Origin of the sequence: Nitratireductor rhodophyticola (genome assembly GCF_019891355.1) — a bacterium.
Classification (GTDB): Bacteria; Pseudomonadota; Alphaproteobacteria; order Rhizobiales; family Rhizobiaceae; genus Nitratireductor; species Nitratireductor rhodophyticola.
The window spans coordinates 109,399-163,765 of sequence record NZ_JAHSSF010000004.1 but is presented as its reverse complement, the minus strand read 5'-3'; the positions used below and the strand labels follow the sequence as shown (position 1 = coordinate 163,765).

The 54,367-nt window shown below is 62.1% G+C and carries 60 protein-coding genes (2 of these 60 running past the window's edge); 25 read left to right on the top strand and 35 right to left on the bottom strand.

Going from position 1 to position 54,367, the window contains the following annotated elements; genetic code table 11:
- Both KUG85_RS16245 and soxR read left to right on the top strand, forming a co-directional pair.
- Positions 1–574: the final stretch of a formate--tetrahydrofolate ligase gene (locus KUG85_RS16245; RefSeq protein WP_223006059.1), read on the top strand. It extends 1,106 nt beyond the left edge of the window; only the last 574 of its 1,680 coding nucleotides appear in the window; the start codon falls outside the window, past its left edge; it ends in the stop codon at positions 572–574.
- 148 nt (positions 575–722) lie between these two features.
- Positions 723–1,157 carry a redox-sensitive transcriptional activator SoxR gene (gene soxR / locus KUG85_RS16240; RefSeq protein WP_223006057.1) on the top strand — a complete coding sequence of 145 codons (435 nt, stop codon included), beginning with the start codon at positions 723–725 and terminating at the stop codon, positions 1,155–1,157.
- Positions 1,158–1,178: 21 nt separating this feature from the next.
- On the opposite strand, the gene KUG85_RS16235 is transcribed toward soxR, so the two are convergent.
- The 3 genes from KUG85_RS16235 to KUG85_RS16225 all read right to left on the bottom strand — a co-directional run bounded on the left by KUG85_RS16235 (position 1,179) and on the right by KUG85_RS16225 (position 3,753).
- Positions 1,179–1,769 (bottom strand): nucleoside-diphosphate kinase, encoded by a 591-nt coding sequence (locus tag KUG85_RS16235; RefSeq protein ID WP_255606454.1) that lies wholly within the window; start codon positions 1,767–1,769, stop codon positions 1,179–1,181.
- Between the two features lie 140 nt (positions 1,770–1,909).
- Positions 1,910–2,317, bottom strand: a complete 408-nt coding sequence (rnk, locus tag KUG85_RS16230; RefSeq protein ID WP_065815979.1) for a nucleoside diphosphate kinase regulator — start codon at positions 2,315–2,317, stop codon at positions 1,910–1,912.
- Positions 2,318–2,625: 308 nt separating this feature from the next.
- Positions 2,626–3,753: a site-2 protease family protein gene (locus KUG85_RS16225; RefSeq protein WP_223006055.1), complete on the bottom strand. Its 1,128-nt coding sequence runs from the start codon at positions 3,751–3,753 to the stop codon at positions 2,626–2,628.
- A 375-nt stretch (positions 3,754–4,128) separates the two neighbouring features.
- Between KUG85_RS16225 and KUG85_RS16220 the strand changes: the two genes are divergently transcribed.
- The 3 genes from KUG85_RS16220 (at position 4,129) to KUG85_RS16210 (ending at position 8,177) form a co-directional block, all read left to right on the top strand.
- The gene (locus tag KUG85_RS16220; protein ID WP_223006054.1) at positions 4,129–4,896 is read left to right on the top strand and encodes a phosphatase PAP2 family protein; all 768 of its coding nucleotides are present in this window, start codon (positions 4,129–4,131) and stop codon (positions 4,894–4,896) included.
- Between the two features lie 151 nt (positions 4,897–5,047).
- Complete coding sequence (locus KUG85_RS16215) at positions 5,048–7,237, top strand: anthranilate synthase (RefSeq protein WP_223006052.1); 2,190 nt, start codon at positions 5,048–5,050, stop codon at positions 7,235–7,237.
- A gap of 58 nt (positions 7,238–7,295) precedes the next feature.
- Positions 7,296–8,177 carry a cation diffusion facilitator family transporter gene (locus KUG85_RS16210; protein WP_223006050.1) on the top strand — a complete coding sequence of 294 codons (882 nt, stop codon included), beginning with the start codon at positions 7,296–7,298 and terminating at the stop codon, positions 8,175–8,177.
- Here the strand turns inward: KUG85_RS16210 and KUG85_RS16205 are convergent, their stop codons facing one another.
- The 4 genes from KUG85_RS16205 to KUG85_RS16190 form a co-directional block, all read right to left on the bottom strand.
- On the bottom strand, positions 8,178–8,600 hold the full coding sequence (locus tag KUG85_RS16205; protein ID WP_007008723.1) for a YciI family protein: 423 nt from the start codon (positions 8,598–8,600) through the stop codon (positions 8,178–8,180).
- 100 nt (positions 8,601–8,700) lie between these two features.
- The gene (locus KUG85_RS16200) at positions 8,701–9,129 is read right to left on the bottom strand and encodes a hypothetical protein (protein WP_223006049.1); all 429 of its coding nucleotides are present in this window, start codon (positions 9,127–9,129) and stop codon (positions 8,701–8,703) included.
- Positions 9,130–9,171: 42 nt separating this feature from the next.
- Positions 9,172–9,666, bottom strand: a complete 495-nt coding sequence (locus KUG85_RS16195) for an SRPBCC family protein (RefSeq protein ID WP_223006046.1) — start codon at positions 9,664–9,666, stop codon at positions 9,172–9,174.
- A gap of 45 nt (positions 9,667–9,711) precedes the next feature.
- Positions 9,712–10,062, bottom strand: a complete 351-nt coding sequence (locus tag KUG85_RS16190; protein WP_065815487.1) for an ArsR/SmtB family transcription factor — start codon at positions 10,060–10,062, stop codon at positions 9,712–9,714.
- Between the two features lie 145 nt (positions 10,063–10,207).
- Here KUG85_RS16190 and KUG85_RS16185 point away from each other — a divergent pair, with 145 nt between their 5' ends.
- Positions 10,208–11,299 (top strand): AbrB family transcriptional regulator, encoded by a 1,092-nt coding sequence (locus tag KUG85_RS16185; protein WP_223006044.1) that lies wholly within the window; start codon positions 10,208–10,210, stop codon positions 11,297–11,299.
- 15 nt (positions 11,300–11,314) lie between these two features.
- Here KUG85_RS16185 and KUG85_RS16180 read toward each other — a convergent pair whose 3' ends face one another.
- From KUG85_RS16180 to KUG85_RS16165, 4 genes are all read right to left on the bottom strand, one after another.
- Positions 11,315–12,529, bottom strand: a complete 1,215-nt coding sequence (locus KUG85_RS16180) for a serine hydrolase domain-containing protein (RefSeq protein ID WP_255606453.1) — start codon at positions 12,527–12,529, stop codon at positions 11,315–11,317.
- 94 nt (positions 12,530–12,623) lie between these two features.
- A complete protein-coding gene (locus KUG85_RS16175) occupies positions 12,624–13,319 on the bottom strand; it encodes a glutathione S-transferase family protein (RefSeq protein ID WP_223006041.1) in 696 nt (231 codons plus the stop codon).
- A gap of 26 nt (positions 13,320–13,345) precedes the next feature.
- Entirely contained in the window at positions 13,346–14,182 is an 837-nt protein-coding gene (locus tag KUG85_RS16170; protein ID WP_223006360.1) for an alpha/beta fold hydrolase, read from the bottom strand.
- A 122-nt stretch (positions 14,183–14,304) separates the two neighbouring features.
- Positions 14,305–14,910, bottom strand: coding sequence for a dihydrofolate reductase family protein (locus tag KUG85_RS16165; RefSeq protein WP_223006039.1), 606 nt, complete (start codon positions 14,908–14,910; stop codon positions 14,305–14,307).
- 87 nt (positions 14,911–14,997) lie between these two features.
- On the opposite strand from KUG85_RS16165, the gene KUG85_RS16160 reads away from it, so the two are divergent.
- Entirely contained in the window at positions 14,998–15,546 is a 549-nt protein-coding gene (locus KUG85_RS16160; protein ID WP_255606452.1) for a winged helix-turn-helix transcriptional regulator, read from the top strand.
- A 5-nt stretch (positions 15,547–15,551) separates the two neighbouring features.
- Here the strand turns inward: KUG85_RS16160 and KUG85_RS16155 are convergent, their stop codons facing one another.
- The 3 genes from KUG85_RS16155 to KUG85_RS16145 are packed head-to-tail and all read right to left on the bottom strand — an operon-like array spanning position 15,552 to position 17,030.
- Positions 15,552–16,202, bottom strand: coding sequence for a DUF899 domain-containing protein (locus KUG85_RS16155; protein ID WP_223006037.1), 651 nt, complete (start codon positions 16,200–16,202; stop codon positions 15,552–15,554).
- A 28-nt stretch (positions 16,203–16,230) separates the two neighbouring features.
- Positions 16,231–16,698, bottom strand: a complete 468-nt coding sequence (locus KUG85_RS16150) for an SRPBCC family protein (RefSeq protein ID WP_065815481.1) — start codon at positions 16,696–16,698, stop codon at positions 16,231–16,233.
- Positions 16,695–17,030 (bottom strand): ArsR/SmtB family transcription factor, encoded by a 336-nt coding sequence (locus KUG85_RS16145; RefSeq protein WP_065815480.1) that lies wholly within the window; start codon positions 17,028–17,030, stop codon positions 16,695–16,697. The genes KUG85_RS16150 and KUG85_RS16145 overlap by 4 nt, the downstream gene beginning before the upstream one ends.
- 444 nt (positions 17,031–17,474) lie before the next feature.
- Between KUG85_RS16145 and leuA the strand changes: the two genes are divergently transcribed.
- From leuA to KUG85_RS16125, 4 genes are all read left to right on the top strand, one after another.
- Positions 17,475–19,139 (top strand): 2-isopropylmalate synthase, encoded by a 1,665-nt coding sequence (leuA, locus tag KUG85_RS16140; protein ID WP_407673705.1) that lies wholly within the window; start codon positions 17,475–17,477, stop codon positions 19,137–19,139.
- Positions 19,136–19,900 carry an alpha/beta fold hydrolase gene (locus KUG85_RS16135; protein ID WP_223006033.1) on the top strand — a complete coding sequence of 255 codons (765 nt, stop codon included), beginning with the start codon at positions 19,136–19,138 and terminating at the stop codon, positions 19,898–19,900. Before leuA ends, KUG85_RS16135 begins: the two co-directional genes overlap by 4 nt.
- Before the next feature lie 140 nt (positions 19,901–20,040).
- Positions 20,041–20,652, top strand: coding sequence for a hypothetical protein (locus KUG85_RS16130; RefSeq protein WP_223006031.1), 612 nt, complete (start codon positions 20,041–20,043; stop codon positions 20,650–20,652).
- A gap of 67 nt (positions 20,653–20,719) precedes the next feature.
- The gene (locus KUG85_RS16125) at positions 20,720–20,935 is read left to right on the top strand and encodes a DUF3955 domain-containing protein (RefSeq protein ID WP_223006029.1); all 216 of its coding nucleotides are present in this window, start codon (positions 20,720–20,722) and stop codon (positions 20,933–20,935) included.
- Positions 20,936–20,941: 6 nt separating this feature from the next.
- On the opposite strand, the gene KUG85_RS16120 is transcribed toward KUG85_RS16125, so the two are convergent.
- On the bottom strand, positions 20,942–21,862 hold the full coding sequence (locus tag KUG85_RS16120; RefSeq protein WP_065815476.1) for a metallophosphoesterase family protein: 921 nt from the start codon (positions 21,860–21,862) through the stop codon (positions 20,942–20,944).
- Between the two features lie 53 nt (positions 21,863–21,915).
- Between KUG85_RS16120 and KUG85_RS16115 the strand changes: the two genes are divergently transcribed.
- Positions 21,916–22,401: an NUDIX domain-containing protein gene (locus KUG85_RS16115; RefSeq protein WP_223006027.1), complete on the top strand. Its 486-nt coding sequence runs from the start codon at positions 21,916–21,918 to the stop codon at positions 22,399–22,401.
- A gap of 25 nt (positions 22,402–22,426) precedes the next feature.
- Here KUG85_RS16115 and KUG85_RS16110 read toward each other — a convergent pair whose 3' ends face one another.
- Positions 22,427–23,416 (bottom strand): glutathione S-transferase family protein, encoded by a 990-nt coding sequence (locus tag KUG85_RS16110; RefSeq protein ID WP_223006025.1) that lies wholly within the window; start codon positions 23,414–23,416, stop codon positions 22,427–22,429.
- 276 nt (positions 23,417–23,692) lie between these two features.
- Here KUG85_RS16110 and KUG85_RS16105 point away from each other — a divergent pair, with 276 nt between their 5' ends.
- Positions 23,693–24,202, top strand: coding sequence for a GNAT family N-acetyltransferase (locus KUG85_RS16105; protein WP_223006023.1), 510 nt, complete (start codon positions 23,693–23,695; stop codon positions 24,200–24,202).
- A 326-nt stretch (positions 24,203–24,528) separates the two neighbouring features.
- Here KUG85_RS16105 and KUG85_RS16100 read toward each other — a convergent pair whose 3' ends face one another.
- From KUG85_RS16100 to KUG85_RS16085, 4 genes are read right to left on the bottom strand one after another with little or no spacing between them, the layout of a single operon-like run.
- The gene (locus KUG85_RS16100) at positions 24,529–26,589 is read right to left on the bottom strand and encodes a hypothetical protein (RefSeq protein WP_223006021.1); all 2,061 of its coding nucleotides are present in this window, start codon (positions 26,587–26,589) and stop codon (positions 24,529–24,531) included.
- 1 nt (position 26,590) lies between these two features.
- Positions 26,591–29,401 carry a DUF4159 domain-containing protein gene (locus KUG85_RS16095; RefSeq protein WP_223006019.1) on the bottom strand — a complete coding sequence of 937 codons (2,811 nt, stop codon included), beginning with the start codon at positions 29,399–29,401 and terminating at the stop codon, positions 26,591–26,593.
- Positions 29,398–30,315: a DUF58 domain-containing protein gene (locus KUG85_RS16090; protein ID WP_223006018.1), complete on the bottom strand. Its 918-nt coding sequence runs from the start codon at positions 30,313–30,315 to the stop codon at positions 29,398–29,400. The genes KUG85_RS16095 and KUG85_RS16090 overlap by 4 nt, the downstream gene beginning before the upstream one ends.
- Before the next feature lie 28 nt (positions 30,316–30,343).
- Positions 30,344–31,366 (bottom strand): AAA family ATPase, encoded by a 1,023-nt coding sequence (locus tag KUG85_RS16085; protein ID WP_090327334.1) that lies wholly within the window; start codon positions 31,364–31,366, stop codon positions 30,344–30,346.
- Positions 31,367–31,575: 209 nt separating this feature from the next.
- On the opposite strand from KUG85_RS16085, the gene KUG85_RS16080 reads away from it, so the two are divergent.
- Genes KUG85_RS16080 through KUG85_RS16070 form a run of 3 tightly spaced genes read left to right on the top strand, consistent with a single transcriptional unit; the run spans position 31,576 to position 34,090 of the window.
- Positions 31,576–32,187, top strand: a complete 612-nt coding sequence (locus tag KUG85_RS16080; protein WP_223006016.1) for a DUF1285 domain-containing protein — start codon at positions 31,576–31,578, stop codon at positions 32,185–32,187.
- Positions 32,184–32,822 carry a CoA pyrophosphatase gene (locus KUG85_RS16075; RefSeq protein ID WP_007008746.1) on the top strand — a complete coding sequence of 213 codons (639 nt, stop codon included), beginning with the start codon at positions 32,184–32,186 and terminating at the stop codon, positions 32,820–32,822. Before KUG85_RS16080 ends, KUG85_RS16075 begins: the two co-directional genes overlap by 4 nt.
- On the top strand, positions 32,822–34,090 hold the full coding sequence (locus KUG85_RS16070) for a CCA tRNA nucleotidyltransferase (protein WP_223006014.1): 1,269 nt from the start codon (positions 32,822–32,824) through the stop codon (positions 34,088–34,090). Before KUG85_RS16075 ends, KUG85_RS16070 begins: the two co-directional genes overlap by 1 nt.
- A gap of 23 nt (positions 34,091–34,113) precedes the next feature.
- Here KUG85_RS16070 and KUG85_RS16065 read toward each other — a convergent pair whose 3' ends face one another.
- The 6 genes from KUG85_RS16065 to KUG85_RS16040 form a co-directional block, all read right to left on the bottom strand.
- Entirely contained in the window at positions 34,114–34,299 is a 186-nt protein-coding gene (locus KUG85_RS16065) for a DUF1059 domain-containing protein (protein WP_007008748.1), read from the bottom strand.
- 120 nt (positions 34,300–34,419) lie between these two features.
- Positions 34,420–35,310: a LysR substrate-binding domain-containing protein gene (locus KUG85_RS16060; RefSeq protein ID WP_223006012.1), complete on the bottom strand. Its 891-nt coding sequence runs from the start codon at positions 35,308–35,310 to the stop codon at positions 34,420–34,422.
- A gap of 9 nt (positions 35,311–35,319) precedes the next feature.
- Positions 35,320–35,517, bottom strand: coding sequence for a hypothetical protein (locus KUG85_RS16055; protein WP_223006011.1), 198 nt, complete (start codon positions 35,515–35,517; stop codon positions 35,320–35,322).
- A gap of 121 nt (positions 35,518–35,638) precedes the next feature.
- Entirely contained in the window at positions 35,639–37,525 is a 1,887-nt protein-coding gene (locus KUG85_RS16050; protein WP_007008751.1) for an ABC transporter ATP-binding protein, read from the bottom strand.
- On the bottom strand, positions 37,522–39,369 hold the full coding sequence (locus KUG85_RS16045) for an ABC transporter ATP-binding protein (RefSeq protein ID WP_223006009.1): 1,848 nt from the start codon (positions 39,367–39,369) through the stop codon (positions 37,522–37,524). Before KUG85_RS16045 ends, KUG85_RS16050 begins: the two co-directional genes overlap by 4 nt.
- 761 nt (positions 39,370–40,130) lie before the next feature.
- Positions 40,131–40,385 (bottom strand): hypothetical protein, encoded by a 255-nt coding sequence (locus KUG85_RS16040; protein WP_007008753.1) that lies wholly within the window; start codon positions 40,383–40,385, stop codon positions 40,131–40,133.
- 297 nt (positions 40,386–40,682) lie between these two features.
- Here KUG85_RS16040 and KUG85_RS16035 point away from each other — a divergent pair, with 297 nt between their 5' ends.
- Positions 40,683–41,129 carry a tRNA (cytidine(34)-2'-O)-methyltransferase gene (locus KUG85_RS16035; protein ID WP_223006007.1) on the top strand — a complete coding sequence of 149 codons (447 nt, stop codon included), beginning with the start codon at positions 40,683–40,685 and terminating at the stop codon, positions 41,127–41,129.
- Positions 41,130–41,381: 252 nt separating this feature from the next.
- Here the strand turns inward: KUG85_RS16035 and KUG85_RS16030 are convergent, their stop codons facing one another.
- The gene (locus KUG85_RS16030; RefSeq protein ID WP_007008755.1) at positions 41,382–41,639 is read right to left on the bottom strand and encodes a hypothetical protein; all 258 of its coding nucleotides are present in this window, start codon (positions 41,637–41,639) and stop codon (positions 41,382–41,384) included.
- Between the two features lie 119 nt (positions 41,640–41,758).
- Here KUG85_RS16030 and hemF point away from each other — a divergent pair, with 119 nt between their 5' ends.
- Together hemF and KUG85_RS16020 are read left to right on the top strand one after the other, a co-directional pair.
- Positions 41,759–42,673, top strand: a complete 915-nt coding sequence (hemF, locus tag KUG85_RS16025) for an oxygen-dependent coproporphyrinogen oxidase (protein ID WP_007008756.1) — start codon at positions 41,759–41,761, stop codon at positions 42,671–42,673.
- Positions 42,674–42,790: 117 nt separating this feature from the next.
- Positions 42,791–43,672, top strand: a complete 882-nt coding sequence (locus KUG85_RS16020; RefSeq protein WP_223006005.1) for an EamA family transporter — start codon at positions 42,791–42,793, stop codon at positions 43,670–43,672.
- A gap of 7 nt (positions 43,673–43,679) precedes the next feature.
- Here KUG85_RS16020 and KUG85_RS16015 read toward each other — a convergent pair whose 3' ends face one another.
- On the bottom strand, positions 43,680–44,312 hold the full coding sequence (locus KUG85_RS16015; protein WP_223006359.1) for a LysE family translocator: 633 nt from the start codon (positions 44,310–44,312) through the stop codon (positions 43,680–43,682).
- A 92-nt stretch (positions 44,313–44,404) separates the two neighbouring features.
- Between KUG85_RS16015 and KUG85_RS16010 the strand changes: the two genes are divergently transcribed.
- The 6 genes from KUG85_RS16010 (at position 44,405) to KUG85_RS15985 (ending at position 49,222) form a co-directional block, all read left to right on the top strand.
- Positions 44,405–44,722: a DUF6665 family protein gene (locus KUG85_RS16010; RefSeq protein WP_223006003.1), complete on the top strand. Its 318-nt coding sequence runs from the start codon at positions 44,405–44,407 to the stop codon at positions 44,720–44,722.
- Positions 44,723–44,795: 73 nt separating this feature from the next.
- Positions 44,796–45,575 (top strand): class I SAM-dependent methyltransferase, encoded by a 780-nt coding sequence (locus KUG85_RS16005; protein WP_223006002.1) that lies wholly within the window; start codon positions 44,796–44,798, stop codon positions 45,573–45,575.
- A gap of 270 nt (positions 45,576–45,845) precedes the next feature.
- The gene (petA, locus tag KUG85_RS16000) at positions 45,846–46,409 is read left to right on the top strand and encodes a ubiquinol-cytochrome c reductase iron-sulfur subunit (RefSeq protein ID WP_065815459.1); all 564 of its coding nucleotides are present in this window, start codon (positions 45,846–45,848) and stop codon (positions 46,407–46,409) included.
- A gap of 23 nt (positions 46,410–46,432) precedes the next feature.
- Positions 46,433–47,719 (top strand): cytochrome b, encoded by a 1,287-nt coding sequence (locus KUG85_RS15995; protein WP_065815458.1) that lies wholly within the window; start codon positions 46,433–46,435, stop codon positions 47,717–47,719.
- 29 nt (positions 47,720–47,748) lie between these two features.
- Complete coding sequence (locus KUG85_RS15990) at positions 47,749–48,573, top strand: cytochrome c1 (RefSeq protein ID WP_065815972.1); 825 nt, start codon at positions 47,749–47,751, stop codon at positions 48,571–48,573.
- A gap of 97 nt (positions 48,574–48,670) precedes the next feature.
- A complete protein-coding gene (locus KUG85_RS15985; RefSeq protein ID WP_223006000.1) occupies positions 48,671–49,222 on the top strand; it encodes an adenine phosphoribosyltransferase in 552 nt (183 codons plus the stop codon).
- A gap of 7 nt (positions 49,223–49,229) precedes the next feature.
- On the opposite strand, the gene KUG85_RS15980 is transcribed toward KUG85_RS15985, so the two are convergent.
- From KUG85_RS15980 to KUG85_RS15950, 7 genes are all read right to left on the bottom strand, one after another.
- Positions 49,230–49,700, bottom strand: coding sequence for a MaoC family dehydratase (locus tag KUG85_RS15980; RefSeq protein WP_007009895.1), 471 nt, complete (start codon positions 49,698–49,700; stop codon positions 49,230–49,232).
- Entirely contained in the window at positions 49,697–50,164 is a 468-nt protein-coding gene (locus KUG85_RS15975; RefSeq protein WP_065815455.1) for a MaoC family dehydratase, read from the bottom strand. The genes KUG85_RS15980 and KUG85_RS15975 overlap by 4 nt, the downstream gene beginning before the upstream one ends.
- A gap of 190 nt (positions 50,165–50,354) precedes the next feature.
- On the bottom strand, positions 50,355–51,326 hold the full coding sequence (locus KUG85_RS15970; protein WP_223005998.1) for a magnesium transporter CorA family protein: 972 nt from the start codon (positions 51,324–51,326) through the stop codon (positions 50,355–50,357).
- Between the two features lie 87 nt (positions 51,327–51,413).
- Complete coding sequence (gene ychF / locus KUG85_RS15965; RefSeq protein WP_223005996.1) at positions 51,414–52,517, bottom strand: redox-regulated ATPase YchF; 1,104 nt, start codon at positions 52,515–52,517, stop codon at positions 51,414–51,416.
- A 3-nt stretch (positions 52,518–52,520) separates the two neighbouring features.
- Positions 52,521–53,240 (bottom strand): aminoacyl-tRNA hydrolase, encoded by a 720-nt coding sequence (gene pth / locus KUG85_RS15960; protein WP_223005994.1) that lies wholly within the window; start codon positions 53,238–53,240, stop codon positions 52,521–52,523.
- Between the two features lie 24 nt (positions 53,241–53,264).
- On the bottom strand, positions 53,265–53,918 hold the full coding sequence (locus KUG85_RS15955) for a 50S ribosomal protein L25/general stress protein Ctc (protein ID WP_223005992.1): 654 nt from the start codon (positions 53,916–53,918) through the stop codon (positions 53,265–53,267).
- 205 nt (positions 53,919–54,123) lie between these two features.
- A protein-coding gene (locus KUG85_RS15950) for a winged helix-turn-helix transcriptional regulator (protein ID WP_223005990.1) crosses the window boundary here: on the bottom strand, positions 54,124–54,367 show its 3' portion. The gene runs 179 nt beyond the window's last position; only the last 244 of its 423 coding nucleotides appear in the window; its start codon lies off the right edge, out of view; its stop codon occupies positions 54,124–54,126.

The window sequence follows — 54,367 nt, the reverse complement described above, 5'->3', positions numbered from 1 at the left end:
CGTGAAGCAGTTCGGCGTGCCGGCCATCGTCGCCATCAACCATTTTCATACGGACACGGATGCCGAGATTGAGGCGGTCAAGGCTTATGTGGCCGAGCAGGGCGAGGAGGCGGTGCTGTGCCGCCACTGGGCTGAAGGCTCTGCCGGTATCGAAGAACTGGCACACAAGGTGGTGGCGCTGGCCGAAAGCGGGGTCTCCCAGTTCGCACCGCTCTATCCCGACGACATGCCGCTCTTCGACAAGATCGACACGGTGGTGAAGCGCATCTATCGCGGCTCGGAGGCGATTGCAGACAAGTCCGTGCGCAATCAGCTAAAGCAATGGGAAGAGCAGGGATACGGCCACCTGCCGGTCTGCATGGCCAAGACGCAGTATTCCTTCTCCACAGATCCCAATCTGCGGGGCGCACCCACCGGCCATGTGGTGCCGATCCGCGAGGTGCGGCTTTCCGCCGGCGCCGGTTTCGTGGTGGCGATCTGCGGTGAGATCATGACCATGCCGGGCCTGCCGCGCGTGCCTTCGTCAGAACATATTTTTCTCAATGAAAACGGCCTGATCGAGGGGCTTTCCTGATAAGTTGAGTCTGATGGCCGGGCGGGCTGCGGGCCCGCCAACTGCCGGCACGGGGACAGAGCGCAGGCCCGTATGTGGTGCAAACTCAAGTTCACTTGAAGTTTGGCCTCGATCGTGAAATTCTCAGCCTCAACACGGGAGGCTGCCAATGCTCACTATCAACCAGGTTTCGCGGCGCAGCGGCGTTGCCGCCTCCGCCCTGCGCTACTACGAGGAGCGGGGATTGATTACTTCCGAGCGAGCGGGCTCGGGCCATCGCCGCTACGAGCGCGCCGTGCTGCGTCGCGTGGCCTTCATCGTTTTCGCCCAGCGGGTGGGGCTTTCGCTCGATGAGATCAAGGCGGAGCTTGGCAAGCTGCCAACCGACCACGTGCCCAGGGGCGATGACTGGGCGCGCCTTTCGGAAAACTGGACGAAGCGCATAGACGAACGGATCGCGGAAATGGAACGGCTCAAGCGTGGCCTCACCGAATGCATATCCTGCGGTTGCCTGTCGCTCGAAACCTGCGCTCTGACGAACCCGGCCGACCGGGCAGGCCGGATGGGGCCGGGCCCGCGCTACTGGGTGGGTGGCAGGCAGTGATACCGCTTGCTCACCGGCTGTTCAGGCCGCACTCGGTCCGGGATCGTCGTCACCGCCGGAAATGACAGCCGCGCGGTGAGGGACTGTGCCGGTGTCCGCACTGTGGACGAGGCGCAGCGCGGGACGTTTCGTCGCGCGCATTTTTCTGCGTGCGGCTTCGGGCTGGTAAAGCACCGCTTCAAGCACAACACGCTCGGGCGCGGCTGTGCCATCTCGCGGCAGGACGATTGACTCGCCTGCAGCGAGCCCCAGAAGCGCAAGTCCGCGCAATGTCGTCAGCGGCAATGTCAGGCCGACGAAGCCCTGCAGTTCGTCATGGCTGATAATGCGCGTCTGCGGTGGCTCGTCGCCGATGCGAAAACGCACACGGCTGTTCAGCGTGGTGACGTGAGCCGGCATGTCTTCCCGAAAGATGACTGTAGCCGCGTCGAGTTTTGCGCGCAAAAGCGCGGCATAGGTTTCACCGAACCTGTGCCTGCGCTCCTGCAGGAATTCGAGGATGGTGAAGTCCTTGGTGGTAAGAATGCATCCCTGTCCGGTCCACACGGCAATCTCCTGCACGATCTCCAGCGCGGTTTCAGCGTCCTGGGAGGGGAAACCGCGAACAGACAAATCCGCGCAGCCTTGCGTCGGCAGCGCAGCTTGAACATCGGTCGTCCGGCCCCTGCGCCCGGGAATGACGCAGGGGCTAGGCTCCCGTCAGGAGATGTCCCGTGAAAAAGCGGAGATGGGGGCTGGACATGGCGTCAGATTCAGGCGGCGTTTTCTTCCTGGGTTACGCGCACCACAGTCAGTCTGTGGGTCTGGCCCGTGCGTGCGGCCCAGTCGATTGACTGGCCTTCCTTGAGCCCGATCAGGGCCGTCCCCACCGGGGTGGTGATGGAAATGCGTCCCTTTTCAATGTCCGCGTCGCCCGGATAGACGAGCGTGACCGTCTTCTCGGGGCCTTCGTCTGCCGTGTAGACGACGGTCGAGCCCATGCGCACGATGGTTGAGGCAAGCGAACCGTCGCGCACCACGCGAGCCCGGTCGAGTTCGGCCATCATGGTTTCCGAGGCTTCGGGATTGCGGTCTTCCAGTGCCTCCGCCAGGCCGGTCAGGCGTTCATAGTCGGTTTCGGAAATCGTGATGCTCGGCTTGCGCCCTGTCTTCTGCTGCATTGGCTTGTCCATGCGTGTCATGCGGGCATGCGTTCGGTTCATGCCGCGAGGCTTCGATTGTCATAGAAAGTCTTGGTGTTGCGCCCTAGAACCGTTTCCGCCGCTCGATTTGATCGTCTCGATCAATCGGCGGAAGAGCGCCCCTCGGTTCGGAGGCGCACAGCACCGAACCGGGGGTCAATATCCCGCAATGGGACATACCCGGAAGAGAACGGAAATGTGTTTTCGGTTCGTGCTCATCTCATAAACGTGGTGCGCGGATGCGGCGATGTCAAGGCGGTAGCCGTAAATGTGGAACCGTTACAGGATCAGCTCCGATCCTGTCTGCTGCGACCAGTGCGTCGTTTGAAGCGAAACCCTTCGGGCATTGCCGCGCGCACCATGATCATCTCGCCGATCGTTTCATGAGTGATGAGGCCGACAAGCCGGTCATGACTGTCGAGAACGGCCACTGCCGGGGCCTGCGCTTCCTGCATCAGGCGCACCCCTTCGGTCAGGCTCTGCCGCCTGTGAACGGTCGGAAGGCCGGTGCGCATCGCACTGGCTGCCGGTGCATCCGGCCCGGCATCCTTAAGGACGCGCATCATGTCGTTGCGCGTGATCAACCCCTCCAGATGGCCGTTTCCGTCGACCACCGGAAACTCGTTCTGCGTTGTGGCGAGAAGCAGGTCGATTGCCTCGCCGACGGTCGCCGAGCGGTCCAGCGTGGCAAATTTTCTTACCATCACATCCCCCGCCAGAACGCTGTTCGCAACGCTGCGAATCTGCGCGTTCTGCGCTTCTGCCGAAGCTGCCAGATAGACGAAGATGGCGATGAAGATCAGAAGCGGATTGTAAAGCAGTCCCAGAAAGCCGAACAGAAAGGCGAGGCCCTGGCCGATATTGGCGGCGATTTGTGTGGCTCTGGCCCAGCTTAGCCGGATTGCCAGGAGCGCGCGCAGCACGCGTCCGCCATCCATCGGGAAGGCAGGAATGAGATTGAACAGGACGAGGAAAATGTTCACGCCGGCGAGGCGAACCAGAAAGTCGGCGCGTGGATCCTCCACCTGGATCATCTGCTCGATGCCGGCCGAGCCGCCGAGCGCGAAAATGATCAGCGCTGCGATGATGACGTTCACCAGCGGTCCGGCGATGGCGATCACCAGTTCCTGCATCGGTTCTTCGGGCATTCGCTCCAGCCGCGCCAGCCCGCCGATGGGCAACAAGGTGATGTCAGGCGTCCTGATCCCGTAGCGGCGGGCGGCCAGCGCATGGCCAAATTCGTGCAGAACCACGCAGGCGAACACGGCAAGGATAAAGGCGACGCCCTCCCAGGCGGCGGCACTGCCGCCGATCTGGTAGTGCATGAACCAGATCCAGACCAGCAGAAGAAAGAAGGTTACATGAACCCGCAGCACCGTGCCGCCGATTTTGCCGATGTTGAAAGACCAGCCCATGAACATCGCTCCTGTTGGAAAGACACGGCTATACCTTATTTAGGGTCAGGACCCATTAATATGACCACAATGGCGTTCGATAGACCAAGAGATGCGAGGAAAAGCCTGCGGAGTGGGGTCCTTCCCCCGGTCAAGGGGTTTGACGCGGCAGGTCGCCGGTCTATAGAGCGTCCTTCGGATCGGCCTGATTTGCACGGGCTACTTTGTCGCAAGACCTTGAAAGACATGAAGTCTTCCTGCGGTCTTGCTTCGCGTATCCGCACAAATCAGGCCGACAATTGCGGCCATATTAATGGGTCCTGACCCTAGGCAACATTCGCGGTGTTGGCATCCCGCGCATCGCGAATTCGGTTGATTGAGGGAGTTGCATCGGGGATGGCATTTGCAAAATGGGGTTTCATTCGACAGGTTGCGCGCCGACGCAGGGCGCTTGCGCCCGCGCTTCTCCTCCTGGTTCTGACGCTTGGTTCGTTCATATTCCTGGCGATAGCCGATGAAGTCGCGGAGGGAGAGATCAAGGCGCTGGACGAACAGGTGCTTCTCGCCCTGCGCAATCCTCTGGACGCTTCGGATCCGCTCGGGCCGCCATGGCTGGAGGAAGCCGCTCTGGAGATAACCGCCATTGGCGGTTATCCGGTTATCGTTCTGTCCCTTCTGGTGGTGGCCGGCCTGCTCCTCGTGATACGGCGCTATGGCGCGGCCTTCTATGCGGTTCTGTCCGTCGGTTCCGGCGCACTCGTCTCCTACATTCTGAAAAACCACTATGAGCGCCCGCGGCCCGACATCGTCGAGCATCTGGACGTGATCCACACGGCGAGTTTTCCAAGTGGTCACGCCACCGTCACCACAGTCGCCTATCTGACACTGGCGGCTCTTGTCGTGCGTTTCTTTCCGGACTGGCGCATCAGGCTCTATGTGCTCGCCGTGGCGGTTTTCATATCGTTCATCGTGGGTGTCAGCCGCATCTATCTGGGTGTTCACTGGCCGAGCGATGTTGCCGCCGGCTGGGCGCTGGGCGCGGCGTGGGCAAGCTTCACATGGCTGTGCCTCAGCCTCCATGCGCTCTATCGCGGCAGACGGCTGGCCGATGGTGCTGGAAAGCGGTTGCGTGAAAGCTCCGTCGAGGCTATGGAGAAACCATGACGACGATTTCTTGCGCAAAACTCTGGTGGTGGGTCCGTTAACAGCGGCCAACCGTGCAGTGTGCGCGCAGAAAAGACCATGGCCGCAGGTGAAAACCGGGCGGCCATTTTTGTCTGCGCTTCCCGGCGATGCCTGAAAAAGGGAGCATGAAATGAGCCTGGAAGTTCTGGATAACGGCGCCGAGCGATTTAAAACGGCAGGCGGCGTGACCATCACGCGGACCCGTGTGGAAACCGCCTATGAAGGTGCCATCGACACCTATATCGATGCGCTGGACGAGCGCCGCGGCGCGGTCTTTTCGTCCAATTACGAATATCCCGGTCGTTACACCCGCTGGGACACGGCGATCATCGATCCGCCGCTGGTGATCTCGGCGCGCGGCCGAGACATGAAGATCGAGGCGTTGAATGATCGGGGCAGGGCGCTTCTGCGCATCCTTGCCGACCGGGTTGCCGGGCTCGACACTGTCACAGTGACGGAGCGAGACGACGCACTGCTCGCGCTGGCCGTCGCAGAGCCCGAACGGGTCTTTTCCGAGGAAGAGCGTTCCCGCGTGCCGACGGTCTTCACCGTGCTGCGTGCCATAACCGATCTCTTTCATACCGATCACGATGCCAATCTGGGGCTCTACGGTGCGTTCGGCTACGATCTCGCCTTCCAGTTCGACCCGATCAAACAGAGCCTCGAGCGCCCCCAAAGCCAGCGCGACCTGGTGCTTTATCTGCCGGATGAGATTCTCGTGGTCGACCACCACGCTGCAAAAGCGTGGCACGACCGTTACGACTATGCGGCGGAGGACGCTTCGACGGCTGGCCTTCCACGCGATGGCGTAAAGGCGCCTTTCAAGACAGCCGATCATGTGCCGCCGCGCGGCGATCACGAGCCCGGCGAATATGCGCGCCTGGTCGAAAAGGCCAAGGAGAGCTTCCATCGCGGGGACCTGTTCGAAGTGGTGCCCGGGCAGATGTTCATGGAGCGGGCCGAGCGGCGTCCGTCGCAGATTTCGCGGCGCCTGAAAGAGATCAACCCGTCGCCCTATTCCTTCTTCATCAATCTCGGTGAACAGGAATATCTCGTCGGTGCATCGCCGGAGATGTTCGTGCGGGTCAATGGCCGGCGCGTCGAGACCTGTCCGATCTCCGGTACCATCAAGCGGGGCGACGACGCCATTGCCGATGCCGAGCAGATCATCAAGCTCCTGAACTCCAAGAAGGACGAGTCCGAACTGACCATGTGTTCGGATGTCGACCGCAACGACAAGAGCCGTGTGTGCGAGCCGGGTTCCGTGCGGGTGATCGGGCGCCGCCAGATCGAGATGTATTCGCGTCTCATCCACACGGTCGATCACATCGAGGGACGGCTGCGCGAGGGCATGGATGCATTCGATGCGTTTCTGAGCCACGCCTGGGCCGTCACCGTGACCGGTGCGCCGAAACTCTGGGCCATGCGTTTCATCGAGGAAAACGAGAAGAGCCCGCGCGCCTGGTATGGCGGTGCCATCGGCATGGTGCATTTCAATGGCGACATCAACACCGGCCTGACGCTGCGCACCATCCGCATCAAGGATGGTGTGGCGGAGGTTCGGGCAGGGGCGACGCTCCTGTTCGATTCCGATCCGCAGGAGGAAGAGGCCGAAACGGAGCTCAAGGCGTCGGCCATGCTGTCGGCGATCCGCGATACCGGGAAAACAAACATGGAAAACGAAACGCGCGCCGGCGCCCGTGTCGGCGAGGGGGTGAAGATCCTGCTCGTGGATCACGAGGATTCCTTCGTGCACACGCTCGCCAACTATTTCCGCCAGACGGGCGCGGAGGTGGTGACGGTTCGTGCGCCGGTCGCAGACGAGGTGTTCGACCGTGTGGCACCGGACCTGGTTGTTCTGTCACCGGGGCCGGGGCGGCCGGAAGATTTCGACTGCAAGACCACAATCGCCAAAAGCCGGCAGCGCAAACTGCCGATCTTCGGCGTGTGTCTTGGCCTGCAGGCGCTTGTCGAGGCCTATGGCGGTGAGCTGCGTCAGCTTGCCGAGCCCATGCATGGAAAGCCCTCGCGCATCCGTGCCGGCGGCAACAGCCTTGTGTTTTCCGGTCTCCCCTCCGAGGTGACGGTCGGGCGCTACCATTCCATCTTTGCCGATCCGGTGCGCATGCCGTCCGCCTTCATGGTGACGGCGGAGACCGAGGATGGTGTGGTCATGGGCATAGAACATGAGGATGAGCCGGTTGCGGCCGTGCAATTCCATCCCGAATCGATCATGACACTCGGACAGAATGCCGGCATGCGCATGATCGAGAATGTGGTGGCGCATCTGCCACGAAAGGCGCGTGTAAAAGCGGCCTGACACATTGGCCATTTGGGTTCCCGCCGGGGTTGGGCGGGAGCGATGGAAAGGAACCGCCATGCCATCCAATGGCAAGCTTCAGCGCATCGCGATGTGGTCCATCGTTGTTGCGCTGGGCATTTTTGCGCTCAAGCTTGCCGCGTGGTGGCTCACCGATTCCGTGGCGCTCTTTTCAGATGCGATGGAATCGGTGGTCAATGTCGTCGCCTCATGTGTGGCGTGGTATGCGCTGCGTATCGCCCACACGCCGGCCGACGACAATCACCCGTTCGGCCATCACAAGGCGGAATACTTTTCCGCCGTTCTGGAAGGCGTCCTCATTGTCGTTGCCGCGCTGCTGATCATCCATGAGGCATGGACGGTTCTTTTCGAGCCCCGTCCGCTCGCAGCTCCGGTTGTCGGCCTCGCGATCAACGGGCTGGCCGCGGTCGGCAATGGCCTGTGGGCATGGCTTCTCATCTCCACAGGGCGAAAGGCCCGCTCACCGGCCATGGTCGCCGACGGGAAGCATTTGTGGACCGATGTCGTCACCTCTGCCGGTGTCATTTTCGGCCTCGTGCTTGCCGTGGCCACGGGCTGGTACTGGCTCGATCCGACGATGGCGCTTGTGGTTGCGCTGAACATCCTGTGGCACGGCTGGCATCTGGTGGGCGATTCCGTGCAGGGGCTCATGGATGTATCGGTGGAACCCGAGGAGCTGGCCCGGATCGAGCGCGTGATCGCCGACAATGATGAAGGTGCCCTCGAATTCCACGATCTCAAGACGCGTGAAGCGGGCAGGGCCCGCTTCATCGAGTTTCATCTTGTGGTGCCGTCAGACATGACGGTCGAGGCCGCACACCGCATCTGCGACCGCATCGAAGGGGCGCTCGAAAAGGCCCAGCCCGGTGCGGAAGTCACCATTCACGTGGAACCGGAGCACAAGGCGAAATTCTCCTGATCAGGAGCGGTTGATGCCCTTTTCCAGCACGTCGGGATAGGTCTTCACGATCTCCTGCACTTCGTCGCTATAGTCTTCCATCTGCTGGATTTTGCGGATCTCGATGGTCTCATTGGGCGAACCGGGGCAGCGCTTTGCCCATTCGATGGCATCGTCGAGTGTCGGGACGTTGATGATCCAGAAGCCGCCGAGCACTTCCTTGGCCTCAATGAACGGTCCATCGATCACCACTGGCTCGCCGCTGGCGAACGAAACCCGCGCGCCTGCAGACGGCGGATGCAGGCCCTCCAGCGCTTCCAGTACACCGGCGGCACGCAATTCTTCATTGTAGGCCATCATCTTGGCCACCGCGTCGGCCGGCAGGTCGAGCTCGGGACCGGCCGTCTCATATCCTTTGGGGATCATCAGCATCATGTAGCGCATTGCAGGTTCCTTTCTCCTCTTGTCCCGCCCAGGACGAATAAGGAAGTGACAATCCGACAGGCTCATTGATTTTGTTTCGTGAACCCGAACTCCTGCGACGCTACCGCGAGCCTGATTTCCGCGCCAGATAAAGCTTTCCGCCGATCCAGGCGCAGGGCAGGCTGATGAGGATCAGCGCAATCGGATACCAGTGCATGCCCATCTGCCACATGGCGACTGCACCAAGTGTGGAAAGAACCACGCCGATGCCACCGAGCACCAGCGCGTGAGCCATCGGCGCGCGCGGCGCGAAGCGCGCTGCGAGATAACAGCCGAAAATGGCGATGGGAATGCGATAGCCGAGCGCAAGCAACCCATCTTCCACATCCACCATGGGCTGATCCCAAGGCGGGTAGATTTCGAGGCTGTGCATGAGCTGATCCATCCCCAGAGACAGGATAAAGATCACCGCCAGACCCAGAAACACTGCGCCGATGCTGCGAAGCACACTATGATGGCGGTGTGCAGCCCTGGAAGCGTTGTGCGCCATGGCGCATTCCCTCATTATTAGATCTCTAACAGGTCCTGAACCCTAAGCGGCCCTGCGTTCGGCAAGCTGGCGATCGAGACGGGCGTAGCCCTGCTCCATGCCGTCGGACATGGGCGACTTCAGGATGTTGTCGCGCGCTTCCTTCGACGTGCAGCGGATCACCATTTCCATGCGCGTGGTCTCGCCATCGTCTTCGAAGGTGGTGATGATCTCCGTGCCCCCGCCGGTCCAGTCCTCATCGAACATCTCTTCATGGACAATACGGTGGGGTGCATCGATCTCCCGATAGGTCGCTGTCATGCCCATATCGGCGCCATTTTCGGTGTTGTGCCACACATAGCGGCCCTTGCCACCCGCCCGAAGGTCGATCTCGCACACGGGCAGCGTCCAGTTTTCCGGGCCAGTCATCCAGCGCTTGATCAGTTCGGGTCGCGTGTGAGCGTCGAACACCATCTGCCGCGGAGCATTGAAGCGGCGGGTGATCACGAGCTCCCTGTCACCACGCGCGGTGACGGTGATGGTCCTGGAGTGTGACATGCGGGGTTCCTTTCGGTGTCTGGTCAGGAAAGGCGTGGAGCCGGATCAGCCCGTGCCGGCCGGCGGATCATTCACGGTCTTCAGGGTCTCAAGAAGGGCGTCGAGCTTTGCGTAGCGCACCTCCAGGAACCGACGATACTGTTCCAGAAAGTCGATGGCCTCGCCCAGCGGGCGGGCTTCCAGCTTGCACGGGCGCCTCTGCGCATCGCGGCTGCGTGAGACGAGCCCAGCCTTCTCCAGCACCTTGATGTGCTTGGAAATGGCCGGCTGGCTCAGATCGAAAGGTTCCGTCAGCTCCATCACGGTGGCCTCTCCTTCGGCAAGGCGTGCGAGAATCGCCCGTCGCGTCGGGTCTGCCAGAGCCGCGAATGTCGCATCGAGTTGATCGGTTTGCATGACGCTCACTTAAATATCTTTTCGGTTATATATCTTATTGGGAATATAAAATCAATCGACAGCACCAGCGGCCATGGCACGTGGACATTCCCATATGCGGCCCGATCCTGTATGCCGTCATGGCAGACAGTCGGGACGCTTGTTAATGGACACCACGCCGCAGACTTCCTTCAAGGGCCCTCTCACGCGTCTTGATCCTGTTTTCCAGTGGCTGTTTCTCATCGCTCTCACTGTGGCTTTTGCCAGTGTGATGCTTTTTGGCGCGCTGCCGGCAGCACTTCTCATCGGCCCCATGCTGGCAGCCGTTGCCACGGGGGCACTGGGGGCGGGCATTCGCGTTCCGGGTCTTGGGTTTTCCTCGGCGCAGGCGCTGGTGGGGCTTCTGATCGGCGGTTCACTCGAGCCCGCAATCATCGCCTCCTTCGCCGATATCTGGCCCATCCTCCTGCTTTCGGTTCTGGTGACGGTCGCGGCCAGCAGCTTTCTGGGTTTTCTCGTCAGCCGCTGGAGGATACTGCCCGGCACGACAGCCGTCTGGGGCTCTGCGCCGGGGGCGGCCACGGCCATGGTTCTCATGGCGGGTGCTTTCGGTGCCGATGCACGGCTCGTGGCTTTCATGCAGTATCTGCGGGTGATCTTCGTCACCCTTGCCGCTGCGCTCATTGCAAGGCTGTGGGTCGACACGTCCGGTGTCGATGCGCCTGAAACGGTCTGGTTTCCCCCGATCGATCTTGCAGCCTTCGCAATCACGCTGGTCACGGCGCTGGCGGGCGGCCTGTTCGGCAGGCTGGTGCGGCTGCCGGCGCCATTCTTTCTTGGAGGCATGCTTGCAGGAGCGCTGGTGCATCTGGGCGGCGGTGTTGCGCTGGAGCTCCCGCCCTGGCTCATGGGCGCGGCCTATATGGTGGTGGGCTGGACCATCGGCCTGAAGTTCGACCGCGCGCTTTTACGCACCGCTTTCAGGGCATTGCCGCAGGTGGTGATTTCGATTCTCGCCCTGATGGCATTCTGCGGTGTGCTCGCCTGGTTCCTGCACGTGGAGTGGGGCATCGATCCGCTCACCGCCTATCTGGCGACGAGCCCGGGCGGCATGGATTCCGTCGCCATCATCGCGGCCGCTGCCTCGCAGGACGTGAACCTCTCTTTCATCATGGCTGTGCAGATGGCGCGCTTTCTCTTCGTGCTTCTGGCCGGCCCGCCCATCAGCCGCATGGTGGCGCGCTGGGCGGGTGGCTAGGTCCTGGTCCCAGGGTCAGCCAACGGCCGCACGCGCGCCTTTCCAGAAGTCCAGATAGGTTTTCGGCGCGTCGGGGGATGTCATCATCTGCTGGCTGAGAAATATCCCGACAAGGCCATTCTTCGGGTCGGTGTAGGCCGTGGTGCCATAGCCGCCGTTCCAGCCAAAGCTGCCCTGCGCCAGCCATGGCCGAGTGCTCTTGAGCCCCACTGACATGCCGAGCCCCCAGCCGGCGCCGCCATCGTCCATGAACATGGCGGCATGTGGCGCCTGCTTCTGTTCCTGTGTGAGTTGATCCCGCGTCATCTCTGTCACGGTTTCGGCTTTCAGGTAGCGTCTGCCGTCCAGTGCGCCACCGTTGAGCATCATGCGGCAGAAGGCAGCGTAATCGTCCACCGTGGTTACCAGCCCGCCGGCGCCAGAATCCATCTGCGGAGGTCTTGAAAAGTCGATGCCCTGTTCCGGGCCAAACGGGATCACCCGTATACCGCCATTGGCAAAGTCCGGCCCATACTGGACGGGCAGGCGGTGCTGCTTGTCGTCCGGCACGAAGAAATCCGTGTCCTTCATGCCGAGCGGCTCCAGGAGGCGGGCCTTCATCACTGCACCGAGCCGCTCGCCCGTCGCCCGCTCAATCAGGATGCCGGCAACGTCGAGACCGTTGTTGTAGAAAAAGCTTTCGCCCGGATGCGCTGCGAGCGGCAGTTCGCCGAGCTTCTTCATATAGGCATCGGACGACATTTGCGGCAGGACCCAGCTCGGTGCGACGCCGGCCTCGCGCATTGCCGCCTGGATCGGATAGGCTTCCGGAAACACCATGATGGCGCCGAGACCGAAGGTCATGGTCAGCAGGTGGCGCAGGGTCACGGGTCCATTGGCCGGCACGGTTTCATCGAGCGGCCCGGCGATCCGTTTCAGGACCTGGCGGTTTGCAAGTTCCGGCAAAAGATCGTCGACGGGGCCATCCAGCGTCAGCACGCCATCCTCCACAAGCATCATCGCCAGCGCCGCCGTCACCGGCTTGGTGATGGATGCCACACGATAGATCGTATCGCGCGCCATGGGCGCACCCGCACCGTTCATCCCGAAGGTGCCGGTACTGTCCACATGCGTCTCTCCGGCATGGTGGATGAGCCATGTCGCCCCGGCGATCTCACCCGCGTCCACACGGGCGCTGATGGAGCGGCGCAGTGCGTCGAGTGCCGCTTGGTTGAACGATGCAGTCTGCATGGCGCTGGACCTCCGGGGGAAAGCGGAACAGGCAAGAATGGCCGCGGTACCGGTGACGAGCGCCCGGCGAGTGCGATCAGGTGCTGTCGTTTTTCTATGTGGCATTGTTCGGGGCTCCCGGCAGTGTCAGTGTGGGTTTTCTGTCGAGTGGAACCATGTGGAAATAGGGCTCCGCTTCAGACAGTGTCCGCATATAGCTCGGTCGTTCCATCAGGCGTACGAGATAGGCAGCAAGTTTCGGGTGCCCGTCGATGACTGGGATGATGTTGTTTGCGTAGAACAACGCGGGGGCTGCGGAGCAGTCGGCCAGCGAGAACAGATCACCCAGCGCCCAGCGCTTTCCAGTCATCAGGCTTTCGAGAAAGGCATAGGAAGCCTGTAGACCCTTCATCGCCTCCTCGACGCCGAACGGGTCGCGGCATTCGTCGGGCCTTAGCTGGTCACCGACGATCTTCTGCACATGGTAATGGACGTAGTTGTCGAAATAGCGATCGAGCATTCTTGCCTCAATCGCCGCCTCCGGGTCAGTCGGCACGAGGCGTGCCGGGCCAGGATAGAAGTGATCGAGGTATTCGATCACCACGGTCGATTCCACCACGGTGCGCCCGCGCAACTCGTCCACCAGGGCCGGGATTTTGACTGCGGGCGAAATCTTTCGAAATGCTTCGCGCTCGGTCGCGTCCATCAGGTTGGGCGTGATGGGCTCGAATGGTGTGCCATTCTCGTAGAGCGCGATCAATGCCTTGTGGCAGTACGAGGAGAGGGGGTGCATGTAGAGTTTCAGGGACATGGAGGGTTCCTGCGCTGTCGTCCGGTTCAACGGTTTGAGTGCTCTGCGATCGCCGCGATGATTTCCGGCCAGTCGCCGGGGTGGAGTTCATGGCCGCCGCCCTCGATTTTCAGGAGCCGCGCGCCGGCAACGGTGTCGGCCAGAAAGGTGCCGTGGTCCACGGGGAAGATCGGATCCGCTGTGCCGTGGATTACAAGAAGGGGCGCTTCCAGCCCGGGGAGGCGGCCATCGAGCCCCTCGCCACCCTTCAGCATGAAATGATTGGTCACGCTGGCAAAGTTTCTCGCGCGCTTTACGTCGTTCTCCACCAGGTTGCGGGCGCGCGCTTCATCATAGGGGTGTGCGGTGCCGGCAATCATCTTGGTGTCCCTGACGATGAAGTCGATCACCTGTTGTTCGTCGGTCCAGTCTACGTTTTCGCCTGTGGAAGCATGTTCCATATAGGCGGCGCTGGTCTGCGGCAGCCCGGATGTGTCGATCCCGACGGGCGTTGTGGAGATCAGGGTCAAAGCCCGTACGCGCTGCGGGTGTGTGAGCGCTGCGATCTGGGCGATCATCCCGCCAAGCGACATGCCCGCCAGGTGAGCCTTTTCGATGCCGTAGCCGTCGAGGATACGGATCGCGTCCTCGGCCATATCGTCCATGGTATAGGGCGGGCTTCCGGGCTGGTAGCTGGTGGAAAGCCCGGTGTCGCGATTGTCGTAGCGGATCACATAGTGGCCGCGCGCCGCAAGGTCCTGGCAAAACTCCTCCGGCCACCAGAGCATGGATGCCATCGCTCCCATGATGAGCAGAATGGCCGGATCGGCCGGATCGCCAAAGCTCTGGGTGGCGAGTTCCGCGCCGGTGTCGGTCTTGATCATGCGCATTCTTTCGTCTCCGTCTCTTGCCGTGAGTTCGGCGACTTGAAGGGGCACTGCGATGTTGCAGATCGTCAGCGCGGCTGCCGACTGTAGAATGATGCGGCGGGTCGGTTTGAAGGGGGTCATGAGTGTGCGTTAAATTGCTCTGGCGTATCCGCGGGATTTTGGTCGGGCGCATAACGCAGGATCAGCGTGCCATTGCTCAGCGGCCTGCTCTCGATGAGGGTGAACCTGCGCCGCCCGCTGCCCGGCTTGAAGAATGGCGTGCCCTTTTCGAGCTGCACGGGCACCACCCCCAGCATGAGCTCGTCGATCAGCCCCTCTTTCAGCAGGGAGGCGCTGAGGTCGGCGCTGCCGAATATGTAGATGTTCTTGCCGGGCTCGGCATTCGCCTTCAGTTCCCGGATTGCGCCAGAAATGTCGTCGGTTACCCGGGTGTTGTTCCAGTCCGAACTGGTGAGGGTTCGTGAGGCGACCAGTTTGGGAAGAGCGTTCATGAAGGCCGTCACTTCGGGTTCGTCGGCGGCATCGGCGCTGGTCCAGTGCGCCTTCATGCCTTCATAGGTGACACGACCGAAGACGAGCGCGGCGGCGCTCTGGCCAAAACTCATGCTTAGCGCCTGCAATTCCTCCCCCCAGGCCTCGCCGTGATGGTCGAGGTCCCATTTCTTCTCCCCCTCGAAATAGCCGTCCAGCGTTACGAGTACCCAAACAATGACCTTGCTCATTCCGTCCTCCTCAGCAGTGTAGTTGTGCTTCGCTTTTAAAACTGGTTTCATTTTCAAACGGGTTGCACCATATGCAAACTGGTGGCAATGTGCAATCAGAATTTTCTGGAGGTTCTATTGCAGGATCAGCATCGTTCGGGCTGCCCGATCAATCTCACCGTTGAGGTGGTCGGCGACAAATGGAGCCTCGTCGTCGTGCGCGACATGATGTTCGGCAACAGGCGCCATTTCCGCGAACTGTTGAACGGTTCCATGGAGGGCATTGCCTCCAACATTCTCGCCGATCGCCTGCGGCGCCTGACGGCAGAGGGGGTGATCTCGAAGGCGGACGACCCCAGCCACAAGCAGAAGGCGATTTACAGTCTCACGGAAAAAGGCATTGAGCTGGTTCCTGTCTTCGCCATGATCGGAGCCTGGGGCAGCAAATGGCTTCCGGTTACCGAAGAGCTTTCGATCCGGGCGAAGCTTCTTGCAGAGGGCGGGCCGCCGCTTTGGGAAGAGTTCATGGACGACCTGCGGGTAACGCATCTCGGGGCGCCGCCGGACCCGAACAGGAGCGGGCCCGATGTGCGCGAGCGGCTTCAGGCGGCCTATGAGGCGGTGGTGGCCCGCCAGGCGGGAGGCGGTCGAAACTGACCGCCTCAGGCGTATTCGTCATGGAGCCGCCACCAGCGATAGGGCGCGCTCTGCGGTGTGCCTTCGGGTGACGCTTCCCATGTCTCCTGCCGTCCATAGGGCGTCAGGTCGAGCAGGGTCCAACTCGTGCCGAGTGCTTCGACCCCGCGGCCGCTGGTGTGGTAGGTGTGGTAGATCGATCCACCCTCGCGCAAAAAGACGTTCAGGCCGAAGCCGCCTTCCACCCCGTGATCTGCGTTGAAGGTGGAGTTCATCACGGAGTACCAGGGCAGGGTCCAGCCCATCCGCTTTCTGAACGCCTCGATGTCCTCCACCGGTGCGCGTGAAACGAGTGCCAGGCTGGTGTCGCGGGCGTTGAGATGCGCGGGATCCCCCAGATTGTCGACAAACATTGAGCAGCCGGAGCAGGGGGCGGGGTCGGCGGGTTTCAGCATGTGGTGATAGACGATCAGTTGCCTGCGGCCTTCGAAAAGCGCCTCAAGCCCGTGGCTGCCCTCGCCATCCACGAAACGATAGTCCTTTTCGACCCTGACACGGGGCAGCAGTCGCCGCTCGGCGGCCAGTGCATCGCCTGCCCGTGTGTGCGCCTTCTCCTTTGCCAGCAGCGCCTCGCGCGCCTTGAGCCATTCCTCGCGTGATACGGTTTGCGGTTCCATTGCTGCACTCCTCCGTCGTGTTTTGTTGCTACGCCGCCTGCGTCAGCAGTGCGTCCAATCGCCTGAAGCAGGAGGTCCACCCCTCCGCATGGCCGTCGCGCGAGGCATCCGAGGCAAAGAATGCCTGGTGAAAATGCATGCGGGTTTTTCCGTCTGCGGTTTCGCTGAAGGAAATGGTCACGACGGTTTCGTGGCCGCGATCGCCCTTTTCGTCATCCCAGGCGTGGGTGAAGACGATGCGTTCGGGCGGCGAGACTTCACGATAGGCTCCACTCACCCAGTGTTCCGCGCCGTCACTGCCGCGCATGCAGGTGCGAAACCATCCGCCAGTGCGGATGTCGCCTTCGGAGACCGGTATGGTCATGCCTTCCGGGCAGCCCCAGCGATCCAGATGCTCCTTGCGGGTCCACATCTCGAAGACGAGGTCGCGCGGGGCATTGAACACGCGCTGGATGGTGAGTTCGGCATCGGCTTTCTGCGTTGTTTCCACACTCATCGCGGTTGCTCCTTCTGCAATTCTTCCAGGTAGCTGTCGAGACGGTCAAAGCTTTCGTCCCAGTAGCGGCGGTAAGCCTCCACCCAGCCGGCAATGTCCTTCAACGGGCCTGCCTCGAGCCGGCATGGGCGAAACTGTGCGTTTTTTCCGCGCGAGACGAGGCCGGCTTTCTCCAGAACCTTCAGGTGCTTTGAGATGGCCGGCAGCGTCATCTCGAAGGGTTCCGCCAGTTCGTTGACGGTCGCTTCGCCCTCGGCCAGCCGGGCGAGCATCGCCCGCCGGGTCGGGTCGGCGAGGGCGGAGAATGTGGCGCTCAGCGCGTCGCTCTGCATTTATTTCACCAATTAGTTAATTATCTTTTTGGTAAAATACAGATCGCGAACCCGGTGTCAAGAACAGGGCCTGCTGGCCGCGCGACGATCCACTTGCCAGCCGCGCCGGCGTCGTTTAAGGAAGCTTCCATGATGACGCGCCAGACAGTTTCTTTCTCCGCTCGTGCCGCCTTTGCCGGCGCGACCGTGCGCGCGCTTGCTTCAAGCCTTCTTCTTCTCGGCCTTATCGGCGATCGCCGGGTCCGTTGAAGGAGCGCCCGGCGATCGATGTCGCCGCACGGCAGAAGCTCTTTCTCCAAAACCGCACTTTACTGTTGACAGGCCCGCCGTGCGAAGCGCACGCAACCGGTGCCGGGAGAAAATGGAATGGACGCGCAGAATACGATGACTGACATGGCACAAAACCAGGCAAAAGACGGCGCAGCTTCACCGAAGCGCAAGGGAATGTCGGACGCTTCGATCAAGTATCAGCCCTATCCGCAGATCGATATTGCAGATCGGACATGGCCCTCGAAACGTATTGAGAAGGCGCCGATCTGGTGTTCGGTCGACCTGCGTGACGGCAATCAGGCGCTGATCGATCCGATGGGGCATGAGCGCAAGGCGCGCATGTTCAGGCTCCTTCTGGATATGGGTTTCAAGGAGATCGAGATCGGGTTCCCCTCCGCTTCGCAGACGGATTTCGATTTCGCGCGCTGGTGCATCGAAGAAGGCGGCGTACCCGACGATGTTTCACTTCAGGTTCTGGTTCAGTGCCGGCCCGAACTGATCACCCGCACCTTCGAGGCGCTGGAGGGCGCCAACCGGCCAATCGTTCACTTCTACAATTCCACCAGCGAGCTGCAGCGCCGCGTGGTGTTCGGCAAGGATGTCGCCGGCATCAAGCAGATCGCCACCGATGCGGCCAAGATGGTCATGGACATGGCCGCGAAGGCCGGCGGCGGTTACCGTTTCCAGTATTCTCCCGAGAGCTTCACTGGCACCGAGCTCGATGTTGCGCTCGATATCTGCAATGAAGTGATCGAGATCATCAATCCGACGCCGGACAACAAACTGATCATCAATCTGCCGTCCACCGTCGAGATGTCGACACCCAACATCTATGCCGACCAGATCGAATGGATGTGCCGCAATCTCGACCAGCGCGAAAACCTGATCATCTCGCTGCACCCCCACAACGACCGCGGCACAGGCATCGCCGCCACCGAGCTCGGCCTGATGGCGGGCGCCGACCGGGTCGAGGGCACGCTGTTCGGCAATGGCGAGCGCACCGGCAATGTCGATGTCGTGACCCTGGCGCTCAACATGTACACGCAAGGGCTCGATCCGGAGCTGGACTGCACCGACATCAACCGCATGAAGGATGTCTACGAATACTGCAACCAGCTCGTCATCCCCGAGCGGCACCCTTATGTGGGCGAACTGGTCTACACCGCCTTCTCCGGCTCCCACCAGGACGCGATCAACAAGGGCATGAAGGCCATCAAGACGGCCAACAAGCCGCTCTGGGAAGTGCCCTATCTGCCTATCGATCCACAGGATGTGGGCCGCTCCTACGAGGCGATCATCCGCATCAACTCCCAGTCGGGCAAGGGCGGCATCGCCTATGTCATGCAGGCCGATTACGGCCTCAACCTGCCGCGAAACCTGCAGGTGGAGTTCCGCGAGGATATTCAGGAGATCACCGACCGCGAGGGCAGGGAGCTGCCTGCGAAGCAGATCTACGAGCGCTTCATGGAGCTCTATGTCGAGCAGCCTGGAGCGCGCATCAAGTTCGTCGATCACCAGACGTTTCCCGACACCAGCGTGAAGGGGCAGCGCATCGTCGAGGCGACGATCATGGACAGGGGTGAGGAAACCGTCATCAAGGGCGTGGGGACGGGTCCCGTCGACGGTTTTATCGACGCGCTCTCCAAGCATCTGGGCGTGGATATGTCGGTGGTCGATTATTCCGAGCACTCCATGCAGCAGGGCTCCAATGCGGCAGCCATCTGCTACATGGAAGTCCAGCATCCCGGCGGCAAGCTCTTCGGTGCGGGCGTCAACACCAACATTGTCACGGCTTCGCTCGAGGCAGTGGTGTCGGCGGCCAACCGGATCGTCGGTTGACGGGCGCACTTTATGCCGAAGACACGGGCGAGGGCGCACGTGCCCTCGTTCTGCTGCACGGCTTTGCCGGCAGCCACCGCGTCTGGGAGGGTGTGCGCCGGGCGCTTCCCTCCGGTCTTCGCACCATTGCCTATGATCTTCCCGGTCATGCCCGCTCGATCGATCTGCCGGGGGCGGGCAGGGCAAAGGCGACCGCGCAGGCCGTCATTGATGATCTCGAAACCCGCGGTATTGCGCGCTGTCACATGGCCGGCCATTCCTTCGGCGGCGCGGTCGCGGTCCTTGCCGCCCATCTCGCACCGCGCGCCGTAGCTTCCCTGGCGCTGCTCGCACCGGGCGGCTTCGGGCGGGAGATCGCCGGCGACCTGATGATGACACGCGCACAGGCCGGCACCGACAGCGAGATCGCGGCCGCCATGCAGGGCATGTTCGGAACGCATTGCACCGTTTCGCCCGAAAGTGTGGCCGAAGCCATCGCGCTGAATGCCGTGGCCGGGCAACGCGAAAAACTCATCGAGATTTCGGGAGTGATCGTTCGTGACGGTGAGCAGGGCGCATTTCCGGCCCATATGCTTGAGGCCCTCTCCATGCCGGTCCATCTCGCATGGGGCACGCTCGACGCCGTACTGCCACCCCGTCAGGCGGAGAACGCGCCCAGGGCCTTCACCCTTCATCATCTGGAGGGTGCCGGTCACATGCTGCCGGAAGAAAGACCGCAGGCGGTGGCCCATATCATTGCACAGAGCCTGCCCGACGCCTGAAGGCGCCCTCCCGCTTCTGCCATGTCATTCGCGGATTTTGCTTCGCATGCCCTATCGGCAGGCGGAACAAAACGTGATGATTTTCTGTTTTAGCCATGTTAACGATGGGTTAACGCTAAGTTTCGTCAGGAGTCCCGCCCATGAGTGAGGCTGGTCAGTCCGCCGTTTCGGTTACCAATGTGCGCAGTCTTTCAGACGCGATGCGCGAGATGAAGAACGCGGCTGCCGACAGGGCGGATGTGGTCGTCGACATGCGTGAGGCGAGCCGCACGCGGCTCGAGCTGCTGGCTCAGGAACTGCAGCCGGTCTTCGCCGATGTGCCGGCGGACGATCCTTCCTTTGACTTTGCCATTTCTTCGGGAGAGCAGCCGAGACTATGGATCGATGCCGTCGCCCATGTGGCGATGGGACGGGACCGCCGGACCTACCGCTTCCTGCGCGACACGCGGCTTGGCCGGGTGGTCCTGGCCGAAAGCACCGATATCGCGCCGGTCGCGGATCAGGTCACCCGCTATATTGCCGAGCGTATGGTCGAGCGCCACCGCGCCATTGAGGGCGATGTCGAGGTGCTGCCGCGCCACAGCGGGACGGAAGAAGCGGTTGCGCCTGCTGCGCCTTACAGGAGCGCGTGGCGCGGCTTCTTCGGTGGTCTCGGGCTCGTGCTTCTGGGGGGCGTGGTCGGTGTCGTCACCGTTGCCGTCGCCATGTGGGACCGTTTTCCCGAACTGGAGACGCTTCTGTCCCGTTTCTGAAGCCACAAATTTTCGCCTCGTTTATCGGTTTACCCTGGGTTGAAGGGGCCGATTGCGAGTGATTGTTATGAAGTTTCTGTTTTTTTGCGCCCTGTTTCTGGTTTCCGTCGGTATTGCCTGTCTGGCTGCTGTGGTCAGGATCGGCAGCTACGTCGATGCAGAAGGCGTTCTGCATGAACCGTTTGCCCTGATGGAGCTTGGCGCCATGTCTCTGGCGCTTGGCGTGGCTGTCGGAATGGTTTGTTCCGGCACCGCCGTGTGGAGGCGCTTTCGCGCGTCCTGAGCGTGGTCAGCCGACCTGCTTTTCGCCGCTGAGCAAGGCTCCTGAAACCTCTCCGATCGTGCCATTGCCATCGGTGACACCGCGCCGGGAGAAGCGGACTTCCCAGCCGCCCGGCGTTCCGTCGATTTCGAACAGATTGTAATGCGCGGGCGGCTTGGCGCTCCCATGGGCCTGACCGGCAGCGGCAACACCCACCACGGGCACTGTTTCCCCATTCGGTCCGTCGATGCGATGCACGGTCGGCTTGTGGGTGTGCCCGTGCAGCACAAGCTCCGCACCGTGCTTGCGGATGAGCTTCTGGAACCGTTTGATGCCATAGAGCCGTTTCGCTGCGTGGGTCGCGCCGCGCACCGGAGGGTGGTGGATCATGATGACCCGGAAAAGCCCGGCCTCCCCCGTGGCATCGAGCATCTTCGCCAGCCTTTTGGCCTGTGCCCTGGAGAAATGTCCGCTCGCCAGAAAAGGCGCGGTGGCGCGCGCCGAGGAAACGCCGATGATGGCGATCCTGTCGCGCACACGCAGATAGGGGAAGCCACCCTTGCCTTTCGGCTGCCTGCCGTCATCGCCGGTCATATAGGCCGCCCAGGCGCGGCAGCAGCGTGCCAGCGCACCCGGCACATAGGCGTCGTGATTTCCGGGCACCACCGAAACCTTGTCCGCCGGGCCGAGGCTTTCCAGCCAAAGCCGCGCCATCTCGATCTCCTTGTCGAGGGCAAGGTTGACCAGATCGCCGGTAAGCGCAATGTGATCGGGCGCGGCCGCCAGCATGTCGTCGGTAATGCGGTCGATCAGCCCGTGGTCAAGATTGAGCCGCCGGTTGCGCCGCCAGTTGATGTAGCCGGTGATGCGCTTGGAAGCGAGCTCCCGATAGCTTATTGCGGGGAGAGGCCCCAGATGGATGTCGGAAAAATGCGCGAGGCGAAACATGCTTCGTGTGTAGAACACGCAAAACGCCCTGACCACCCCACAGGATGCAGCATATGAACGTAACGACCCCGCAGCGCCCCTGGCCGCCTCTCAGCGCCCGGCTTTTCCATTTCTGGCTGCGCCTGAGCCGCCCCATGACACTGGGCATGCGCGGGGTCGTCTACGATCAGGAAAACCACGCGGTGTTTCTGGTGCGACACACCTATGTGAAGGGCTGGCACTTTCCCGGGGGTGGGGTAGAGCCGGGCGAGAGCACCGAAGCGGCCCTCGCCCGTGAACTGGTTGAAGAAGGCAATATCGAGCTTCTCTCACGGCCCGAACTAAAGTCTTTTCACTTCAACCGCATGGCCAGCAATCGCGATCATGTGGCGGTTTATCTGATCACGCGTTTCCGCCAGACACACCCGCATGTGCCTGACCGTGAGATCGCCGAGGCGCGCTTCTTCCCGGTGGACGCATTGCCCGCTGGCACCAGCGACGGCACCCGTCGCCGCATTGCCGAGATATTTGAGGACGCGCCCGTCTCGGATGAATGGTAGCGCGCGCCCTGGCGTGTGGGAAACCTCAGGCTGCCTTCGCCAGCCGGTCGCGATTGTGCGGGGCCGTCAGGTCAAGTTCCGGCCCAAGAGGCACCACGCCGCTCGGGTTGATCGTCTTGTGGCTGCCATAGTAGTGCGCCTTAATGTGCAGCAGGTCGACCGTCCCGGCCACGCCCGGCACCTGGTAGAGCTCGCGCAGATAGTTCGACAGATTTGGATAGTCGGCGATGCGTCGCAGGTTGCACTTGAAATGGCCGACATAGACCGGATCGAAGCGCACGAGCGTGGTGAAGAGCCGCCAGTCGGCTTCGCTCAGCCTCTCACCGGCAAGGTAGCGCTGGCGTGAGAGCCGCTCTTCCACCTGATCGAGTGCGGCAAAGAGAGCTCCGAACGCCTCTTCATAGGCTTCCTGCGTTGTCGCAAAGCCTGCCTTGTAAACGCCATTGTTGATGTTGTCGTAGACAAGCGCGTTGATGCTGTCGATCTCGCTGCGCAGATTTTCGGGGTAGAAGTCCACACTTGCGTCACCCCATTCATCGAACGCCCCGTTCAGCATGCGGATGATTTCAGCCGACTCGTTGGAGACGATGGTTTCCGTCTTCTTGTCCCACAGCACCGGCACGGTGACGCGACCGGAATAGCCCGGGTCTGCCTTTGTGTAGATCTGGTGCATGAAGTCGAAACCGTAGAGGTCGTCGCCCGTGGCGCCGTCCTCCTTCAGGAAGGTCCAGCCGTTCTCGCCCATGAAATGATGGACGACCGATACGGAAATCACGTCTTCGAGCTTCTTCAGCTTGCGGAAGATCAATGTGCGGTGTGCCCAGGGGCAGGCAAGCGAGACATAGAGATGATAGCGACCGGGTTCGGCCCTGAAGCCGCGCTCGCGGCCTTCTGCCGGCGCGCCGTCCCTTGTGACGAAATCCCTGAACTGCGACCTGGACCGCTCGAAGCGGCCGCCGGTTTTCGACGTGTCATACCACTTGTCGTGCCAGACACCTTCAACGAGCAAACCCATTCAAAAACTCCTTTGTTTGCGCCGGATGTAGGGCATTGCCCCGGCAAACCCAACCGTCTGGACCGTAAACGCTGCGTCAACAAATTCCGTTCAGTGGCAAAGTTGCAGTGGACGAGGCGGAAAAATGCTGGTAGCGGGAATTCCCTTCAGCGAGGAAAATGCACGGCAATGATCCGGTTTCTGGTGGAGCGACGACGAAAGGACTGAAGGCCCCTGGCATGGGGCAGGCGCGCCTGCGGCCGCCTCCACCTTTCGCGACCACCGGAATAACTGCTCATGTCTTCTGCTGACATTCACTACCTGCCGGAAGAGCCGGCCCACGACGCTGAAATCGAACTCATCAACGAAGAAGCCTTCGGCCCCGGTCGTTTCACGCGCGCTGCCTATAAAATTCGTGAGGGCGGTCCGCATGACCGGGCACTCTCCTTCGTGGCCGTTCATCAAAACCACGTCATCGCCTCGGTTCGCATGACATGGATCGCAGCCGGCGAGGGGCGGGCGCTCCTGCTCGGCCCGCTTGCGGTGCGGCCCGCCTTCAAGAGCATAGGCATTGGCCGCAAGCTTGTGGCCATTGCCGTCGAGGCCGCGCGCGAAGCCGGCGCGGGGTCCGTCGTGCTCGTCGGCGATGCCCCTTACTATGGCCCGCTCGGCTTTCAGAAGATTCCCAACGGCCAGCTTTCCATGCCGCGCCCGGTCGATGCAGAGCGCCTTCTGGCCGCCGAACTGCAAAAAGGGGCGGTGGCGACGCTGAAGGGCGACGTTACGCACGCCGCACTTGCAAGATAATCTCGACTCTGGGGACTAATTGTGGAATACAGATTGCCTATTTATAGGTGATTTTTGATTATATTTGTTATTGTAGAAATTTGTACAGAGAAAAATAAATGCGTTATTTCATAATATTTTCGTGCGCCTCTCTCCTTTTGACAGGATGCCTTTCTCCCGAACCCTACAGCGTGGAGCAGCGCGGGCCGGGCGCATTGACCGGGAGCGCCACGCCGCCACCCTATGTGAAGGGCGGCTTTCCGGGAAAAGAGCGCCTCTGCGAAACACGGAACAGCGCCGGTGAGCCGGTGACCTACAATTGCTGAAGCCGGCTTGGGCGCCGGCGTTCAGCGCCCCTCGCGATACCACATTGCCCCGAAGGCCAAGAGCAGCAGCGCGAGCGCCAGGAATCCGGTGAAGACAGGCACCCGGCGCACCGCTTTCAGGATGCTGTCATCGGTGGTTCTGAACCCGATCCAGTCATTGCCCGATGCGCTGCCGGTGCGGCGCACGGGTACGATATTGGGCAGGTCGTTATCGGCAATTCTGCGCACCGAGCCGCCTGTCGCATCGGCGGCCGGCGCAAGCTTTTCCTCCGTGGAGATCATGTCGCCGAATTCCGGCGCGTTCACCGGTCCCACATGGGCGAGCGTTGTCAGATCGCCATTGGCGATGCTGTAGATGCCTATTTCATTTGTCTCCAGGCTTGTGGAGAAGCGGCCGGGCCCGGCGGGGCCAAGCTCGGCCGATAGCGTGTTCCCGGAAGGCGTGGTGATCTCGGCCTGCGGCGCGCTTTCTTCCATTGTCTGGCGTGTGATCTCGAGCCGCATGCCGCGGCCCGCCGCCGAAAGGCGCTCTTCCTCGAGCTCCGGCTCCTTCATCAGCCAGTGGGCGATGCGACGATAGAGCGCCACATGCGGGCCGCCGCCCTCGAAACCGCGGGCCCACAGCCAGCCCTGATCGGAGAGGAACATGCCGACACGACCCTCGCCCTTGCGGTTCAGAATGAGAAGCGGCTGCTCGTTGGCCCCCTGCATCACCACCTGACCGTCTGGCCGGTCGATGCCGATCAGGCGGAACCAGCGACTCCATGCCGGAGGCTCGGACGCCGCCCCTTCAAGGCCGCGCGTCACCGGATGGCGTTCGCCGGTCTCGGTGAGGCGCGGATAAAAACCCTGTTCCACCACATCGCCTGTCGGCAGGCCGGGCAGGGCGGCGATCAGTGGCGTGCGGGCGATGGACTGGTTGCCGGCGAATTCCGGCCCCGCCGCGATCAGCAGCGCACCGCCATTCTCCACATATTCGGCGATATAGTCGTAGTAGAGGATCGGCAGCACGTCGCGGTGCTGGTAGCGGTCGAAGATGATCAGGTCGAAATCGTCGATCTTTTCGACAAAGAGTTCGCGCGTCGGAAAGGCAATCAGCGAAAGCTCGTTGATCGGCGTCCCGTCCTGCTTTTCCGGCGGGCGCAGAATGGTGAAGTGAACGAGATCCACCGAAGCATCGGATTTCAGCAGGTTCCGCCAGGTGCGCTCGCCCGAATGCGGTTCGCCCGAAACCAGCAGCACGCGCAGGTTTTCGCGGATGCCGTCGACCAGCGCGACCGCGCGGTTGTTCACACCCGTCAGTTCCCCGTCGACGGGGTCTATGGCCAGTTCGATGATGTTGCGACCGGCATTCGGCACGTCGATCTCGAGCAGCGTCTCGCGGCCGATCAGCGCCTCCTCGATAAAGAGTTCCTCGCCGTTGATGATGACGCGGACATCCACCGGGCCGCGCTGGTCGCCTGTGGCAATGACCCGATAGGTCATTTCCAGCGGTTTGCCGACAATGCCGAAACGCGGCGCGCGTTCGAAGCGGATGCGGCGGTCCATCTCGTCGGCCTCGCCGGTGATCAGGCCATGGATCGGGGCGCCGAGCGCTGCCGCATTATCGGGAATGTCATGCACCTGCCCGTCGGTGATCAGAACCGCGCCGCCAACGCGGGAGGGGGGCACGTCACGCAGCGCACTGTCGAGTGCCTCGAAAAGGTGCGTCTGTGCGTTTTCTGTTGCCGAGGAGGTGCGCCCGGTGCGCACCACACGGGTTTCGAATTCCCTGAAGCGGGCGAGCCTTGCCTCCAGCTCGGCAGCCGCCTCGTCGGTCATGGCGCTGCGACCGTCGATGGTGGTCTGGCTCTGGCTTTCGTCGACCACCACGGCCACCACGCTTTTGAGCGGTTCGCGCTCTTCATCGAGAAGCACGGGATTGGCCAGCGCAGCGCCAAGTGCTGCCAGTGCTGCAAGTCTGAGCCACGCGCCGCGCTGCCGTGTCCACAGCCCGGCGAATGCAAGGAGCGCCCCGGGTATCAGCAGCGCCGCCAGAACGGGCCAGGGGAAAAATGGTTCGAAACTGAGCGACCAGTTCATGCTATTGCCCCAGCCGTTCCAGCAGGACCGGCACATGCACCTGGTCCGATTTGTAGTTGCCCGTGAGCATGTACATCATGATGTTGACGCCCGCGCGATAGGCATAAAGGCGCTGCAGCGGGTCGTTCGGCACGGTCGGCAGAAGCGGCTCGCCGCTGGCGTCCAGTGCCCACGCCCCGGCCAGATCGTTGCCGGTGATCATGATCGGCGTTACCCCGTCGCCCACCCGCACAGGCCGGTCGGTGCGGGTGGAGGAACCGAGGGATGCTTCCACCCAGAGCGGGCTGCCGCGATAGCGGCCTGGAAACTCCGGCAGGATGAAGAAGGATTTCGTCAGCACATGATCGTCCGGCACCGGTTCTAGCGGCGGCACGTTGAGGCCGGAAAGGATATCGCGCAGGCGCTGCGTGGCAGGCGTCACGGCATCCGAGCCAAACCCGCTCGAATACTGGTCGCGCGTGTCGAAAAGAACCGTTCCGCCAGACTGCATGTAGGCGTCGATCCGGGCGATGGCCTCTTCGCTCGGCATCGGTGCGTCAGGGTCGATGGGCCAGTAGATCAGCGGATAGAAAGAGAGTTCATCCGTGGCGATGTCGACGCCGGCGGGAGCGCCCGGTTCCAGAGCCGTTTTGGCGGCGAGAAAGGTCGACAGTCCCTGAAGACCGGCGCGGCTCGTGGCGTCGAGCGAGGAAAGTCCGGTGATGACATAGGCGATGCGTGTCTGCGAAATCGCCTCGATCGCGTCTGCCTCGCCGGTGCGCTCGTCCTGCGCGCGGGCTGCATCCGGTGACATCGTGGCAAGCGTCAGGGCCATGGCCAATAGGGTGGCCGCACCCTTCGCCAGTTGCGGTTTGCGGCGCAGCCGTCCCCCGAGCCAGAGAACGGCGAGTGTGTCTAGCGCCAGAAGGGCAAGGGCTGTAGCAAAGAGCGGGCCTTTCAAAGGCTGCTGCTCGTCGAGACCGTAGGAAATGGCGCTGATCGGGGCAGAGGCCTCGGGTCGCGTGATCGGGATCAGCTCCGCGTCGGGCGCAAGCAGATTGTGCGCCACCACGCCTTCCTCACTGCCATAGAGGCCGGGCGGATGTTTCAGTGTCACGGCGTTTGTGTCTGCGGTAAGAGGCTCGGCCTCGCCGGAAGGCGGCACGAGGCGCCCTTCCGCCGAAATCAGGCGATACGGTGCAAGCGCTCGCCCGCCTTCTGCTCCCGCATTGTTGAGCGCCCCTTGATTGCGTGAGAGCTGGACGATCCTGCGCAGCATTTCCACGAAACTGCCGGAAATCGGCAGGTTCGACCAGGTGGCTTCGGGGGTTACGTGAAAGAGCACGATCTGGCCTTCGCCGCGCGAAACGCCGGTGACGAGCGGCGTGCCATCGGCCAGGTTTGCCCAGCTCCGCTCCACGATGTCGGGCGAGGGTTCGGCCAGAACCTGCCGGTTCACCGTCACGTCGCGCGGTGGCGCGAGATCGGAGAAGGGACCATTGGGCGGGAATTCCGCAACGGGCTGCGGCTCGGTCCAGGAGAGCGCACCGCCCAGCGAACGTTCACCCAGCCTGAGGCGCACGGGCAGAAGGTCTTCGTCATTGTCGGCAGCAGCCAGACGCGGTCCGGCAAAGCGCACCAGCGTGCCGCCGCCGTTCACCCAGTCGATCAGCGCCTGACGCGGGGCTGCCGGCAGCGTACCCACATCGGCCATGACGATGACCGCCGGGTTCTGCTCCAGAAGCTCCGGTAACGCTTCCGTCAGCTCGGCGCTGGAAGGCTGCATGAGGTCCGCGAAGGGCGCGAGCGCCCGTTCGATATAGTAGAGCGGCGAAAGCAGTGGCTGCGCCTGATCCGCTTCGCTCTGCGAAATCAGGCCAATGCGCCGACGCTTGCTGTTTTCATCGAGCACGCGCAGGCCGGCGGCCTGATTCTGGCCCTCAATCCCCACGGACACGAAGTCGTTTCGCAGCTCGAAAGGAAGGCGCATGGCGCCCGTCGCCCGGGTTTCGCCCGCGCCGAACGTGATTGTCGTTTCGGCGATGCGGCGGCCCCGGTCGTCGCTGGCAAAGGCGACCGCCTGGCGGGGACCGGTGTCGCCCGCTGCGCGCGTCGCCGTCACTTCGAAGGCTTCCGCCATGTTCTGCGCATCGGTTGCGGCGAGCAGCGAAAGCCGTTCCGGTTCAGCCCAGAGCACTTCGGCGGGCCCGCCGGAGAAAAGCTCGGCGAAGGCCGCTTCGTCACCGCTCATTGCCAGCCCGTCGGAAAGCACGGCGATTGCCGCACCCGGAAAATCGGAAAGCACTCCTGCCACGCGTCCAAAAATCGCCGGCCGGTTGGCCGGTACAGGCCGTGGCTGCGCCGCATTCAAACGCTCCAGAGCGGTGTCTGCATCGAAGGGCCCGATCTCCTGGTTCTGTTCTTCCGCGGTCAGTGCCAGCACCACGGGCTGTTCATTGGCGCGGGCGTCTTCGATCAGGCGCGCTGCGGTCGCCACGCGCTCCTCCCAGTCGGGTGCCGAAGCCCAGCCATTGTCGAGCACGATGGCGAGGGCCGAGCCTTCCCCCGCCGCCTTTTCGCGCGGGTTCAGCACCGGATCGGCCAGCGCGAGGATCACCAGTGCAGCAAGCAGCAGCCTGAGCAGCGTGAGCCACCACGGGCTCTTGTGCGGTGTCTCTTCGCGCCTGACCACGCGTGCCAGAATTTTCAGCGGTGGAAAGGTTTCCGTCTGCGGGCGTGGTGGAGTGAGGCGTAAAAGCCACCAGATCACCGGCAGGGCGATCAGGCCCCACAGCAGGAACGGTTGTGCGAAGGTCAGGGAGAACCAGTTCACAGGCCGCCCTCCGCGCCAAAGCCCGCATCCGCGCTCATGGCATTGTGCACGGCGACCAGCGCCTGTGCGGCAGGTCGGTCCGTGTGATGCACGGTATAGCTCCAGCCGAGCCGTTTGCACCAGCCGGCCAGTTCCTCGCGCCGGGCGAGATAAAGCCGGCGGTAATCGTCGGCCAGCATTTCGGCACGTCCCGCCGTCAGCTTCTCGCCGGTTTCAGGGTCGGCAAACTCGGTACGCCCGGCATAGGGAAAGCTTTCTTCCGCCGGATCAGCGATCTCGATTAGATGCGCGCGCGCGCCGCGGCTCGCCAGTTGGTCGAGCCAGGCGATCGTTTCTTCCACCGGGTCGAGAAAGTCGCTCGCCAGCACCACGTCGGAGAAACGACGGATCTGCAAAAGGTCGGGCCGGGCGGGCAGGTCGGGCGTGTGCAGGAGTTGTGCGGCCAGCCGTTCGGCGCCGTTGCGGGCTGAAAACGGGTCGGTCACGCCGGGCCAGGCGATCCGTTCACCGCTGCGTGACAGAAGCTCGGCCAGTGCAAAGGTCAACACCAGCGCCCGCGCTTCCTTGGCTGTCGGCGCCAGCGAAGACTGATAGAGCATGGACGGTGAAGGATCGGCCCAGAGCCAGACCGTGTGGGCCGCCTCCCATTCGCGGTCGCGCACGTAGAGATGGTCGTCACGCGCCGAACGTCGCCAGTCGATGCGTGAGACCGCTTCACCCTCCACATAGGGGCGGAACTGCCAGAAATTCTCGCCGATGCCGCGCTTGCGCCGTCCGTGCCAGCCGGCAATCACATTGTTGGCCACACGCCGTGCATCCACCAGGAGATCGGGCATCAGCGCGGCCCGCGCGCGAGCACGGACCAGCGCATCGCTCGATGCGACCGGTGTGGAAACTTCGCCGATCTTTGCCATCAAGATCCTATCTGGAGCACGAGGCCCATCAGTCGAGCGCTTTTACGAGACGCCGGATCACATCGCGCACCGTCATGCCCTCCGCGCGCGCTGCGAATGTCAGCGCCATGCGATGCTGGAGTACGGGCTCTGCCAGTGCCCGCACATCGTCCACCGAGGGTGCCAGCCGCCCATCATAGAGCGCGCGGGCACGGGCGCACAGCGTTAGTGCCTGGCTGGCGCGCGGGCCGGGGCCCCATGCCACGTGGCGGTCGGTGTCGGGGTTGCCGACGCCGGGTCTCGCCGTGCGTACCAGTTGAAGAATCGCATCGACCACGCTTTCGGGCACTGGCATGCGGCGGATCAGCATCTGGATTTCCTTCAGCCGTTCCGGCGAGAGCGTGTTTTCCGCCTCGGCCTCATCCACGCCCGTTGTCTCCAGAAGGATGCGCCGTTCGGCCTCGATCTCGGGATAGAGTATGTCCACCTGCATCAGGAAACGGTCGAGCTGGGCTTCCGGCAGGGGGTAGGTGCCTTCCTGCTCCAGCGGGTTCTGCGTTGCGAGCACATGGAAGGGCGAGGGCAGGTCATGCCGGTGGCCGGCCACGGTCACGTGATACTCCTGCATCGACTGCAAGAGCGCCGACTGCGTGCGCGGGCTGGCGCGGTTGATCTCGTCGGCCATCAGAAGCTGCGAGAAGATCGGGCCGGGCAGGAAGCGGAAGGAGCGTTTGCCCTTCTCATCCTGCTCCATCACTTCCGAACCCAGAATGTCCGAGGGCATCAGATCCGGCGTGAACTGGATGCGCCGTGCGTCGAGGCCGAGAACCACGCCCAGCGTTTCCACCAGCTTGGTCTTGGCGAGCCCCGGCACCCCGACGAGCAGTGCATGGCCGCCGGCGAGGATGGCCACAAGCGTGCGTTCCACCACTGCTTCCTGACCGAAAATGACCCTGCCGACGCCCTCTCGCACTTTTGCGATGTCGGCCAGCGCGCGCTCCGCCGCAGCGATCATCTCCTTGTCGCTCAGGGGTTTCTCGCCCGGCATCTGGTTTTTGGAAACAATGCTCATGCCGTCTCGATCCTTGTTGAAGCCCCGCAGGGTGGCCCCGATGTGGCCCGGGAGCGTTCGGGGAGCGTTCCGGGGCCGGTAACGGATCACGCGGCACGTGCATGAAGCGATTCGTGCCGTCACGTCCCTTTGGCAAATTTAAAACACTGAACAAGGCTGACAAGCGAAACAACAGTGACTATTTCGTGACCATGGACAATGAAAAGAGCATGAGCACATCAAGTCTCGCATCGGCCGGAGACGCTGTCAGTCTCGAGGCGTTGATCGCCCGCGCTGCCCGCGCCGGCAAGGGCGTGCCCCCCGTGGAGCGCTGGAACCCCGCCTTTTGTGGCGATCTCGACATGGAGATCAGGGCGGATGGCACCTGGTTTTACATGGGGACACCCATAGGCCGCCCGGCACTGGTGCAGCTTTTCTCCTCCGTTCTGCGCAAGGATGAGGACGGCAAAACCTATCTCGTAACTCCGGTGGAAAAAGTCGGCATTCGCGTCGAGGATGCTCCATTTCTTGCCGTCGAGATGGTTGTGACCGGGGAGGGCGACCACCAGGCGCTGACTTTCCGCACCAATGTGGGTGATGTGGTCGAAGCCGGGCCCGAGCATGAACTGCGCTTCGTGGATCAGCCGGAAACCGGCGGACTGAAACCCTATCTGCATGTGCGCGGGCGTCTCGAGGCGCTGGTGGCGCGGTCCGTCATGTATGATCTGGTGGAAGCAGGTGAAGAGATCGAGATCGACGGGCAGGCGATGTTCGCCATTCGCTCGCGCGGCTCCGTTTTCCCCGTGATGCCCGTTGCCGAACTGCACAGGCTGTCGCAATGACTATGACAAGCCCGCCCAAAACCCTGTTTTCGGCCGAGGAGTTTCGCCGTCGCGCCGCGCGTCAGCAGGGGCCTGCGGGGGCGCAGGATTATGGCGATCACAGCCTGAACCCCGACCTGCGCGAGATGATCGTGCGCCCGGGTCTGCGGGATGCGGCGGTGCTCATCCCGGTTGTTGACCACGCTGGCGGTGCGTCGGTTATCCTGACCCAGCGCACGCAGGCGCTGCGCAGTCACTCCGGCCAGATTGCCTTCCCCGGCGGGCGTATCGATCCCGAGGATGCTTCGCCAGAGGCGGCGGCGCTGCGCGAGGCGGACGAGGAGATCGGTCTTCTCCCGGGTGCAGTCGATGTGGTCGGCCGCATGCCTGATTACTCCACCGGCAGCGGATACCGCATCGCGCCGGTGCTGGGCATCGTGCAGCCGGGCTTTGATTTGCACATCAACCCGGATGAGGTGGATGCCGCCTTCGAAGTGCCGCTCGCTTTCCTGATGGATCCCGCCAACCACCGGCGCGAGAGCCGTCTGTGGCAGGAGAAGGAGCGGTTCTATTACACAATGCCATTCGGCGAGCGTTTCATCTGGGGCGTCACGGCGGGCATCATTCGCACTCTTTATGAAAGACTTTATGCTTGATGGACAAGCGGTTGATTTCAGATTCGAAATGGCTGGCCGACGAAAAGCTCCAGACGCTGCTTGCCGCTCTTTCCACCGATGGCGAGGAAGCGCGCATCGTCGGCGGCGCGGTCCGCAACACGCTGCTTGGCCAGACCGTGACCGACATCGACATCGCCACCACCACGGAGCCGGGTGAGACCGTGCGCCGCGCGCGCAGTGCCGGCTTCCGTACCGCGCCCACCGGCATCGATCATGGCACCGTCACGGTGATCGCCGACGGTCGCGCTTGGGAGGTGACGACACTGCGGGCCGATGTGGAAACTGATGGCCGCCACGCCAGCGTCACCTTCGGACGCGACTGGCGCAGCGATGCGGAGCGGCGCGATTTCACGATCAATGCGCTTTACGCCCGCGCCGATGGCGAAATTGTCGATCTGGTTGGCGGTTTGCCGGATCTGGAAAACCGCACACTCCGCTTCATCGGCGATGCCGATACGCGCATCACCGAGGATTATCTGCGCATCCTGCGGTTTTTCCGCTTCTTTGCCTGGTATGGCCAGGGCCGTCCCGATGCCGCGGGATTGAAGGCCTGTGCGCGTCACCGTGACGGGCTGGAGCGCCTGTCTGCCGAGCGCGTCTGGGCCGAACTGAAGAAGCTCCTGTCCGCGCCCGACCCCTCACGCGCGCTCCTGTGGATGCGCCAGACCGGTGTGCTGACGAAAATCCTGCCGGAATCGGAAAAATGGGGTATCGACACGATTGGCCCGCTGATCGAGGCCGAGCAGGCATTCGGCTGGCAGCCGGACCCGCTTCTGCGGCTGGCCGCGATCATTCCGCCCCACGAGCCCCGCATCGCGGAACTCGGCAGACGCCTGCGCCTCTCAAACGCCGAAAGAGCCGCATTCGAGGGCTGGGCGGGCGCGCCGCTTCCGGCGGCGGACGTGAGTGAAAGCGGATTCAGGAAACTTGCCTACAGGGCTGATGCAAAAGGTCTTTCATGGCGTCTGAAGCTGGCTCTTGTCAGCGCCCGCGCGCGTGCATCCGGGGATGACAGGGCGCTGATGGAGGCTGCCGGCTACACCCGTCTCATGAAGCTCGCCGAAGCATGGAAAAAGCCCTCATTCCCGGTCAACGGAAACGATCTCGCAAAGCTCGGTCTGGAAAAGGGAAAGACGGTCGGGGAGGTGCTCGCCCGGCTGGAAGAGGAGTGGATCGCCTCGGATTTCTCGTTGAAACGCGACGCGCTGCTGGAGCGCGCCGCGGCAATAATCTCGTCCGCCGGCTGAGATCGCCGGCGGGATACGCATGGTCAGGCCGCGTTGCGGGATTCAGCGATGCGCGAGCGTATGGCCTCCACCATGCTTTCGCGGATCACGGTTTCACCGTGGGCCTCGCGCATATGCTCGGCTGCCCGACGGATGACTTCCGCCTCCTCCTCGTGGCGTGTGTGCCACTCGCAGCCTGGAACGAGCGAGCCGCAATGAAATTCCTTCATGAGACTGTCCTCCTGTTCTCAGTTTATGCGTGCCATAGACTATAACACGGAATGGGGCGAGAGGTTGCCGGTGACAAAAATCGTGATCCTGTCGTGCAGGCGTTACCGTAAGGACAACCGTTATTCCGGCAGCATTTGCGCGATTTCGTCTCGCAGCCAGACCTTGAAGTCCCGCACTCTGGCAGGCTCCGGCCGGTTCTGCGAGGTGATCAGCCAGTAGCTGAAGCGTGTTGTCGCCCGCTCGCGGAACGGGGCGACAAGCTGTCCGGCGCGGAGCGCATCATGGGCGAGCGTGTGCCAGGCGAGCATCACGCCCTGGCCGGCAATCGCCGCATCGAGGCATAGCGCGGCATCGGTGAACGTATCGCCTTCCGCCAGGTCCCGTTCGTCAAGGCCAAGCGGTTTCAGCCACACATCCCATTCGATGTTGGAATTGGCGTCGCGGATGATCGGTGCGGTGAGAACGTCTTCCGGCGTTTCGAGCGCTTTGGCAATCGAGGGCGCGCAGACGGGAAACACCTCCTGCGGCAGCAGGTGTTCCACCTTCACCCCCGGCCAGTTTCCCTCTCCGACGCGGATTGCGAGGTCGATGTCCGTGCTGTCGGGGTGGGCCAGGTCGATGGCCGCTTCAAGCCGCAGCTTGGTCTCCGGATGCGCCCTGGTGTAGCGCGTGAGCCGCGGCACCAGCCATTTGGAGGCGAAAACCGGCGCCACAGAAATCGTCAGGACCGAATCCGTGTCATGCCGCGTCATCGCGACCGCCGTGTCGAGCGTCTGAAAGCCGATGCCAAGCCGCTCGATGAACTGCCGGCCGAGCGTCGTCGGACGGATGCCGCGGCCCGTCCGTTCAAAGATCGCCGCGCCAAGCTGCGCCTCGGTCTTGATGACCTGCTGGCTTACGGCTCCGACCGAAACGCCCAGCTCCTCAGCCGCGGCACTCAGGGAGCCGCATCGCCCGACCGCTTCCACGGCGCGCAGTCCGTTCAGATGAACCCTCGGTAGATGTTTCATATAGTTTTTCTAAAACATCCCGCAGGCAATCTCCATTGAAAAGGTACGGAAATAGCGTGATTTTGCCTGCCGAAAACTCCATTCCTCGCAAAAGGGAATGCAATGATACAGTTTTTCTGGATAAAATTTCAGGCTTTCAGCGTCCGCTACCGGCAGGCCCGAACAGCGCTGGAGGAAGCTGAATGGCAGGACGATCCGCTGGCCCATCCGGCGCTTCGTGCCATGTCGATGCGGGAACTGGCCGATCTGCCTATGCGCAATCTCGACCGGATGGCGAAAGGAGAGGCGGCCACGCTCTACGCGCCGCCGCCTGCACTTGCCGGAATGGCTACTCCGCCGCCATCCGCCCGCCGAGAAAGCCGCCGGACTGGCGCTTCCAGAGCTGGGCGTAAAGCCCGTCACGTTCCACCAACGCCTCATGGGAGCCTTCCTCCACAATGCGACCCTGGTCCAGCACGATGATCCGGTCGAGCGCGGCGATGGTGGAAAGACGATGCGCTACGGCGATCACCGTCTTGTTCTCCATCAGCCGCTCGAGGTTTTCCTGGATCACCGCTTCGATCTCCGAATCGAGCGCCGAGGTTGCCTCGTCGAGAATGAGGATCGGCGCGTTCTTCAGCATCATGCGGGCGATGGCGATGCGCTGGCGCTGGCCGCCGGAGAGCTTGACGCCCCGTTCGCCCACCACCGCGTCATAGCCGGTGCGGCCCTTCGGGTCCGACACATCGAGGATGAACTCATGGGCCGAGGCGCGCTTTGCCGCGGCGACAATCTCCTCGTCGGTGGCCTTGCCCCGGCCATAGGCGATGTTGTCGCGGATCGAGCGATGCATGAGCATCGGTTCCTGGCTCACCACGCCGAACTGGGCACGCAGCGAGGCCTGTGTCAGCTGCGTGATGTCCTGCCCGTCGAGCAGGATTTTTCCATGTTCGGCCTCGAAGAGCCGCAGCATCAGGTTCACGATCGTGGTCTTGCCGGCGCCCGAGGGGCCGACCAGCGCCACCCGCTCGCCCGGCTTGATGTGCAGGTCAAGCCCCTCGATGATGCCGCTTTCCTTGCCGTAATTGAACGTGACGTTGTCGAAACGGATATCGCCTTTTGCACGCTCCATTTCCAGCGCGTCCTCCGCATCGCGGATTGCCGGCTCGACCGAAACCACCGTGGTGGAATCCTGCACGGTCGCGTAATTGCGGATCAGTCCGTTGATGTTGAACATCATCCAGCCCGACATCTGGTTGAGACGGAAGACAAGGCCCATCGCGGCCGCGATCTCACCGGTGGTGATGGCGCTGTCCAGCCAGCGGGAGACGGCAAGAACGAAGATCGCCGCCATCATGAAGCCGTTGACGATGGCAACCGTCACGCGCACACGGGTGATGGCGCGCGTCAGTGTCTGCACGGCGCTCAGGAAATGCGCCATGCCCTCGCGCACATAGGAGTGCTCGCGCTGCCCGCTGTCGAACAGCTTGACCGCCAGAATGTTTGTAAAAGCGTCCACCATGCGCCCATTGAGGATCGAACGCTGGTCCGCCGTGCGGCGGCCTGCCCGCCGCAGCGGAGGCAGCAGGTAGCGGGCAATCGCCACATAGGCCACCAGCCACAGCAGGACCACCAGCCCCATGAAAGGGTCGAGCACAGTGAGGATGGAAGCGGCCAGCACCACGAAGGTGAGGAAGCTCCACATCGTCTGCAGAACGTTGATGATGAAATCGCCGGTCGCCTCGCCGCCCTGGAGAATCTTGGTGGCGATGCGGCCTGCAAAGTCATTCTGATAGAATTCGTAGGGCTGTTCGATGACGCGGCGAAACGCCTGCCAGCGCACACGCTGATAGAAGGCCGGCGCGATGACCTGCTCTTCGAGGATCGTGTTGCCGATGATCACCACCGCGCGGATCACCAGGAGCAGCACGAGAAAGGCCGCGAGTTTTTCCCAGTGTTCGGCGATCAGCGTCTGCGGCGAGGAAGAATCCAGAAGATCGATCAGCCAGCCGAGCGCCCAGTAGAGCCCCGCATCGACGGCGCCCATCAGGCCGCCGGCAATCAGAAGAAGGATAAAGGGCCATTTGGCCTGTCGGGCGAAGAACAGGATGAACTCATGCGCCTTGACCGGCAGCACGGAGCGCCCGGTGTCGCCGAAGGGGTCGATGACCCCTTCGACACTGCGCCAGAGGCTCTCCGATCTGGGCGGTTCTGTGCTTTTCTCGTCTTCGTTCATTCTGCTGCCTCACTCACTTCCAGATCGAGGAACCCGCCGGACTGGCGCTGCCAGAGGCCCGCATAAAGCCCGCCGGCGGCCACCAGCTCGTCATGCGTGCCTTCCTCGACGATCCGGCCTCTGTCCATCACCACGAGGCGGTCCATGGCGGCGATGGTGGAGAGCCGGTGAGCGATGGCGATCACCGTCTTGCCCTCCATCAGGCGATAGAGGTTCTCCTGGATCGCCGCCTCGACTTCCGAATCGAGCGCCGAGGTCGCCTCGTCGAGAATGAGGATCGGTGCATCCTTCAGCATGACGCGCGCGATGGCAATGCGTTGGCGCTGGCCACCGGAGAGTTTTACGCCCCGCTCGCCCACATGGGCATCGAAGCCCCTGCGGCCCTTCGGGTCGCTCAGCCCGCCGATGAAGCCCATCGCCTCCGCGCGCCTGGCTGCTTCCAGCATCATCTCCTCGGTTGCATCGGGGCGACCATAGAGGATGTTGTCGCGCACCGAGCGGTGAAGCAGGGAGGTGTCCTGCGTGACCATGCCGATCTCGGCACGCAGCGTGTCCTGCGTGACCCCGGCAATGTCCTGCCCGTCAATCACGATGCGGCCACGCTCCAGGTCGTAGAAACGCAAGAGCAAGTTGACCAGTGTTGACTTGCCGGCGCCCGAGCGTCCGACCAGCCCGACCTTTTCGCCGGGTTTGATGGTCAGTGACAGATCCTCGATCACACCGCCTTTCTTGCCGTAGTGAAAGCCGATTGCGTCGAACTCGATCCGGCCTTCGGGTACGGCAAGCGCTTTTGCGCCGGGCCTGTCTTCGACCAGCCTCGGCAGCGAGATCGAACTGATGCCGTCCTGCACGGTGCCGACATTCTCGAACAGTGCCGTCAGCTCCCACATGATCCACTGCGACATGTTCCAGAGACGCAGAACGAGGCCAATGGCGACCGCGACCGCGCCAACGGAAATTTCCCCGGCAATCCAGAGAGTGATCGACAGATAGCCCACGCCCACAAGGCAGGCCGAGTTCAGGAAATAGAGAAGCCCGTAAAGGCTCGTGACATACCGGAACTGGGTGTAGACGGTCTGGAGAAAACCGTTCATGCCGTCGCGCGCATAGCCGGCCTCGCGCTGCGCGTGGGAGAACAGCTTCACCGTCTGGATGTTGGTGTAGCTGTCCACCACGCGCCCGGTCATGACCGAGCGTGCGTCTGCCTGCTTCTCGGCAACCTTGCCAAGGCGCGGGATGAAGTAGACCATCAGGGCGATGTAACCACCGAGCCAGAAGAGGATCGGGAGTGACAGGCGCCAGTCGGCCGAGGCGGTCAGAAACAGGATTCCGACGAAATAGATCACAACATAGTTGAAGACGTCGAAGGTCTTGACCACGCATTCGCGCACCGCCAGCGCCGTCTGCATCAGCTTGGTGGCGATGCGGCCGGCGAACTCGTCCTGATAGAAGTTCATCGACTGCTTGAGCAGGTAGCGATGCACCTGCCAGCGGACGCGCATGGGGTAGTTGCCCATCAGAATCTGGTGGTTGTTGAGGCCGGTAAGCAGGATCAGCCCCGGCAGGATCAGAAGGATGAAGCCTGCCATGCCGATAAGACGCAGCCCTTCCTCGTCCAGGAATGTGGCCGGGTCGCGCCCCGACAGCCAGTCGACAATGTCGCCCAGGAAGGCAAACATCCAGACCTCGGCGAGCGCGATGGCCGCCACGAGAAACGTGCCCAGCAGCACATAGGGCCATGCGCCCTTCGTGAAATGCAGGCAGAAGGCGAAGAACGTGCGGGGCGGTTCCTGCGGCTCCTCCGCGGGGAAAGGCTCAAGTCTTCGTTCGAACCATTGAAACATTGTCTCAGGCGTCTTTCATTCTTGTTCCCGCAAACGTGATGTCTTGATTCACGTTTGCGGGTTAATTGTCTGTTTTGCATTTGCTTTTCCGCGGGCGGCGGCTGGCGGAAAAGCGGTGCCTTTCGGCTATCGATGGCCCTTGCGCGGCACGGATGCCGCGGGGCTGTTCGTTCGCGTCTTCCCCGGTCCCTTCAAGGGGCCGGCGCTCGACAGAGGTGGTTGCCCGGCACCGCCCTTTTTCAGGGCTTGATTATGCGGCGGATCCGCGGGCTTGCCGAGAGCGGCCTTGAAGGCTCCTGAAAGCGATGTGGCAGGAGCGGTGTCATTTCCACGCCGCAGCGTGGAGGCGGCCGGGTCGGCTTTGGCGAAACTTGTCGTGCGGGGCGTGATGCCCCCGTTGGGAAAGCGTGCAGTCATGATGCAAATCCATTGTGTCAACCGGAAGAAACGGTCGGCGGATTCGCTCGTTTGCTGCTTTGCCTGTCGTGAAAAAGCTGAAGAACGAAACCCGCCGTCAGGCCTGGTACGGCGCCGTGGTCCACGGGCGCAGGCCGGCGAAGGAGGTAAGCATCTTGATGTCCATTGCCGCCTCCAGCGGTTTTCGTTGATGGGACGCACCTTATAACGACAGCGGTCGGATTTGACCAGAGCGTCTGTGTGCGCGGCAACCATTGAGGGTTGTAGAAGAACATGCGCATTCTGTCCCGTCCCGCAGTGCTGCGGGACGGGGGGTAACGAATGTTTGTGGGCGGAAAGCTCCATCATTGGAACAGTTTCCGCAACATCGTCCACAGTGCGGGGCGCTCCGGCGTGGCATGTTTCATGTCCACGTCTGGAAGCTGACCGCGATGTGGCCGCCGTTGATGGGACTCCTGATCGGGCATTGTTGTCGCGCCGATCGTCAGCGCCCATGCCTCAAGCCTGCGATCCTGCAGGGTCGGGCGGGTTGGTTCTATTTGCGGAACGACAAAGTCGTTGTTGCGGCCGAAGGGCCGCCGGGGGAAGCGGTTGTGCATCGCGAACGTCCTTGAGAAGCGGGGTGTAATCCCGACGGACCGCGATGCGTAGCTGCCTGAAAGATCAGTGGAAGCGTGCCGAACCGAGTCCGCCGTCAGGCCTTCGGGCCAAAGGCGTGGAGCCAAGTCATGCAATGTCGAAGCGTATCCATGCTTTTCTCCTTCGGTTCGCGTTGACAATGATGGGCTTATACTCACAGTTGCAGCAGCTTGCCACCCTCTTTCGTGCCATTCCGTTTTCCCACCGGGAAGTGTAACCGGAAAGCCACAGCCAGCCATGTCGAGAGACACAGCCAGATGCGTATCGCGCTCTACCAGCCAGACATTCCCGGAAATACCGGGGCCATACTCCGTCTTGCCGCCTGCCTCGGCTTCACCGTCGACCTGATCGAGCCGGCGGGTTTCGACCTGTCCGACCGGAACCTGAAGCGGGCCGGCATGGACTATCTCGAGCGCGCCGCGCTTGTGCGCCACGCTTCGTGGGAGGCCTTCGAGCGCTGGAGCCGGGGAGAAGGGCGCCGTCTCCTTCTCTTCACCACCAGAGCTGAGACGCACTACACCGATTTTTCCTATGCCGATGGCGACATTCTTCTTTTCGGACGGGAATCGGTCGGTGCGCCGGCCTGCGTCCATGACGCCGCCGACGCCCGCCTGCTTATCCCGATGCAGGAAGGCGCGCGCAGTCTCAATCTCGCCATGAGTGCGGCCATGGCCGCCGGTGAGGTGCTGCGGCAGTTGCGCTAGCGCATCGAACAGGAACGTGGAATCCGGTTTTAGGGGGCTCCGATGCTCCACCAGTGGTGTGGATCGTCCCTTATGCACCCGTGTGGACGCACGGTGATCCAGCGTGCGGGTGTCAGTGTCGTGGGGCGGCATCTCGTCTCTTTCCTCTGTCAGGGAAAGGGATGCCTAAAAGTTCAAGTGAACTTTAAGTCAAGCTGTGCCGCGTGGCGTCGAGAAGGGTCCTGGAGGGCGATGTGTCCGAGGGGAGGCTTCTCAGTCGGCGCTCGGTAATCGGCGCATGGTGAATTCGATCACATCGCCGGGGCGTTCGCACCAGCTTTCGATCTCCGTCCAGTAGGCTTGCTTGGGCCAGCGCTCCAGCCATTCGCGGGCCTTTTCGCGGGCCTGTGCGCGGGGCAGGGCAAAACTCTCCCGCAGAAACCCATCGCGCGGCAGGCGGCTTGCCCTTGCGCGATGCTTGTCGAGGCTGCGTTTCAGCCCCTCCAGCGGTGGTTTTGCGGGCACACGCACGAAAGAACTCCTTGACCCGATGGATAAGAAGCTTAGGCAACGCGGTTGAAAATTGCGAGTCATTTGTAGGACTGTCCGCCTGCCGCACCGTCGCGTAGGATCGGGCCAGAGGAAAGACGATGGAACGACCAGAACTCCCCGCCGGTCTGCCGGACAACATCGAAGACAAGAAAGCGGCTGCGCGCAGCTGGTTCGAGGAGCTGCGCGACAGGCTTTGCGCAGCCTTCGAGGACCTTGAAGACGCGCTGACAGGCCCGCTTTCAACGCGTACGCCCGGCCGCTTCGAACGCACCCCCTGGAAGCGCGATGGCGGCGAGGGCGGCGGCGGCGTCATGTCTGTCATGCACGGCCGGGTCTTTGAGAAAGTCGGCATTCACGTGTCCACCGTCCATGGTGAGTTTTCGCAGGAGTTCCGCAAGCAGATACCGGGCGCGGATCGCGATCCGAGCTTCTGGGCATCGGGCATTTCGCTGATCGCCCACCCGCAGAACCCGCATGTGCCGGCCGTCCACATGAACACGCGCATGGTTGTCACCACCAGTCAGTGGTTCGGAGGCGGCGCCGATCTGACTCCGGTCCTCGACCGTCGCCGCACGCAGGAAGACGCGGATACGGAGGCCTTTCACAGGGCCATGCGTTTCGTCTGCGATCGTCACGCGGCCATCGTCGACTACGAAAAGTACAAGGCCTGGTGCGACGAGTATTTTTACCTGCCGCACCGCCAGGAGCCACGCGGCATCGGCGGCATCTTCTACGACTGGCTGCGCTCGCCGGAGGAAAAGGGCGGCTGGCAGGCCGATTTCGATTTCACGCGGGATGTGGGCCGTGCCTTCGCGGTCGTCTATCCGCATCTGGTGCGCAAGAACTTCAACACAAACTGGACCGAGGCCGACCGCGAGGAGCAACTGGTGCGGCGTGGTCGCTATGTGGAGTTCAACCTGCTCTACGACCGGGGCACGATCTTCGGCCTCAAGACCGGCGGCAATGTCAATTCCATCCTCTCCAGCCTGCCGCCCGAGGTGAAATGGCCGTAAGCCGGCACGGCGATCAATTTCGCTGATGGATAAGGGGCGTTCTTTTTGATTTGAAAGTTCCGGACGGGTGGGGTCTTTAGCGAGGTATCCCCTTCTACCCGTCCGAGGACCATCCGCATGAAATTGCCCCATATTCTGCTGGCGCTTCTCGTGACTGCCGTCTGGGGGTTCAATTTCGTGGTGATCAAGGTCGGCATCGACAACTTTCCGCCGATTCTTTTCTCTGCCTTGCGGTTCACGGCGGCGGCCTTGCCGCTTGCCTTTTTCGTGCCCAGGCCGGCGATCGCCTGGCGCTATGTGATCGCCATTGCCGTCGTTCTGGGCATCGTCAAGTTCACGCTCCTGTTCTGGAGCATGCATGTGGGTCTTTCCGCCGGCCTTTCTTCGCTCGTGCTTCAGTCGCAGGCGTTTTTCACCATCATGCTTGCTGCGTTCGTGCTTGCCGAGCGACCGACGCGCATGCAGCTTCTTGGTATTTTCGTCGCCTTTTGCGGGATCGCGCTGATCGCGCTGACCGTGGATGGAAGCATAACCATCACGGGGCTGGCGCTGGCGATCGCTGCCGCCTTCATGTGGGCGATTTCCAACCTTCTGATGAAACAGGCCGGCAAGGTCGACATGTTTCGCCTGATGGTCCATGTGAGCCTCATCCCGCCGATCCCGCTGTTTGCCCTTTCTCTCATGATAGAAGGCTGGGAGGCGGATATGGCCGCGCTGTCCAGCGTCTCCTGGGCAGGCGTCGGTGCGGTTCTCTACATCGCTTATGGCGCGACGATCTTCGGCTTCGCTGTCTGGGGAATGCTGATCGGAACCTACGGTGCCGGAAGGATCGCGCCATTCTCCCTGCTCGTGCCGATTTTCGGTATGAGCTCGTCCGCACTGTTTCTTGGCGAAACCTTCGGCCCGCTGCGCATGGCGGCCGCAGCGCTCGTTCTTGCCGGGCTCATGCTGACGCTGGTCAGGAAACGCGCACCACTTGCCGAGGTGGGTGCGGCCTGAGGGGATATTATGGGCGCATGGTCGCCAGTTTCAGCCCGAAGCCGATGAACACCGTGCCCGTCAGCGCTTTCAGCCAGCGTTGCATGCGGGCGCTGCTGCCGAGCGTTTTGAAGCTTGAGAACAGGAGCACGAGCGACGAGAACCACAAAATGTTCAGGAGCGAGTGGATCACCACCAGCGCGAAGGCCCACAACGTGGCATCGGCATTGGCGGGGATGAACTGCGGAAACGCCGCAAGATAGAACATCGAAACCTTGGGGTTGAGCGCATTGGTGAGAAAACCTTCGAGCGCGGCACGCTCCAGCGTGCGCCGGCGCTTCGCCGGCGAAACGGCAAGCGGTGCCGAAAAGCCGCGCCAGGCCTGCCAAAGCGCCTTCAGGCCGATATAGCAGAGATAGGCCGCACCCAGCATTTTCACGACGAAGAAGAGCTGCGCCGACTGCACGAGAATGATCGAAATGCCGAGGATAGACAGCGCGCCATGGACGTAGAAGGCTGCGAAGAAGCCGGCGATGTTGGCGAAGCCCGCCGCCTTGCCCGAGGTCGGCACGGTCTTGGCGATCAGCACGCCGTTTGGACCCGGCGACATGACAAGCAGCGCGGCAACCAGTGTGAAGGTTCCAAGTTCGATCAGCGTCATCGTTGGTGCCCCGCCGTTGAAGATGGCTTCGATGCGCGCCACAATACAGGGCTAGACTTCTGATTGTCGAGCGACAGAAAACGGGTTCCGCCATGCTGAGACTTCCCGGTTCCGTGACCGGCCTAGTACCGCATCCTCTCAGCGGCGACACGGTGCTGCAGCATGAGATCGTGGCCGAGCAGGCTTCGTCGCTCGGTCATGCCGGTCGCCGCGTCGAGAAGGCGCTTTTGCGTCTTGCGGCGGCGGATCCGGCCGACAGTCAGGAGGTCGAACGCCGCCTCTATGCTGCTGCCGATGCGGTCCACGGCTATTTCATCCAGCGTGAGCTATGCGGCCTGCGCAGGCATGATGACGTCATTGCCGATCTTTCCATACCCGGCAGCGTTCTGGCCCGGCTAGGCGCATGCTGAGCGCTGGCCTGCTGGATGTTCCGGTCTGGCCCGCTTGCTGCCGTCGGGGGTTCGTGGCACTGGCCTGCCAGCAATGGCAGACAGGAAAGACGGCGCCATGGAAAACGCTTACGGCACGCTGGCCTCGTGGGTTTATCATCTCGACAAGCCCATAGGCCGCTCTTTCGGGGATATTGAGTTCTATCGTGACCGCCTGGCGGGCTGCACCGGTCCGGTGCTCGAGCCTGCCGCCGGCAATGGGCGTGTTCTCATCCCGCTTCTTGAGGCCGGGTTCGATATACGCGGTTTCGATGCCTCCGAAGAGATGGTGGCCTACTGTCGCAGCGAGTGTGAGGCGCGCGGCCTGCCGTCACCGGTCGACATCGCACGCTTTGAGAGTTTCAACTATGAAACGCGGTTCGGTGCCATCATCATTCCCGCGGGTTCCTTCCAGCTGATCACCGAACCGGGGCAGGCGCTGGCGGTGCTTGAGCGTTTCCGCGGTGCGCTTGAGCCTGGCGGTCGGCTGATCCTCGATCTCGATGCGCTGGCATGCCTCGCCGAGACCGCGCTCGCGGCACGGCACTGGCAGGCGGGGGACGACCTTCTCACACTGGTCGAAAGCCGGGTGGAGACCTGTTTCCAGCGTCAGACCACGCTTTCGCAACTGCGTTACGAGCATTGGCGCGAGGGCCGTCTCGTGGCCAGCGAGATCCAGCTTTTTCACCTGCGGCTCTGGGGGCTCCTGGAGTTCGAGCTGGCATTGCGCTCCGCCGGCTTCACGGAGGTTGGTGTCTATGCCGACTATCGGACCGACAGCGCTTTGGAGCCGGGCGCTTCCATCTTCACCTTCGAGGCAGTCGCACCGCTTTGATTGATGAAGATCGTGCAGAAACCATCGCTGAAGCAGCATCCTTGAAAAACAAGACTTTTTAAGTCATCTTTATTCACGGTGTTTTCCCCGCGACAATCTGCCCTGTAAGGCCGCCCCCGTCTGGACAAGTTCCTGCGTGGCGCATAGAAACCATCGAAAAATGCCGGGGGTAGAACCGGGCAGTTCCTGTCATGCGCAGGAGTTTGCTTGGGTTCAAAGTGCAATGAGGCGTCCCGACCGGCCGACTCAAGGTGAAAGGATCGCAGTCCCGTGAGCGCTACCGATTCGACCGAACATACAAGGCGTGACTTTCTTTACGTCGCAACAGGCGTTGCCGGTGCCGTCGGTGCGGCTGGTGTTGCATGGCCGTTCATCGACCAGATGCGGCCCGATGCATCCACCCGCGCGCTGGCGTCAATCCAGGTCGATGTGTCCGGCGTCGAGCCCGGCATGTCCCTGACCGTCAAGTGGCGCGGCCGGCCTGTGTTCATCCGCAACCGGACGGATAAGGAAATCGAGGAAGCGCGGGCTGTCGCACTGGAGGATCTGAAGGATCCCGTGGCGCGCAATGCCAACATCGCCGCTGACGCACCTGCCACCGACATCGACCGTTCTGCGGGCGAGGGCAAGGAAAACTGGCTGGTGATGATCGGCGTCTGCACGCATCTGGGCTGTGTGCCGCTTGGCCAGGCCGGCGATTTCGGCGGCTGGTTCTGCCCTTGCCACGGTTCGCACTACGACACTGCCGGCCGTATCCGCAAAGGCCCGGCTCCGGAAAACCTTGCGGTTCCGACATTCGAATTCGTGTCCGACACCGTCATTCAGGTCGGCTAAGGCTCGGCGAGAGGGGATTTTCTATGAGCGCTGGACATTCGACCTATACGCCCAAGAGCGGCATTGGCCGCTGGATGGATGCGCGTTTGCCGCTTCCGCGTCTGGTCTATGATTCTTTCGTGGCCTATCCGGTGCCACGCAACCTCAACTACGCCTACACGTTCGGCGGCATCCTGTCGCTGATGCTGGTGGCGCAGATCGTGACCGGCATCGTGCTGGCCATGCATTACGCAGCCAACACCGAGGTGGCCTTCAACTCGGTCGAGAAGATCATGCGCGACGTCAACTCCGGCTGGCTGTTGCGTTACCTGCACTCCAATGGCGCGTCGATGTTCTTCATCGCCGTCTATGTGCACATCTTCCGCGGTCTCTATTACGGTTCCTACAAGGCACCGCGCGAGATGCTCTGGATCCTCGGCTGCATCATCTATCTCCTGATGATGGCAACGGCCTTCATGGGCTACGTGCTTCCGTGGGGCCAGATGAGCTTCTGGGGTGCGACGGTCATCACCGGCTTCTTCACCGCCATTCCTCTGGTGGGTGACTGGATCCAGCAGCTTCTGCTTGGCGGCTTCGCGGTCGATAACCCGACGCTGAACCGCTTCTTCTCGCTGCACTATCTTCTGCCCTTCATGATCGCCGGCGTTGTCGTGCTCCACGTCTGGGCGCTGCATGTGACCGGTCAGACCAACCCGACCGGCATCGAGGTGAAGCAGAAGACCGATACCGTGGCCTTCACGCCCTATGCGACCGTCAAGGACGCGTTCGCCATGGTCGTGTTCCTGGCCCTGTTCGCCTACTTTGTCTTCTACATCCCGAACTTCCTGGGTCACCCCGACAACTATATCGAGGCTGACGCGCTGAAGACGCCGGCACACATCGTGCCCGAATGGTACTTCCTGCCGTTCTACGCGATCCTGCGTGCGATCACCTTCAACATCGGTCCGATCGACTCGAAGCTCGGTGGTGTTCTGGCCATGTTCGGCGCAATCGCGGTCCTGTTCGTCGTGCCCTGGCTCGATACCTCGAAGGTTCGTTCGGCGGTCTACCGTCCGTGGTTCAAGCTGTTCTTCTGGCTCTTCGTCGTGAACGCTATCTTCCTGGGCTGGCTCGGCTCCCGCCCGGCGGAAGGCACCTATGTGGCGATGGCTCAGGGGGCGACACTTTACTACTTCGCCTTCTTTATCGTGATCATGCCGGTTCTCGGCCTGGTGGAAAAGCCGCGCCGTCTGCCCAATTCCATCACGGAAGCGGTGCTGGAGAAGAAGTCTTCAGCCGGCGCACCGGCCACTGAACAGGCAAAGGGCTGAGCGAGAGAATGCGCAAAGGGATTTTCGCAATGAAGAGCATCCTCAACGGATTGGCCGCGCTCGGTCTTGGTCTGGCGGCTGTTACCGCCTCCAATGCGGCTGAGTACCCGATCAAGAAGCCGGTCGAGCAGGACTGGTCGTTCGCCGGCCCTTTCGGCACCTATGACAAGGGCCAGCTGCAGCGCGGCTTCAAGATCTATCGCGAGGTCTGCGCCGCCTGTCATTCGATGAACCTCGTCGCGTTCCGCAATCTCGAGGATCTGGGCTATTCCGAAGCCCAGGTTCGTGCGATCGCTGCCGAATACGAAGTCGAGGACGGCCCGGACGATTCCGGTGACATGTTCATGCGTGCTGCAAAGCCGTCTGACCGTTTCCCGGCACCGTTCGCCAATCCGCAGCAGGCGGCCGCATCCAACAATGGCGCGGTTCCTCCGGACTTTTCGCTGATCGCCAAGGCACGCGCGGTGGAGCGCGGGTTCCCGACCTTCGTCTTCGACATCTTTACCCAGTACGCCGAAGCCGGTCCGGACTACATTCACGCGCTTCTGACGGGTTACGAGGAAGATTCCCACGGGCATGACGTTCCGGAAGGGACCTACTACAATCCGTATTTCATTTCGTCGGCTTCGCTGGCAATGGCGCCGCCGCTTTCGGAGGGCATGGTCACATATGACGACGGTGCGCCCGAGACCGTGGACCAGTACGCCCGCGACGTTTCGGCGTTCCTCATGTGGGCGGCCGAGCCGCACATGGAAGCCCGCAAGTCGACCGGCTTTGTCGTCATGGTGTTCCTGCTGCTCTTCGGTGGTCTGATGTATCTGACCAAGCGCAAGATCTGGGCGGACGTCCATTAAGGCGCCCGCAAGGCAAGAAAAACAGGAAGGGCGCTTACAGCGCCCTTTTCTTTTGCTTCACAACGCGGCAAGAACTACCTGAACCGGGGCAGGGCAAATGGCAGCTTCTCAGACACTTCAAGACACGCTTCTTTCCGCGATCCGCACCATTCCGGACTATCCCAAGCCCGGTATCCTGTTTCGCGATATCACCACGCTTCTCGGCAATGCGCGCGCGTTTCGCCGGGCGGTGGATGAGCTTGTTCACCCCTATGCGGGCGCCAAGGTCGACAAAGTCGCCGGCATCGAGGCGCGCGGCTTCATTCTCGGCGGAGCGATCGCGCACCAGCTCTCGTCGGGCTTCGTGCCGATCCGCAAGAAAGGCAAGCTCCCGCACGACACGGTGCGTGTGGCCTACAGCCTCGAATACGGCATCGACGAGATGGAGATGCACAAGGACGCGGTGATGCCGGGCGAGAAGGTTATCCTTGTCGATGACTTGATTGCCACCGGCGGGACCGCTGAAGGTGCGGTCAAGCTTCTGAACCAGATGGGGGCCGAGATCGTTGCGGCCTGTTTCGTGATAGACCTGCCCGATCTCGGCGGCCGGGCCAAGCTCGAAGCGCTGGGTGTCGATGTTCACACGCTGATTGCCTTTGAAGGCGACTGAGCGCGTCTCAGCCGGTCTTCATCAGCACGCCATTCTCGAAGCTCATGACCGGCTCGCCGTCGGCCCTGTGCGCTGCGGCAGCGAGCGTTACAAGGTGCCAGCCGGGGCGCGAGGCGAGGGGGCGGTGTCCCGTCACGGCCCGCGTGAAGGTGATCGTGTCGCCCTCGTAGACGGGCTTTAGCCATTTCAGATTGGAGAAGCCGGGCGAGGGACCGAATTCCGGCTTCTCGTCCGGGCCCTCCCATGGGCCGAACGCGTCACGTTCGATGCCTATCAGGTTGTACCGCATCCACATGGCGCATGTATGCCAGCCGGAGGCGCACAGGCGGCCGAAAACGCTGTCACGCGCCGCTTCCGCATCCGTGTGGAAGGGCTGCGGATCGAATGCGCGCCCGAAGGCGATGATCTCTTCAGCGGTGAAGGTATGGGTGCCCAGCACGATCGTTTCGCCAAGGCGCAGGAAGCGGTCGAGATTCATGCGGCGTCTTCCGCCTCGCGCATTCTGAACATGATCGGGTTCTCCATTTCCATCACCGTTTCGCCGCGCTGGTTGGTCACAAGGTGACGAAAGGTCACCAGGCCGATGCCGGGGCGCGATTTCAGGGCCCGGCGTTCCAGCACGGTCGTCTGGCCGGTCAGTGTGTCGCCGGCGATCACAGGACGCCTCCAGCGGGCCTCGGTGATGCCTGGAGAGCCCTGCGAGGTAGAGTCCACCAAAAACGCGTCATAGAGCATGCGCATGAAGATGGCGCAGCTATGCCAGCCGGAGGCCGATAGGCCGCCAAGAATGCTTGCCTTGCCGGCTTCTTCATCCAGATGCATGGGTTGCGCGTCGAACTGGCGTGCGAAATCCTTGATCTCTTCGGCGCCAACGGTTTTTTCGCCGAAGGGAATGGTCACTCCGGGCTCAAGGTCTTCAAACGCCCACTTTTTGTCAGTCATGGTTCAATCCTGTTCAGGCTTGAACCTTATGGCTGCAAGCAGTGCATTCTTCAAGCACCGGATGGAGAAGATTGCTGGACCTGGACGTTACAGCGCCGCGCGTCTTGTAAGACGCGCAAAGGACGATCTAAACTATTGATGGAGCATCGGAATAATCCGAAAACCGGATTCCACTTTTCGGTCCGATGCTCTAGAGCCAGCCGCGCCGTTTGAAATACCAGAAGGGCAGGAGCGCGGAGAGCACCATGAGACCAATGGCGAAGGGATAGCCGAGCGGCCATTGCAGTTCCGGCATGATGCTGAAATTCATGCCATAGACCGAGGCGACAAGCGTCGGCGGAAGGAAGATCACGGCGACCACGGAAAATATCTTGATGATGGCGCTCTGCTCGATGCTGATCATGCCGAGCGTCGCATCGAGCAGGAAGCCGATTTTCTGGGAAAGCCCCGTCGCATGGTCGGCGAGCGAGGCTATGTCGCGCGAAAGCGTTTTGATCCGCGCCCGTCCATCCCTGCTGCTGCGGGTCGAAACTGCACTCAGGAAGCCGGAAAGACGCTGCATGGTCAGAAGACTGTCCTGCAGTTTGGAGATCAGGTCTTCCTTGCGGCCGATCCGGCGCAGGATGATTTGAAAATCACGGTCGCGTTTGGAAGCCTTTTTCTCGGAGGGATGGAATATGCCCCTCGAGAGCTCCAGAATCTCGCGCCCGGCTCTTTCCAGAATGTCGGCCAGCCGGTCGGTGATGACTTCCAGAAGGTTGATGAGCACCGCCTCGCCACTGCCGCAGCCAAGTGCGGCCTTCGCGGCGCGCTGCGGAAAGATCTGGAAGGCGCTGGGTTCGTGAAAGCGAAGCGTGACGAGCGTGCCGCCCGGGCTGAGAATGAAGGTTACCGGCCCCATCTGCGGCTGGTCGCCATCGGCCCGTGCGGTCAGGGTCGCCGTCATGTAGTGCGCCCCGTCCTCGCTGTAGAGGCGGCTCGAGATTTCGATCTCTTCCATGTCGGCACGTGTCGGCACTGCTATGCCGAGCCATGCTTCGATGGCCCTTTCCTCGTCCTCCGTGGGCGAGAGCATGTCGACCCAGACGGCTGCGTCTCGCCCGGCTGACGACAACTCGACGGGTTTTAGGCGCCCGTTCTCGGCAATGTAAACCTTGATCATGATGTCGTTCCCTGAAACCGGGAACGAAGATTTCCGGCTATCGCCACGCCGTCAAGACCATGTTTTTCCTGTCGGCTGTCCCGGCGATCAGGTGTTGAACTTGAACAGCATCACGTCGCCGTCCGTCACCACATATTCCTTGCCCTCGTCGCGGGCCTTTCCGGCGTCGCGTGCGGCCACTTCACCGCCGAGCGTCACGAAATCATTGTAGCCGATGGTCTGCGCGCGGATGAAGCCGCGTTCGAAATCGGTGTGGATCACGCCTGCCGCCTGCGGCGCCTTGGCGCCCTTCTGCACGGTCCATGCCCGGGTTTCCTTAGGGCCGGAGGTGAAGAAGGTGATCAGGTCGAGCAGTTCGTAGCCGGCACGGATCAGCCGGTCGAGGCCAGGCTCTTCCAGCCCCATCGCCTCCAGATATTCGGCTGCCTCCTCGTCGGAAAGCTGCGCCACCTCGGCCTCGATGGCAGCCGAGATCACCACCGTCATCGCGCCCTGGGCCTTCGCCATTTCTTCCACACGCCTGCTCTCGGCATTGCCTTTGGCAGCGTCGCCTTCAGCCACATTGCAAACATAGAGCACGGGCTTGGAGGTCAGCAGGTTCAGGCCGCGCAGGATCTTCAGGTCTTCGGCTGCGATGCCGTCGAGAAGCACGCGCACCGGCTTGCCGTCCTGCAGCAGCGCCAGCGCCTGCTCCATCATGGGCAGAAGCGTCTGGGCTTCCTTGTCTTTGCCGGTTGCACGCTTCTGCATCTGCAGGGTGCGCCGTTCCAGGCTTTCGAGGTCGGCGAGCATCAGCTCCGTCTCGACGGTCTCGGCATCCGCCACCGGGTCGATGCGGCCTTCCACATGGGTGATGTCGTCATCCTCGAAGCAGCGCAGCACATGCACAATGGCATCCACTTCGCGGATATTGGCCAGGAACTGGTTGCCCAGCCCTTCGCCCTTGGAGGCGCCGCGCACGAGGCCGGCAATGTCCACGAAGGAAATACGGGTCGGGATGACCTCCTTGGAACCGGTCACGCCGGCAATCTTCTTCAGGCGCGGGTCGGGCACGGCCACTTCGCCCGTGTTGGGCTCGATCGTGCAGAACGGGTAGTTGGCGGCCTGCGCGGCGGCCGTCTTGGTGAGCGCGTTGAAGAGCGTCGACTTGCCCACATTGGGCAGACCGACGATGCCGCATTTGAAACCCATTTCCTATTCCTTCTGGCCGAGGAGTTTTTTGAGCATGGCCGCCATCGGGCCGCTTTCGGGGAGGGGGGCTGCAGGCCCCTTCTGCCGCGCCTGGCGGATGTGGCTCTGTTTTTTGGCGGGCTTGCTGTCCCGTTTTTCGCCCGGCTCTGCGCCGGTACCCTTCACCGCAAGGCTGACACGGTTCATGAAGCCCGATTCGTCGCCTTCGGCAAGCATTGCGATGTTGTCTGCAACGGCGTCCAGCATCGGTTCAAGCCATGTCTGGTCCGCCTTGGCGAAATCGCCCAGCACATGCGTGTTCACACGCGCCTTGTCGCCGGGGTGCCCAATGCCGATGCGCACGCGGCGGTAATCCTTGCCGCAATGGGCGTCGATCGACTTGATGCCGTTGTGGCCGCCTGAGCCACCGCCCGTCTTGATGCGCAGTTTGCCGGGCGCGAGGTCGAGTTCGTCATAAAACACGATCAGATCGTCGAGATCGATCTTGTAGAAGCGCATGGCTTCGCCGATCGCCTGGCCGGAAAGGTTCATGAAGGTCTGCGGCTTGATGAGCAGCACCTTCTCGCCGCCAAGGCGGCCTTCGGCCACCAGCGCGTTGAACTTTTTTGACCATGACGAAAAACTATGGCGGCGCGCAATCGCGTCCGCCGCCATAAAACCGACATTGTGCCGGTGCCGTTCGTATTGCTGGCCGGGATTGCCGAGCCCTGCAATAAGCAGCATGAGGTTTTGCAGGAAAGGGGAGGATTACTCCTCGCCCTCGCCCTCCTTTTCTTCGACCTCTGCTTCCTCTTCCGCACCTTCTTCAGCCTCGGACTCTTCCGACTTCAGGCCGGCCGGGGCTGCGATGGTTGCGATGGTGAAGTCGCGGTCTGTGATGGTCGGCTCAACGCCTGCTGGCAGCTTGACGGCGGAGATATGAGCGGAATCGCCGATATCCATGCCGTCCAGATCGACCTCGATGTAATCGGGGATCGCCGTTGCCGGGCAAGTGAACTCGACCTCGTGGCGCACAACGTTGAGAACACCGCCGCGCTTGATGCCCGGAGCGGTCTCTTCGTTGATGAAGTGAACCGGCACGTTCACGGTAACGACCGTGCCCTTGCCGATGCGCAGGAAGTCCACATGCATGACGAAATCGCGGACGGGATCAAGCTGATAGTCCTTCGGAAGGACCTGGATCTTCTTGCCGTCGACGTCGATGGTGGCAATCGTGGTGAGGAAGCCGCCGCCGAAAATCTTCATGGACACTTCCTTGTAGGGAAGCGTGATGGAAATGGGGGCATCCTTCTCGCCGTAGATCACGGCGGGAACTTTACCGTTGCGCCGAATAGCCCGGGCGGACCCCTTACCGACCCGTTCGCGCGCCTCGGCCTTCAGCTCGTAGCTCTGATGGCTCATGGCCTATCCTTTCATGTTTTGGAGCGCTCTCGGGAAAACCCGAGAACGTGAAAGCCTTCCGAATGAGAAACAGGCGGTGCATGAAGCACTGCCTGAATACCGAAATCGATCGGACGGACTTCCGTCCGCGTTGCCTCCAAGGGTGTCTACGCGGACGGCGGGTCTATAGCCGATGCAGGGGGCGTGCGCAAGGGCGCAAGCCCTTTCAGACCATGGTCGCCGGCTGTATCGGCTGCGGTTGCCTGCTCCCGCTTTCGCCGGAGCCGCTACGCGCGTCATAGGCAGCCCGCGCGGCTTCCATCCTGTTGGCGTTTTTCAGAGCGAATTGCTTCAGTTTCGAGAGCGGTTCTGCAAGCTCGTGGCCAAAGGCGGTCAGCCGGTATTCGACGCTCGGGGGAACGGTGGGATGTTCGATCCGCTCGAGAAAGCCATCGCGCTCGAGTGCCCTC

Bases quoted from the DNA above. Each gene is read 5' to 3' on its own strand.
- KUG85_RS16045 (WP_223006009.1), bottom strand. From the start codon at position 39,369: ATGTTTCAATGGTTCGAACGAAGACTTGAGCCTTTCCCCGCGGAGGAG.
- hemF (WP_007008756.1), top strand. From the start codon at position 41,759: ATGGAACGACCAGAACTCCCCGCCGGTCTGCCGGACAACATCGAAGAC.
- KUG85_RS16055 (WP_223006011.1), bottom strand. From the start codon at position 35,517: ATGGGCCAGCGGATCGTCCTGCCATTCAGCTTCCTCCAGCGCTGTTCG.
- KUG85_RS16205 (WP_007008723.1), bottom strand. From the start codon at position 8,600: ATGCGCTACATGATGCTGATGATCCCCAAAGGATATGAGACGGCCGGT.
- KUG85_RS15955 (WP_223005992.1), bottom strand. From the start codon at position 53,918: ATGAGCCATCAGAGCTACGAGCTGAAGGCCGAGGCGCGCGAACGGGTC.
- KUG85_RS15995 (WP_065815458.1), top strand. From the start codon at position 46,433: ATGAGCGCTGGACATTCGACCTATACGCCCAAGAGCGGCATTGGCCGC.
- KUG85_RS16150 (WP_065815481.1), bottom strand. From the start codon at position 16,698: ATGAGTGTGGAAACAACGCAGAAAGCCGATGCCGAACTCACCATCCAG.
- KUG85_RS16085 (WP_090327334.1), bottom strand. From the start codon at position 31,366: ATGAGCATTGTTTCCAAAAACCAGATGCCGGGCGAGAAACCCCTGAGC.
- KUG85_RS16145 (WP_065815480.1), bottom strand. From the start codon at position 17,030: ATGCAGAGCGACGCGCTGAGCGCCACATTCTCCGCCCTCGCCGACCCG.
- KUG85_RS16170 (WP_223006360.1), bottom strand. From the start codon at position 14,182: ATGATCAAGACCGACACCGGCGCGGAACTCGCCACCCAGAGCTTTGGC.
- KUG85_RS16010 (WP_223006003.1), top strand. From the start codon at position 44,405: ATGCTGAGACTTCCCGGTTCCGTGACCGGCCTAGTACCGCATCCTCTC.
- KUG85_RS16090 (WP_223006018.1), bottom strand. From the start codon at position 30,315: ATGGCAAAGATCGGCGAAGTTTCCACACCGGTCGCATCGAGCGATGCG.
- leuA (WP_407673705.1), top strand. From the start codon at position 17,475: ATGTCGGACGCTTCGATCAAGTATCAGCCCTATCCGCAGATCGATATT.
- KUG85_RS16040 (WP_007008753.1), bottom strand. From the start codon at position 40,385: ATGCACAACCGCTTCCCCCGGCGGCCCTTCGGCCGCAACAACGACTTT.
- KUG85_RS16190 (WP_065815487.1), bottom strand. From the start codon at position 10,062: ATGCAAACCGATCAACTCGATGCGACATTCGCGGCTCTGGCAGACCCG.
- KUG85_RS16070 (WP_223006014.1), top strand. From the start codon at position 32,822: ATGGACAAGCGGTTGATTTCAGATTCGAAATGGCTGGCCGACGAAAAG.
- KUG85_RS16015 (WP_223006359.1), bottom strand. From the start codon at position 44,312: ATGACGCTGATCGAACTTGGAACCTTCACACTGGTTGCCGCGCTGCTT.
- KUG85_RS16125 (WP_223006029.1), top strand. From the start codon at position 20,720: ATGAAGTTTCTGTTTTTTTGCGCCCTGTTTCTGGTTTCCGTCGGTATT.
- KUG85_RS16160 (WP_255606452.1), top strand. From the start codon at position 14,998: ATGTGCAATCAGAATTTTCTGGAGGTTCTATTGCAGGATCAGCATCGT.
- KUG85_RS15980 (WP_007009895.1), bottom strand. From the start codon at position 49,700: ATGAATCTCGACCGCTTCCTGCGCCTTGGCGAAACGATCGTGCTGGGC.
- KUG85_RS16075 (WP_007008746.1), top strand. From the start codon at position 32,184: ATGACTATGACAAGCCCGCCCAAAACCCTGTTTTCGGCCGAGGAGTTT.
- KUG85_RS16155 (WP_223006037.1), bottom strand. From the start codon at position 16,202: ATGGAACCGCAAACCGTATCACGCGAGGAATGGCTCAAGGCGCGCGAG.
- pth (WP_223005994.1), bottom strand. From the start codon at position 53,240: ATGCTGCTTATTGCAGGGCTCGGCAATCCCGGCCAGCAATACGAACGG.
- KUG85_RS16200 (WP_223006049.1), bottom strand. From the start codon at position 9,129: ATGGCGCACAACGCTTCCAGGGCTGCACACCGCCATCATAGTGTGCTT.
- KUG85_RS16060 (WP_223006012.1), bottom strand. From the start codon at position 35,310: ATGAAACATCTACCGAGGGTTCATCTGAACGGACTGCGCGCCGTGGAA.
- soxR (WP_223006057.1), top strand. From the start codon at position 723: ATGCTCACTATCAACCAGGTTTCGCGGCGCAGCGGCGTTGCCGCCTCC.
- KUG85_RS16080 (WP_223006016.1), top strand. From the start codon at position 31,576: ATGAGCACATCAAGTCTCGCATCGGCCGGAGACGCTGTCAGTCTCGAG.
- KUG85_RS16220 (WP_223006054.1), top strand. From the start codon at position 4,129: ATGGCATTTGCAAAATGGGGTTTCATTCGACAGGTTGCGCGCCGACGC.
- KUG85_RS16110 (WP_223006025.1), bottom strand. From the start codon at position 23,416: ATGGGTTTGCTCGTTGAAGGTGTCTGGCACGACAAGTGGTATGACACG.
- KUG85_RS16005 (WP_223006002.1), top strand. From the start codon at position 44,796: ATGGCAGACAGGAAAGACGGCGCCATGGAAAACGCTTACGGCACGCTG.
- KUG85_RS16175 (WP_223006041.1), bottom strand. From the start codon at position 13,319: ATGTCCCTGAAACTCTACATGCACCCCCTCTCCTCGTACTGCCACAAG.
- KUG85_RS16225 (WP_223006055.1), bottom strand. From the start codon at position 3,753: ATGGGCTGGTCTTTCAACATCGGCAAAATCGGCGGCACGGTGCTGCGG.
- KUG85_RS16065 (WP_007008748.1), bottom strand. From the start codon at position 34,299: ATGAAGGAATTTCATTGCGGCTCGCTCGTTCCAGGCTGCGAGTGGCAC.
- KUG85_RS16195 (WP_223006046.1), bottom strand. From the start codon at position 9,666: ATGTCACACTCCAGGACCATCACCGTCACCGCGCGTGGTGACAGGGAG.
- KUG85_RS16185 (WP_223006044.1), top strand. From the start codon at position 10,208: ATGGACACCACGCCGCAGACTTCCTTCAAGGGCCCTCTCACGCGTCTT.
- KUG85_RS16120 (WP_065815476.1), bottom strand. From the start codon at position 21,862: ATGTTTCGCCTCGCGCATTTTTCCGACATCCATCTGGGGCCTCTCCCC.
- KUG85_RS16180 (WP_255606453.1), bottom strand. From the start codon at position 12,529: ATGCAGACTGCATCGTTCAACCAAGCGGCACTCGACGCACTGCGCCGC.
- KUG85_RS16215 (WP_223006052.1), top strand. From the start codon at position 5,048: ATGAGCCTGGAAGTTCTGGATAACGGCGCCGAGCGATTTAAAACGGCA.
- KUG85_RS16130 (WP_223006031.1), top strand. From the start codon at position 20,041: ATGAGTGAGGCTGGTCAGTCCGCCGTTTCGGTTACCAATGTGCGCAGT.
- rnk (WP_065815979.1), bottom strand. From the start codon at position 2,317: ATGCAGCAGAAGACAGGGCGCAAGCCGAGCATCACGATTTCCGAAACC.
- KUG85_RS15975 (WP_065815455.1), bottom strand. From the start codon at position 50,164: ATGACTGACAAAAAGTGGGCGTTTGAAGACCTTGAGCCCGGAGTGACC.
- KUG85_RS16105 (WP_223006023.1), top strand. From the start codon at position 23,693: ATGTCTTCTGCTGACATTCACTACCTGCCGGAAGAGCCGGCCCACGAC.
- KUG85_RS16020 (WP_223006005.1), top strand. From the start codon at position 42,791: ATGAAATTGCCCCATATTCTGCTGGCGCTTCTCGTGACTGCCGTCTGG.
- KUG85_RS16100 (WP_223006021.1), bottom strand. From the start codon at position 26,589: ATGAACTGGTCGCTCAGTTTCGAACCATTTTTCCCCTGGCCCGTTCTG.
- KUG85_RS16165 (WP_223006039.1), bottom strand. From the start codon at position 14,910: ATGAGCAAGGTCATTGTTTGGGTACTCGTAACGCTGGACGGCTATTTC.
- KUG85_RS16210 (WP_223006050.1), top strand. From the start codon at position 7,296: ATGCCATCCAATGGCAAGCTTCAGCGCATCGCGATGTGGTCCATCGTT.
- ychF (WP_223005996.1), bottom strand. From the start codon at position 52,517: ATGGGTTTCAAATGCGGCATCGTCGGTCTGCCCAATGTGGGCAAGTCG.
- KUG85_RS15990 (WP_065815972.1), top strand. From the start codon at position 47,749: ATGAAGAGCATCCTCAACGGATTGGCCGCGCTCGGTCTTGGTCTGGCG.
- KUG85_RS15970 (WP_223005998.1), bottom strand. From the start codon at position 51,326: ATGATCAAGGTTTACATTGCCGAGAACGGGCGCCTAAAACCCGTCGAG.
- KUG85_RS15985 (WP_223006000.1), top strand. From the start codon at position 48,671: ATGGCAGCTTCTCAGACACTTCAAGACACGCTTCTTTCCGCGATCCGC.
- KUG85_RS16115 (WP_223006027.1), top strand. From the start codon at position 21,916: ATGAACGTAACGACCCCGCAGCGCCCCTGGCCGCCTCTCAGCGCCCGG.
- KUG85_RS16050 (WP_007008751.1), bottom strand. From the start codon at position 37,525: ATGAACGAAGACGAGAAAAGCACAGAACCGCCCAGATCGGAGAGCCTC.
- KUG85_RS16035 (WP_223006007.1), top strand. From the start codon at position 40,683: ATGCGTATCGCGCTCTACCAGCCAGACATTCCCGGAAATACCGGGGCC.